We start from the raw sequence: 55,873 nt of genomic DNA, 5'->3' as shown, positions 1-55,873 counted from the left end.
GTCTGTGAAGTCGCGCGCCGGCGGAACCGGCGCGCGTCATACCCACTAGGGTAGCCGCTCCGGACGGCGGCGTGCCTCAGGCACCGGCGAACCGGCGCAGGTCACGCAATCCGCCCGCGGCCGCGAAGGGCGGGGCGGACCGGACGGAAGCCCGAGGGGGGTCTTAGGAGTCGGCGCCGAAGGCCCGGCGGACGAGGTCGCCGAAGAGGAGGTCGAGGCCGCCGATGTAGGCCATCATGATGCCGACGAAGACGAGGACCACGACGGAGTAGGTGATGAGCTGGCGGCGGGTCGGGTAGACGACCTTGCGCAGCTGCTCGACGACCTCTTTGAGGAAGCGGCCCAGCTTCTTGAAGACGTTGCGCTCAGCGGTCTTCTCGCCCTGCTTGCGAGTGGGACGACCCTTTTCAGCGGTCGCGTCCGCGTCGGAGCTGCTGGTGTCGTCGGCCACGTCGGCTTCCTCCAGGGTTCGTCTGATCGGGGCGGTCAGGCAAGCAGCATACCGGAGCGGTATGACTCGTCACTATCGCGGCGGCGTGGTTCGCTGGCGCTCCACGTAGGTGGCGATGAGTTCGTCGCGGCGCGTGTTCCAGCGCTCCCGCATGGCGCCCATCTCGTGGTCGATGAACTCCATGAACGCGGCCGTCTGGATGAGGCGGTCGCGGCCGGGACCGGCGGGCAGTCTCGACATGCCGAGGAGCGCGATCTCGCGGTAGCGCTGGATGATCGGTGTGCGGTCGAGCATGATCGAGCCCCACAGGTCGTCGTCCTTGAGCCGGTAGACGTCGGCGCGGGTGGAGGCGCGGCGGGTCTTGAAGAGCATCCCGGCCGTGGTCAGCTCCCGCACGGCCCCGGAGACGGCGGCGAGGCTGACACCGAGGCCCTCGCCGATCTCGGCGGCGGTGTAGGTGTCGGCGTCGTCGACCAGGACGTAGGAGAAGACCCGCGCGGACATGCGCTGGAGCCCGCTCTCGATCAGGATCGCGGCGAACTGCTCCACGTACTCCAGCAGGGCCCTGCGCTCCGCGGTGTGCTCTTCCATCGTTCCCCTTCGACGCCTGACCGTACGGTTTCTTGATGTTATCTTGACACGCCATAACTTTCATGAATTCATGAAATCTATGTTAGCTTGAGGGCATGAACGCAGTGATCCGCACTGAGGGACTGGTCAAGCGCTTCGGCCACGTGACCGCCCTCGACCGCCTGAACCTCGAAGTGGCCCAAGGGGAGACCCACGGCTTCCTCGGCCCCAACGGCGCCGGGAAGTCGACCACCATCCGCGTCCTCCTCGGGATGCTCCGCTCCGACGAGGGCCGCGCCGAACTGTTCGGCGCCGACCCCTGGAAGGACGCGGCCGAGCTCCACAAGCGCCTCGCCTACGTCCCCGGCGACGTCGCCCTCTGGCCCGGCCTCTCCGGCGGCGAGACCATCGACCTGCTCGGTCGCCTGCGGGGCGGCATCGACAAGGGCAAGCGCGACGAGCTGCTGGAGCGCTTCGACCTCGACCCGCGCAAGAAGGGCCGCTCCTACTCCAAGGGCAACCGGCAGAAGGTCGCGCTCGTCGCCGCGTTCGCCGCCGACGTCGACCTGCTCCTGCTCGACGAGCCCACCTCCGGGCTCGACCCGCTCATGGGCGCGGTCTTCAACGAATGCGTCAAGGAGGCCTCGGCGCAGGGCCGCACCGTGCTCCTCTCCAGCCACATCATGAGCGAGGTCGAGGCGCTGTGCCAGCGGGTGAGCATCATCCGCAAGGGCGTCATCGTCGAGACCGGCACCCTCGCCGAGATGCGGCACTTCTCGCGCTCGCGCCTGCGCGCCACCCTCAAGAACCCCGTGCGGGGCCTGGAGGACCACGACGGCGTGCACGACCTCAAAGTCGACGGGCTCGACATCGACTGCTCGGTCGACGCCGCCGCCCTCGACGGCGTGCTCACCCAGCTGGCCGCCGTCGGCGTCGCGGGCCTGACCTGCGAGCCGCCGTCGCTGGAGCAGATCTTCATGCGCTTCTACGGCGACGAGCTCGCCGCGAAGGGCGTCCAGGAAGGGAACGGGGCATGACCACCGCGGCAGCGGAGATCGAGGACGGCCTGGGCACGCTCGCCGGGACCGGCAAGCTCCTGCGGTTCCAGGCCCGCCGCACCCGCGTCTACCTCACCGCCTGGACCGCCGGGCTCGCCGGGGGCACGTGGCTGACGACCCCGGCCATCACCGACCAGTACCAGTCCGCGAGCGAGCGGGCCGCGTTCGCCGCGACCATGAACACCCCGGCCATGCGGTCGATGTCCGGCCCGGTCGAGTACGTCAACGCCTACGCCGACAGCATGGGGGCGCTGTTCGCCCACCGGATGCTGCTGTGGACCGGGGCGATGACCGCCGTCATGTTCGTGCTGCTCGTCGTGCGGCTCACCCGCGCCGACGAGGAGACCTCCCGCTCGGAGGTGTTCCGCTCCAACCCCATCGGGCGCCGCGCCGACCTCGCGGCCGCGCTCCTGCTCAGCTGCGGCGCCGCCGTGGTCCTCGGCGCGCTCATCGCACTCGCGGTCCTGCCGGTCGAAGGCGGCTCCGGCGCGGTCCTGTACGGGCTCGCGCACACCGCGATCGGCGTGGTCTTCGCGTGCCTCACGGCCGTGGCCGCGCAGATCAGCGAATCGGGGTCGGCCGCCACCGGGTACGGTCTCGCCGTGCTCGGCTGGTCGGTCCTCCTCGCGGGCGTCGGCGCCGCCCAGGAGAACGCGGCGGGCTGGCTCTCGCCGATCGGCTGGTCGCAGCTGACGTTCGTGTACACGCCCGAACAGCGCTGGTGGCCCTTGCTGGTGTCCTTCGCGGTCGCGGCCCTCGCGGTGTGGCTGGCGTTCACGCTGGTCGCCCACCGCGACTTCGGGCAGGGCATGGTCGCGGCCCGCGCCGGGAGGCCCGTCGCCAAACCGGGCCTGAACAGCGCCGGGGCCCTGACGCTGCGGCTGACGCGGGGCCTGATCTGGACGGGCGTGGCGACGACGCTGCTGCTCGGCGCGGCCTACGGGTCGGTGCTCGGCAGCTCCGACGAGTTCGCCGAAGGCCTCTCCGACGCGCAGCAGGCGATCCTCGACCGCGGCGGCGACGTGCTCGCGTACGGCTTCGCGGCCACGTTCATCGCGATCAACGCGATCATCGCGGCCCTGTTCGGGCTGCTCGTGATCGGCCGCGGCCGCAAGGAAGAGGTGCAGGGCCGCGGCGAGCTCATCGCCGCCTCGCCGGTGCCGCGCAGCGGCTGGCCCGGCTCCTACCTGCCCGTCGCGCTCGCCACGGCGACGCTCACGAATATCGTCGCCGGGCTCGGCCTGGCCGGCGTCGGCGCGGCCGGGGACGGCGACCTGTTCGGGAAGATCATGCTCGGCACCGCGATCCAGCTCCCGGCCGTGTGGACGCTCACGGCGTTCGCGTTCGCGGCGTTCACGTGGCTGCCGCGCGCGGGCTGGCTGCGCTGGCTCATGTGGGTGTGGGCGCTCATCGTCGTGTACTTCGGCGGCCTGCTCGACATGCCGGGGTGGCTGCAGGACGTCTCGCCGTTCGCGCACGTCGCGTCCTACCCGGCCGAGGACATCGAGTGGCTGCCGCTGATCGTCCTGGTGGTCGTCGCGGCCGGTCTCGCGGCCCTCGGCTACGCCGGGGCGAAGCGCCGGGACCTGCAGTTCAGTTAGACCACAACGGAAACCAGAAGGCGCTGCTGCCGGTCCCGGACTCGGGGCCGGCAGCGGCGTCCGCGGCTCCGAATAAAGACGGGGAGTCCGATTTCACCGGATGGTCGCCGGGATTGTCGGTGCGGCGTGGTTCCATTGGGTGCGTGTTGGACCTCCGCTACGAGCTGACCGATCCGCCCGCCGCCGATCTCGCCTTCGAGCTCGATGCGGCGCAGCAGGTCGCGGTCGCTCACGCCTCCGGTCCGCTCCTGGTGCGCGGCGGGCCGCAGACGGGCAAGACCGAGGCGATCATCCGCGCCGCCGGGGCGAAGGTCGCCGAGGGGGCCGACCCGGCCTCGATCCTCGTGTTCGGGCTCCGGCGCCAGGACACGGCGCAGCTCCGGTCGCGGCTCAACGCCGCGACCGCGCCGTACTCGGCGGCCGAGATCGGCGTGTTCACGTTCCCCGCGTTCGCGTTCGCGCTGCTGCGCGCCTCAGCGGTGGCGGCGGGCCGGGACGAGCCGCGCCTGCTCACCGGCCCCGAAGCGGACGCGCTCATCCGCTCGATGCTCGAAGGCGAGGACTTCGCGTGGCCCGCCGGGTTCGACGAGGCGGTGCGCACGTACGCGTTCGCGCAGCAGCTGCGCGACCTCGTGCTCCGCTGCGGCGAGCGCGGCCTGTCCGCGCCCGAGCTGGCGCGGCTCGGCGGCGAGCACGACCGGCCCGAGTGGGTCGCGGCCGCCCGCTTCTACGACCGGTACGTCACGACGCTCGCGCTGCAGTCCATGTCGAGCGCGCTGTACGACTCGGCCGAGATCGTGCGCGCCGCCGCCGCGGCACTGCGCCGCGACCCGTCGCTGTTCCCCAGGCCCGCTTGGGTGTTCGTCGACGACCTGCAGGACGCGACCCCCGCGCACCTGCGGCTGCTCGAACTGCTCGCCGGGGACGGCGCGAACCTCGTCGCCGCCGGGACCCCGGACGCGGCCGTGTTCGGCTACCAGGGCGGCGACCCCGAATCGGTGCGCGACTTCCCGTTCCGGTTCACCGGCCCGGGCGGGGCCGAGGCGCCGACGGTGCAGCTCGACGACACGCACGACACGGCGCTCGCACCGCTCGCGGCCACCACCACCCTGTCGCGGCGGCTGCGCGGCCACGACCGCGACCGCAGGCGCGGCACCGGCTCCGAGGAGCAGGGCCGCGTCGACGTCGTCTACCTGCCCTCGCCCACGCGCGAAGCCGTGTACGTCGCTGACGTCGCGCGCCGCGCGCACCTGCTCGACGGCATCCCCTACGGGGACATGGCGGTCGTCGTCAAATCGGCGTCGGCGATCCCGCACCTGCGCCGGGCCATGCAGCACGCGGGCGTCCCGACCAGGCAGGCCGCCGACGACGTGCCGCTCCCGGCGCACCCCACCGTGCGCAACCTCCTGCACCTCGTCCTCGTCGGGCGCGGGCGCGAACGCCTCGACGAGACGAACGCGGCCGGGCTGCTGCACTCGGCGTACGGCGGCGCGGACCCGTTCGAGGAGCGGCGGCTGCGCCAGGAGCTGCGGCGGATCGCCGTCGCGGCCGACAACTTCTCCCCCGGCTCGGACCTCCTCGTCGAGACCCTCCGCGACCCCGAACGCACTGCGGCCCTGCCCGAAGAGGACTGGGCCGAACCGGCGCGGCGGCTCGGGACGCTTTTCGCGGCAGCCAGGGAAGGCACCGGCCTCAGCGGCACGCTGTGGGCCGTGTGGGAGGCCTCGGCGATGAGCGAGCGGCTGCGGCGCCGCGCCCTCTCGGCCGACCGGCGGGCGCAGCGCGCCGACGCCGAACTCGACGCCGTGATCGCCCTGTTCGACCTCGCCGCCGACTACGAGCGCAAGCAGCCCGGCGCGGGCGTCGAAGTGTTCTGCGAGCACGTCCTGCACCAGCAGCTGCCCGGCGACTTCCTCTCGGCGCGTGCCGAACTGGGCGACGCGGTGACCCTCGCGACCGCGCACGCCGCGCACGGGCGCCGCTGGGAGTTCGTGGTCGTCGCGGGCGCGCAAGAGGGCGCGTGGCCGAACCTGCGCCCGCGCGGCTCGCTCCTGGGCGCCGAAGCGCTCGTCGACGTGATCGACGGCCGCGCCGACGTCGACCAGGTCGCGCAGCTCCTCGACGAGGAGCGCCGCCTGTTCTACAACGCGTGCACCCGCGCCCGCCTGCGGCTCCTCGTCACCGCCGTCGACTCCGAAGAGGCCCAGCCGAGCCGGTTCAGCGCCGAACTCGGCGTCGAACCCGTCACCGCGCCGCGCCGGGGGCGGCCGCTGAGCCTCGCCGCGCTCACCGCGCGGCTCCGCGAAGCCGTCGTCGACTCCGGCCACGCCGAACGCGACGCGGCCGCCGCCGCCCTGCGCAGGCTCACCGACGCAGGCGTGCCCGGCGCCGACCCCGCGAAATGGTGGGGCCTCGCCGAGATCTCCGACGAGCGCGCGCTGGCGCTGGCCGGGGAGACCATCCGCATCTCACCGTCCCAAGTGGAGAAGACCCAGCAGTGCGGGCTGCGGTGGGTCCTCGAAGCCCACGGCGGCGACTCCGGCGACCTCCTCCCCCTCCACCTCGGCACCCTCCTCCACGCCGCCGCCGAAGCCGTCACCGTCGACCCCAACGCCGACCCGAAGACGGTGATGGAGCAGGTCGTGGGCGAGCACTTCGACCGGCTCCCGTTCGAAGCGCCCTGGCACGCCGAACAGCAGCGCCAGCGCGTCTCCGGCGCCGTCGAGCGGTTCGCGAAATGGCTCAGCGCCAACAGGAGGGAACTCATCGGCGCCGAACGCTCCTTCCGGCTCAAACTCGAGATCGGGCCGCCCGGCGTCGAGGTCGTCATGTCCGGCCAGATCGACCGGCTCGAACGCGACGGGGACGGCCGCCTCTACGTCGTCGACCTCAAGACCGGCAAGAGCGCCGTCTCCAAAGCCGACGCGCAGACCAACCCGCAGCTGGGGATCTACCAGCTCGCCATCAGCGAAGGCGCGTTCGAGGAAGGTGCGGAGCCCGGCGGGGCCGAACTCGTGTACCCGAACGCGAAGGGCGCCACGGCCGTCGCGCGCCAGCAGGGGCCGCTCGGCGAGCACGAGAACCCCGACTGGGCGCGCGAACTCGCCGGGGACACCGCGATCCGCATGGCCGGATCGGTGTTCGAGGCCCGCAACACCAGCAAATGCGAGACGTGCTCGGTCAAACGGTGCTGCCCGATCGCCGACGAAGGACGGCAGGTGACCGATGAATAGGGCCTACAACGCGGTCGGGCTCGCCAACCGGCTCGGCACCCCCTCCCCCACCGAGGAACAGGCGCAAGTGATCGAAGCCGGGCTCGACCCGATGCTCGTCGTCGCCGGCGCCGGATCGGGCAAGACCACCACCATGGCCGACCGGGTCGTGTGGCTCATCGCCAACCGGGTCGCCCGCCCCGAGCACATCCTCGGCCTCACCTTCACCCGCAAAGCCGCCGCCGAACTCGCCGCACGCGTCCGCGACAAACTGCGGCGCCTCACCGAGTCGATCCCCGAACTCGCCGACCTCCACGGCGAACCCACCGTCTCCACGTACAACGCCTACGCCGGGAGCCTCGTCGCCGAACACGGCCTGCGCATCGGCATCGAACCGGGCACGCGCGTCATCACCGACACCGGCCGGTGGCAGATCGCGCGCGACCTCGTGTGCGCGTGGGACGGCCCGATGAGCGAGTTCGACGTCGGCGTCGACAAGGTCACCGAGCAGGTCCTGCAGCTCGCCGGGCAGCTCGCCGAGCACCTGAAGGACGGCGACGACCTGCGCGCGTTCGACCGCGCCCTCGCCGAACACCTCGCCGAACGCCAAGGCAGCCGCTCCAACGACCAGTTCCGGGCGCTCATGTCGCTGCGGCTCAAACGGGAGCAGCTCTTGCCGCTCGTCGAATCCTGGGACCGGCGCAAGCGGGAACTCGGCGTCATGGACTTCGCCGACCAGCTCTCGCTCGCCGCGCAACTCGTGGCGGGCGCACCCGAGATCATCAAGACCGAACGCGAACGCTGGCGCGTCGTCCTCCTCGACGAATACCAGGACACCTCCTACTCGCAGGTGTCGCTCCTGCGCGACCTCTTCGGCGGCGGCCACCCCGTCACCGCCGTCGGCGACCCGAACCAGTCGATCTACTCCTGGCGCGGCGCCTCCGCCGGGACGCTCATGCGCTTCCCCACCGACTTCCCCACGCCCGCAGGGCTCCCCGCCGACCGCGTGGAACTCACCAAATCGTGGCGGAACCGGGCCGAGATCCTCGCCGTCGCCAACCGCGTCTCCGAACCGCTGCGCGCGGGCGACATCCGGCCGCTCGAAGCGGGCGTCGACGGCCCCGGCCTGGTCCGCGCCGCCATGCACCTCACCGTCACCGACGAAGCCGACTGGCTCGCCGCGAACCTCGCCGTCATCCGCGACTCGATCACGGACCACCGGCGCGCCGAGCACGGCGACGACGCGAAACCCGTCGAGGCCGCCGTCCTCGTACGCAAACGCCGCCAGATCCCGGCCCTGCACCGGGCCCTGACCGCCGCCGGGCTGCCCGTCGAAGTGGTCGGCTCGCTCGGGCTCCTGTTCCATCCCGAAGTGGCCGAAGCGGTCGCGATGCTCCGGGCCGCCGCCGACCCCACCGACGGGCCCTCGCTCATGCGGCTCCTCGCCGGGAACCGGTGGCGCATCGGGCCCCGCGACATCGCAGGGCTCTGGGCGCGCGCCCGCGAGCTCGCGCCTGACACGCGCGGGTTCGAACCCGACGCGGGACGCGAAGCCGAGGCGTCCCTGGCGGACGCGCTGGCCGACCCGGGCCCGGCCGAGCGGTTCTCGGCGCTGGGGTATCTGCGGTTCGCGCAGCTGCACCAGGAGCTCGGGTGGATTCGCAGCCGCCTGGGGCAGAGCCTGCCTGACGTGGTGGGTGATGTGATCAGCCATTCGGGGCTCGACGTCGAGGTGATGCTGCACCACGGGGACCTGTCGAACCTCGACGAGTTCATCGATATCGCTGCGGCGTACGAGAACGACACGAGCGGGGCGAGCATCCCCGGGTTCCTGTCCTATCTGGAGACCGCGGCGGAGCGCGAGCGCGGGCTCACGGTGGAGGGCGCGTCCCCGGCGGGCGGGGTGGTGCAGCTGCTCACGGTGCATGCGGCGAAGGGCCTGGAGTGGGACGTGGTGGCGGTGCCGGGCCTGTGCGAGGGCATCCTGCCGGGGAAGGTGAAGGGCGACCAGACGTGGGTGAGCGACGCGGCGCGGCTGCCGTACCCGCTGCGCGGCGACGCCGAGAACCTGCCGGTCCTGTACCTGGACGACGCCACGGTCCCCGCGGAAGTCAAAGGGGCCGTTGAGGACTTCAAACGCGACGACGAGGAGGCCCGCCTCGAGGAGGAGCGGCGCCTCGCCTATGTCGCGCTGACCCGCGCGCGGCAGGCCCTGCTCGCGAGCGGGTACTGGTGGGAGGCCGAGCGCCGCCAGCCGCGCACGCCCGCCCCGTACTTGAACGAGGCGGTCGCGGCGGGCGCGGAGGCGACGGTGTGGGCCGATTCGGGCCCGTCGAACCCGCTCGAGGAGGACGCCCGCACGGTCGAGTGGCCGAGCAAGGCGCCCTTGGGTTCGCGCCAGGAGGCGTTCGCGGACGCGGCCGACCTCGTGCTCACCGTCCCCGACGACACCCCTGAAGGCCCGCAGGCGCGGGCCTGGCAGGAGGAAGCCGAACTCCTCCTCGCCGAAAGAGCCGAACGCGAATCCGGCATCGTCCGAATCCCCCGCCCGAAACGCCTGTCGACCTCCCAGCTCATGGCGATGCGCGAGGACGAGGAACGATTCGCCGCAGAGCGGCGCCGCCCGATGCCCGTGGCGCCGCGCCCGGCGACCCAGCGCGGCACGGAGTTCCACGCCTGGGTCGAGGAGTTCTTCGGCGGCGGCACCCTCTTCGACCCGGCCGACCTCCCCGGCGCGGCCGACCCGGTCGGCCCCGACGCCGACCTCGACCGCCTCAAAGCCTCATTCCGCAACTCGGCCTGGGCGACGCGCCGCATCGCGGCGCAAGAGGTCCCGTTCGTCGTCGACTACGAGGGCACGGTGGTCCGGGGCCGCATCGACGCGATCTTTCATAGTGAAGGCGGCGGCTACGACATCGTCGACTGGAAGACCGGCCGCCCCCCGCAGGGCGAGGCCGCCCGCCACGCGGCCCTTCAGCTCAAGGTCTACCGGAAGGCCTGGGCCCGCCTCCAGAACATCGACGAATCCCGGATCCGCACGGCCTTCCACTACATAGCCGCCGACCACACCTGGTGGCCCGAAGAGTGAAAGGGGCCCGGACGCTTTCGCGTCCGGGCCCTTCTTGTTGCGGTGCCTACTGCTTGGCGACTGCGGCCTTCACGGTGGTCTCTCCGGCTTCGCCGCTGGTGGCGGTGTCGGGGAGGTCGGCGAAGTCGAGCCGCAGGGCCAGGGTCTCGCCCTTGACGAAGTCGCCGTGGACCTCGAGCGCGGCCTTGACCTCGTCGGCGGCGTCCAGGGTCACTGCGACGCGGTCGGTGACGTCGAGCCCGGCGTCCTTGCGGGCCTGCTGGATCACCCGGACGACGTCGCGGGCCAGGCCCTCGGCGGCGAGCTCGGGGGTGACCTCCGTGTCGAGGACGATGACGCCCGCGTCGTTCGGCAGGGCCTCGGTGTGCTCGGCGTCGACGGCGACCATCGTCAGCTCGAACTCGCCGTCCTCCAGGACGACGCCGCCCGCGGTGACCGTGCCGTCGGCGACGGACCAGTCCCCGGTCTTGACGGCCTTGATGACCCGCTGCACGTCCTTGCCGAGCCGGGGCCCGAGCACGCGCGGGACCAGCTTCAGGTCGGACTTGGAGTAGGCGCTCACGTCGGAGTCGAACTCGACGGCCTTGACGTTCAGCTCGTCCCTGAGCAGGTCCGCGAACGGCGCGAGCCGCTCGGCGTGCCCGGTCGCGACGGTGAGCTTCGCCAGCGGCAGGCGCACCCGGAGCTTGCGGGCCTTGCGCATGAACAGGCCGACCGAGGCGATCTCGCGCACGGCGTCCATCGCCTCGACCAGGGCGTGGTCGGCGGGCAGGTCGGCGGCGTCCGGCCAGTCGGCGAGGTGCACCGAGCGGCCGCCGGTGAGGCCCCGCCAGATGTCCTCGGTGATCAGCGGCAGCAGCGGCGCGGCCACCTCGCACGCGGTCTTCAGCGCGGTCGCGAGCGTCGCGAACCCGTCCTCGTCGCCCTCCCAGAACCGGTCGCGCGAGCGGCGCACGTACCAGTTCGTGAGGCTCTCGAGGTAGGAGCGGAACGCGGCGGTCGCGCCCGCGAGGTCGTAGGCGTCCATCATCGCCGTCGTCGACTCGACCAGCTCGCGCGTCTTCGCCAGCAGGTACTTGTCGAGCCGGTGCTCGCTCGCCAGCGCGGTCGCCCGCGCCTGCTCCGGGGTCGCCTCGTACCCGGCGGCGCCGGCGTAGAGCGTGTAGAAATACCACACGTTCCACAGTGGGAGGACGACCTGGCGGACGGCGTCGCGGAACCCGTTCTCGGTCACCGGCATGTCGCCGCCGCGCAGCACGGGCGAGGACATGAGGAACCAGCGGACCGCGTCGGACCCGTAGGACTCGAAGGACTCGCGCACGTCCGGGTAGTTGTTGAGCGACTTGGACATCTTCTGCCCGTCCTCGCCCAGCAGGGTGCCGTGGACGACGGCGGTGCGGAACGCGGGCCGGTCGAACAGGGCGGTGGCGAGGACGTGGAGCGTGTAGAACCAGCCGCGGGTCTGCGCGGTGTACTCGACGATGAAGTCGCCCGGGTAGTGGTGCTCGAACCAGTCGGCGTTCTCGAACGGGTAGTGGACCTGCGCGAACGGCATGGAGCCGGACTCGAACCAGCAGTCGAGGACTTCGGGGACGCGGCGCATGACGGACGTGCCCGTGGGGTCGTCCGGGTTGGGCCGCACGAGGTTGTCGATGCCGGGCCGGTGGAGGTCGGTGACCGGCACGCCGAAGTCGCGTTCGAGGTCGGCCAGCGAGCCGTAGACGTCGACGCGCGGGTAGGCGGGGTCGTCGGAGACCCACACGGGGATCGGGGCGCCCCAGTAGCGGTTGCGGGAGATGTTCCAGTCGCGGGCGTTGGCGAGCCACTTCCCGAACTGGCCGTCCTGGATGTGGCCGGGGGTCCAGTCGATGTCCCCGTTGAGTTCGACCATGCGGTCGCGGAAGGTGGTGACGGCGACGAACCACGCGGACAGGGCGCGCTGGATCAGCGGGGAGCCGCAGCGCCAGCAGTGCGGGTAGTTGTGGTTGTACGTGTCGTGGCGCAGGAGCCGCTGGGTGTCCTTGAGGTCCTTGATGATGAGCTTGTTGGCCTCGAAGACGTGGACGCCCGCGTAGGGGGGCACTTCCTCGGTGAACTTGCCGGAGTCGTCGACGGGGACGACCGGTTCGATCCCGGCGGCGTCGGTGACGAGCTTGTCCTCTTCACCGAAGGCGGGGGCGATGTGGACGACGCCGGTGCCGTCGTCGGTGGTCACGTAGTCGGCGGTGAGGACCTGGTGGGCGTTCTCGCGGCCGGTGAAGAAGTCGAACGGCGGGTTGTAGCGCAGGCCGACGAGATCAGCGCCCCGGTACCGGGCGAGGACCTCGGGGTCCTCGCCGAGTTCGCGGGCGTACGCGGCGAGGCGGGCCTCGGCGAGCAGGTAGCGGGAGCCCTCGGATTCGACGACGGCGTAGTCGACGTTCGGGTGGACGGCGGCGGCGAGGTTCGACGGGAGGGTCCACGGCGTGGTGGTCCACACGAGGAGCTTCACGCCCTTGAGCGGGCCCTCGGTGGTGACGTCGAGGCCGACGGTGACGGCCGGGTCCTGGCGGTCCCGGTAGGTGTCGTCCATCTTCGTCTCGGTGGCGGCCAGCGGCGTCTCGCAGCGCCAGCAGTACCAGAGGACCCGGTAGCCCTCGTAGATGAGGCCCTTGTCGTAGAGGGTCTTGAAGGCCCACATGACGCTCTCCATGTAGGAGAGGTCGAGGGTCTTGTAGTCGTTCTCGAAGTCGACCCAGCGGGCCTGGCGGGTGACGTAGTCGACCCATTCGCCGGTGAACTGGAGGACGGAGGCCTTGGCGGCGGCGTTGAACCGGTCGACGCCGTACGCCTCGATGTCGGCCTTCGACTTGAGGCCGAGCTCTTTCTCGGTGGTGACCTCGGCGGGCATGCCGTGGGTGTCCCAGCCGAAGCGGCGCTCGACGCGCTTGCCGCGCATCGTCTGGTAGCGCGGGACGATGTCCTTGACGTAGCCGGTGAGGAGGTGCCCGTAGTGGGGCAGGCCGTTGGCGAAGGGGGGGCCGTCGTAGAAGACGAACTCGTTCGCGCCGTTCGCGCCCGCGTCGCGGGCTTCGATGGAGGCGGCGAAGGTGTCGTCCTTGGTCCAGAAGTCGAGCACGCGGCGCTCGACCTCCGGCAGGTTCGGGCTCGCGGGGACGCCCCGTGCGGGGTCGTCTAGTGGATAGGCCATGGGACCCGTGTCTCCTCACACACCTTGCGGACTCTTCGGTGTGCGAGGACGAGCTGCGGCTTTGGGGGCCTGCCCGCGGTACCACCTCGCTTGGCGACCCTGCTTCTGGTGAAACCGGTGCGCCCGCTTGATTCGGCGGCGGTGACGGGCCGCGCCCGTCCGGTTCTACTAGGGCCCTATGCAGATTCACGGGCCGGTTCTTCCGGAAGCTCGCCGGTGATGGCCGGGTCGACGCTGTTGCACGCAAGTGTAGCGCCGCGCCCTGCCGGGTCCGCGAGCCATTTACGGCGCGTCTGCGCAGCACGACCCTGCAGCGCACCGGCGGCGGTCCCACCTGCCGGGCATGTAGTATTCGGCCTGTGAGAATCCACGCACGCAACTGGTGGTGGCGTCGCTGAGGCGGCGTCCCTGCTTTTGCGTGCAAGAAGCAAGCGACCGTCTCGTAGGCGGTCGCTTCGTCGTATCCGGGGTCGGCCGCCTCGAGTCGGGACCTGAGACCCAGTGAGAGGGCCGATGACCAAGTTTCTGACACCCGCCGGTGTGACGGTCGAGCGTCACGTCAGCGAGCTCGACGACCCGGACCTGACGCCGATCGTCGCGCAGGTCGAGACGCGCCGCGGCGGCGTGCTCTCCAGCGGCATGGAGTACCCGGGCCGCTATTCGCGCTACCACCTCGCCTATGTCGACCCGTCCCTGGAGGTCGTGGCGCGCGGGCGCGAGGTGACCGTGCGGCAGTTGAACGCGCGCGGGTTCCTCCTCGTCGATGTGCTCGCGGACGCGCTGGACGCGTCGGGGGTCGGGACGGTGACCAGGGACGACCGCGAGGTGCGCGTCCTGGTCCCCACGCCGACCGAGCGCGTCCCGGAGGAGCTGCGCTCGAAGCTGCCGACGGCGTTCTCGGCGCTGCGCGTGATCCTCGAAGCGCTCAAGTGCGACGACCCGTACCTGGGGCTGTGGGGCGCGTTCGGGTACGACCTGGCCTACCAGTTCGAGCCGATCCCGTTCGCCAAAGACCGGCCCGCCGATGCCCGCGACCTGGTGCTGCACCTGGCCGACGAGATCTACGTGGTCGACCGCAAGCGCGAGACCGCGCAGGTGCGCCGCTACGACTTCTCGTTCGGCGGGCGCTCCACGAAGGGGCTCTCGCGCGAGACCGCGTCCCTGGACTACGTGCAGGCCGAGAAGGTGCCCGACGGGCCGGTGCCCGGGGTGTACGCCGACACGGTGCGCCGCGCGAAGGCGGAGTTCAAGGCGGGCAACCTGTTCGAGGTCGTGCCGGGCCACGAGATGTACGCGGCGTGCGACTCGCCGACCGCGTTCTACGAGCGGCTGCGCACCGCGAACCCCGCGCCGTACGAGTTCCTGTTCAACCTCGGCGACCGCGAATACCTGGTCGGGGCCTCGCCGGAGATGTTCGTGCGGGTCACCGGCGACCGGGTGGAGACCTGCCCGATCTCGGGGACGATCGCGCGCGGGGACGACCCGATGCACGACGCCTCCCAGATCGCCGCGCTCATCGGCTCCGCGAAAGAGGAGTCGGAGCTGACCATGTGCACCGACGTGGACCGCAACGACAAGGCCCGCGTGTGCGTGCCCGGTTCAGTGAAGGTCCTGGGGCGCAGGCAGATCGAGATGTACTCGCGGCTGATCCACACCGTCGACCACATCGAGGGGCGGCTGCGTGAAGGCATGGACGCACTCGACGCGTTCCTGACCCACATGTGGGCGGTGACGGTGACCGGCGCGCCGAAGACGTGGGCGATGCGGTTCATCGAGGAGCAGGAGACGACCCCGCGGCGCTGGTACGGCGGCGCGGTCGGATTCGTCGGGTTCGACGGGACGATGAACACCGGGCTGACGCTGCGCACCGCGCAGATCCGCGACGGCGTCGCGTGCGTGCGCGCGGGCGCGACGCTCCTGTACGACTCCGACCCCGACGCCGAAGAGGCCGAGACCCACCTGAAGGCGCGGGCGCTGCTGGAGACCGCCGCGGGCGGGATCGGCGCGGCCGCCGTCGTGCCCGAGCCCATCGAGGTCGCGGGCGGGCCCATGGGCCACGGCCGCAAGGTGCTGCTGGTCGACCACGAGGACTCGTTCGTGAACACCCTCGGCGACTACTTCCGCCAGCACGGGTGCGAGGTCACGACCCTGCGGTTCGGGTTCGACGCCGCGACGGTGCTGGCCGAGACCGCCCCCGACCTGGTGGTGCTCTCGCCCGGACCGGGCCGCCCGAACGACTTCGGGACCGCCGCGCTGCTCGACGAGATCGCGCGGCAGGGCCTCCCGGCGTTCGGGGTCTGCCTGGGGCTGCAGGCGATGGTCGAGCACGCGGGCGGGTCGCTGTCGCTGCTGGACGAGCCGAGCCACGGCAAGCCCGGGAACGTGAAGGTGACCGGCGGGGGCCTGTTCGACGGCCTGCCCCTCGAGGTGACCGCCGCGCGCTACCACTCGCTGTACGCCACGCCCGACCAGGTGAAGGGCGACTTCGCGCCGACCGCGGCGATCGGCGAGGTCGTCATGGCCATCGAGGCCCCGGGGAAGCGCTGGTTCGCGGTGCAGTTCCACCCCGAGTCGATCCTGACGGCGGCGGGCGCGCACGGGCACCGGATCATCGGGAACGTGCTGCGGCTGACCGCTTGAGCTGACACGGAAGGGCCGGGGAGCGCGATGGCGCTTCCCGGCCCTTTGCGTTGCGGGCGTTACGGTCTGGGAGCTACGAGGTGTACTCCCAGTCTTGGACGCAGGACCAGGCGCTGTAGCCCCAGGCGCCGTTCCAGTAGACCTCCATCCAGAAGTCGCTGGTGAGGCCGCAGGCGCTGTACTCGCCGCCCTCACCGCGCTCGCAGGAGACCGGGACCCAGGTTTCGGCCGGGATGACCTCGAGGATCGCGGCGCCGACCTCGGCGAGGCGGCGGTGGTTGACGCCTTCGGTGAAGCGGGCCCGGCAGGTCCGCTGCTCGACGGCGTTGGCCGGAACCGTGTCGGCGTTCTCGATCCTTGACTTGACTGGCGTCGGCACGTCGACGGGCACGGGCGGAGCCGCTGCGGCCGAGGACATGGCTGAGAACGACAGCGCGAACGCGGCCGCGATGACGCCGATGGCAGTGAAGAACTTCTTCATTACCAGATCACCCCTTTGGTGAACTTGATCATGCTTACGCCTTATGACGTGATCTCAACCTAATTACGAAGAAGGGCGCGTTCCTACTCAAAACGGGTAATGTCGGGAAGCCGACAGAACGGGCGGGCGCGCCGGACCGCGGCGGCGGCCCGGCCGGGCGGCCTCAGTGCTCCGGTTCGGCGGGCGGGACGGTCTGGGCCCATTCGGCCCAGTCCGCAAGGGCCTCATAGAGCTTGACGCCCGCTTCGATGGTGGCGCGCATGGACTTGACCGGCGGGGCGTCGCCGTAGGCGCCGTTGTCCTTGGCGGCGGCGAACTGCCTGAACCCGGCGGCGGCCTCGCGGTAGTACGCGGCCTCGGCGGCGAGGTGCTCGCGGAGGTCGGCGGGGTCCATGAGCCAGGAGAGCACCGACCGCAGCAGCGGCTCCATCCGGACCGCGTGGTCGACCGGGGCCTCGGTGAGCCAGCGCTTGACCTCCCCGGTCCCGGCGTCGGTGACGCGGTAGACCTTGCGACCGCGCGGGCCTTCGCTGTCGACCTCGATGAGGCCGGCGTCGGCGAGCTTGTTCAGCTCCCCGTAGATCTGCGGGTGCTTCGCGGGCCAGATGAGGCCGAGCTGCTTCTCGAAGCGCTGCGCGAGGTCGTAGCCGCTGGCGGGCTCTCCGGCGAGGAGCCCGAGCAGGGCATACCGCAGCGACATCGCATCTCCTCTGGGACTTGGCAGGTCAGGGCTCCGCTTGGTCCGGGCCGTTCGGCGAGTCTAGCCGCCGGTCGGGCGGGCGGGGTTGACGCGCCATCGCTTGATAGGTAATGTTCGACGTGTCAGTTCATACATGTCAAGTTTTACTGCTTGGAGCTCTCATGGACAACACCCCAGCCGTCCTGCTGACCGGCGCGAACGGCGGCATCGGCACCCCTGCGGCGCTCGAACTGGCCGCCAGGGGCTTCCTCGTCTATGCCGGGATGCGCCGCACCGGGCACGGACCGTTCGACGGCGCCGCGCGTATCCGCGAGGTCCGGCTCGACGTCACCGACCCGGCTTCGGTCGCCGAGGCGGTCGGGCGCATCGAGTCCGAGCGCGGCGCGCTCGGACTGCAGGCGGTCGTCAACAACGCGGGCATCATGGTGAACGGCCCGCTCGAACTCATCCCCGACCAGGAGCTGCGCCGCCAGTTCGAGGTGAACGTCTTCGGCCCGGTGCGGGTGGCGAAGGCGGCGCTGCCGCTGCTGCGGACGGGCGCGGGCCGGATCGTGAACGTGGGCGCGCCGACGGCGTACGTGCCGATGCAGTTCTATTCGTCCACTTCGGCCAGCAAGGCGGCGCTGCACTCGATCACGGTGTCGCTGCGCGGCGAGCTGGCCGCATGGGGTATCCCGGTGACGGTGGTCGTGCCGGGCCTGGTCGCGACGTCGATCTTCGCGACGGCCGCCGAGGCGCAGCGGGCCGCGGAGGTCCCGGCCGAGCGGGCGGCGCTGTACCGCGAGCATCTGGCGGCGGTGGAGCGGGCGAGCGCGAAGCAGCAGTATGAGCCGACGGCGGGGATCGTGGGGGCGATCGCGGCGGCGGTCACCGACAAGCGGGTGAAGCCCGAGTATTTCGGCAGCGCGAACGCCCGCGTCCTGTCGAAGGTGCTGGCGCGGCTGCCGCGGTCGATGCGTGAATCGGCGGTGGCGAGTGCGTTGGGCGTCAAGGGCATTCGGGCCCCGCGGGAGGCCGCGCCGGCGATTTGAGCCTTGTTCGAAAGGATTCTTCGGCGGAGCGTCGGTCGCCCGTGATTGGCTGGCGGGATGGCGAAAACCGTGTACCACACAGCGACCAGTATCGACGGGTTCATCGCGGACCCCGAGAATTCCCTGGAGTGGCTCTTCACCGTCCCGGGGAGCATGCCTGACGAGGCCGGTCCGGACGGCGAGCCGGTCGAGAGCCCGATGGACGAGTTCGGCGAGTTCCTCGCCGGGGTCGGGGCGATCTGCATGGGCTCCACCACTTACGAGTGGATTCTCGATCACGAGAAGGCGGTCGAGCACCCGGAGAAGTGGGCGTACGAGGCGCCGACCTGGGTGTTCACCACCCGTGATCTCCCGGCGGTGCCGGGCAAGGACATCCGGTTCGTGTCCGGCGACGTCGTGGCGGTCCACGCCGAGATGGTCGCGGCCGCGGGCGGCAAGGACCGGTGGATCGTCGGCGGCGGCGACCTCGTCGGCCAGTTCTTCGACGCCGGACTCCTCGACGAGGTTCGCGCCTCGCTCGCGCCGGTCTTCCTCGGCGACGGGGCGCCGCTCCTGCCGCGCCGGATTCTCTCCCACCACCTCGAACTGATCGAGGCCAAGGCGAGCGGCCCGTTCGCGAGCCTCGCGTACCGGGTGAAGTAACGCGATCGAGGGGAGGGCACTCCTCCGATGGTTTGGTAGCCCGCCCGGCCCACCTGGGCCGGGCGGGTCACTTGTTAGTCGTTGTCGCCGTTGTCGTCCCGGTCGTCGGTGTCGTTGTCATCGCCGTCGGCGCTGTCGTCGTCGTTCGCGTCGTCGTCGGCGGTCACCTCGGTGACCGTGCCGTCGAGGGCGTCGACCGTGACGTCCCATTCGGCGCCGTCGGCGTCGGTCACCTCGACCACCCAGACGGGCGCCTCGGCGGTGCCTTCGAGGTCGACGTCGTAGACCTCGCCGGGAACCTCCTCGAGCGCGGCCTCGACGGCCGCGTCCTCGCCGATGGCCTCGTCGGGCAGCACGAAGTCGTCGTCATCGGTGCCGTCGCGGTCGTCCGCGTCGTCGCGGTCGTCGTTCTGGCCGCCTGTGTCATCCGCCGCCTGCTCGATGCGGTCCTCGCGGTCGTCGATCTCGTCGGCCGCGAACGCGGCGGCGGTGCCGCCGCCGAGGAGCAGGGCGCCCGCGGCACCCGCGATGACGAAGGTGCGCTGGCGGCCGCTGAAGCGGCGGCGGGCGGGCTCGGGCTCGCCGGGGGTCGGGGCCTGCTGGGTGTCGGTCGGAGCGTTCATTTCGTGTCCTCTCGCAGGTGTGCGGTTGATGTGGGCAACGATGCGCCCCCGAACCTGAAGCCAGGCTGAAGTCACCTGAAGCCGCCTTCAGGAAGCAGGGCGGCAGCGTGGCGGGGAGGGGTTCGGGGCGTGTCATGAAGCGTGTTTTTCCTGGCAGAGGCCGATTTTGTGTGTCCGCGAGCGACTTCAGCTTGGCTTCAGGTTCGCTGTGTCAAGCTTCGGGACATGCGATTGCTGATGGTGGAAGACGAGCAGCGGCTGGCCAAGATGGTCGCCGCCGGGCTGACGGCCGAGGGGTACGCCGTCGACCTCGCCCATGACGGCCGGACCGGCCTGTCGATGGCCCGCATCGGCAACTACGACGCGGTCATCCTCGACATCATGCTGCCCTCCATGAACGGCTACCAGGTGTGCGCGACCCTCCGGCAGGAGGGCATCACCACGCCGATCCTCATGCTCACCGCCAAAGACGGGGAGTACGACGAGGCCGAAGGCCTCGACACCGGCGCCGACGACTACCTCACCAAACCGTTCTCCTTCGTCGTCCTGCAAGCGCGCCTGCGCGCGATGATGCGCCGCGGCCGGTCCGCCGCGCCCACCGTGTGGCGCTTCGGCGACCTCACCGTCGACCCGGCCACCCGCACCTGCCGCCGCGGCGGCGAGCAGGTCGAGCTCACCTCGAAGGAGTTCTCCGTCCTCGAATACCTGTCGAGCCGCGCCGGAGAGGTCGTGTCCAAGACAGAGGTCCTGCACCACGTGTGGGACTTCGCCTACGACGGCGACGTGAACATCGTCGAGGTCTACATCTCCAACCTGCGCCGCAAGATCGACGCCCCCTACCGGCGCAACTCGATCGCGACCGTCCGCGGGGCGGGCTACCGGCTGGCGGCCGACGGTGGATAAGGCGCAGCGGGCCGAGATCCGGCGGGCCATGAAACGGGCCGAAGGCAAGAAGCCGTTCTGGCGGCCCGAATCCGTACGGGCGCGCACCACCGTGGGCGCCACCCTCGTGGTCGCGGTCGCGCTGGTCGCCGCCGGGCTCCTGGTCGTGACCCTGCTGCGCGACAACCTCTACGGCCGCGCCGAACTCACCGCTGAAGTCAACGCCCGGTCCGTCGCCGGGCAGCTCGCCTCCGGCACGGCGCCCGAGGCGATCGAACTGCCCGATGACGACGAGCTCGTGCAGATCGTCGACGCGGACGGGAACGTGGTCGCCGCCAGCGAAGACCTCGAAGGCGCCGTTCCGATCGGCTCGTTCGCCCCCGCACCCGACCCCGTCGAAACGGCCAGCGCGGCCGCGCCCAGTGACGGCGATGACGATGACGACGATTCGGACGACGCCGAGGATGACGACGACGAGGCGCCGTCGGGCGAGGGCACGACCACGGCCGCGGGTGGCGGCTCGGTCGGGTCGGCGATCGACTTCGAGACCGTCACTGTGCCGGGCGAGCGCGCGTCCTACCGGTTCGCGGCGCTCTCGGCGACCGCCCCGGACGGGCGGGTCTACGCCGTCTACTCGGGGGCTTCCCTTGAGACGCAGGAGGAAGCAGTCGCCAGTGTCGCGGCGACGATGGCGTGGGCGCTCGCGCCCCTGCTGCTGGTCGTCGCCGTGGTGACCTGGCTGGTGGTCCGGCGGGCGCTCCGGCCGGTGCGGGCGATCCAGAAGGAGCTCATCGAGATCACCGGCGGCGACCTCAGTAGGCGGGTGCCGGTTCCGGCGAGCCGGGACGAGATCCACAGTCTCGCCCGGACTACGAACTTGACGCTGGCGGCGCTGGATGCGGCCGTCGCGCAGCAGCGCCGGTTCGTCGCCGACGCCTCGCATGAGCTGCGCAGTCCGCTCGCGATCTTGCGCACGCAATTGGAGATCGCGCGCGAGCATCCGGAGCTGCTCGACCTCGACGCGACGCTCGGGGACGTGACGCGGCTGCAGGATCTCGCGAGCGACCTGCTGCTGCTCGCGCGTCTCGATGCCGGGGAGCGGCCGCCGCATGTGGCGGTGCCGTTCACTGAGCTGGTGCGGGAGGAGGTGGCGCGCCGGGCCGCCACCGACCGGGTGCCGGTGCGCCTGGAGGTGGAGGAGGACCTGTCGGTGTGGGGCGTGCGCGGGCACCTGGCCCGGGCGGTGGGGAACCTGCTCGCGAACGCGCAGCGGCATGCGACCGGCGCGGTGTCGGTGCGGTTGGAGGTCGAGGACGAGGACTGGCTGCGGTTGGACGTCGCGGACGACGGGAACGGTGTGCCGCAGGGGCAGCGGCGGCGGATCTTCGACCGGTTCGTGCGGCTCGACGAGTCGCGCAGCCGCGACGAGGGCGGCGCGGGCCTGGGGCTGGCGATCGTGCAGGACGTGGCGTTGGAGCACCACGGCATGGTCTACGTGCTCGACGCGCCTGAGGGCGGGGCGCTGTTCCGTCTGGCGCTGCGCCGCACCGAGAGGGGGTGGTGAGGGAGGTTCGAAGCGAACGTGAGGGCGGCGGTCCCTACGATGGCCGGATGAAAGCTTGGATTCCCCATGAGGCCGGTCTTGAACGGCTCGGCCCGGTTCCCGACGGCGTCGTCGTCGAGGTGTACGACGGCGGCGAGTATCCGTCCGATCCGGGGAGCGTCGAGTTCCTGGTGCCGCCTGCTGCACCGAAGGCGACCCTGCCGGGCATGGCGTACACGGTGCCGACGGCGCTGCAGGACATGCCGGAATTGAAGGTCGTGCAGCTGCTCAGTGCGGGTGTCGAGCAGTGGGTGCCGGTGGTCCCGGACGGGGTGCTGCTGTGCAACAACCGCGGTGCGCATACCGAGGTGACGGCCGAGTGGGTGATGGCGGCGGCGCTGGCTTCGGTGCGGCGGCTGGACGTGTTCGCCCGGAACCAGTCCGAGGGCAAGTGGGAGCTGTCGTGGGGTACGACGCTGTCGGGGAAGTCCGCGGTGGTCCTGGGTGCCGGTTCGATCGGTGCGGCCGTGGCGCGGCGGTTCGAGGCCTCCGGGATGGCGGTGCGGATGGTGGCGAGGTCGGCGCGGCCCGGGGTCGGGACGCTCGCGGATCTGCCGGGGCTGCTTCCTGATGCCGATGTCGTGGTGGTCATGGTGCCGTTGACGGCGGAGACCGAGGGCCTGGTGGACGCCGAGTTCCTGAAGCGGATGAAGGACGGCGCGCTGCTGGTGAACGCGGCGCGCGGCAAGATCGTCGACACGGCGGCGTTGACGGCCGAGGTCGCCTCGGGGCGGCTGCGGTGCGCGCTGGACGTGACCGAGCCCGAGCCGCTGCCCGCTGACCATGAGCTGTGGGGTCTGGAGGGCGCGATCGTGACGCCGCACGTGGGCGGCGCGGTCCTGGGGTTCATCGAGCGGGTCTATCCGCGCGTGGGCGACCAGATCCGTCGTTTCGCGGCGGGCGAGGCGCTGCTGAACGTGGTCGCGGACGGCTACTAGCGGGTGCGGGTCGCTGCTCACAGGGCCGTTGATGGTTCGATGGTGCGGTGACGATGCGATTCGAGGAACTGGGCTGGCGTGACTCGCCGATGGGCGAGATCAGTCTGCGGCGGCGGTTCGACCCGGAGGTGCAGGCCGAGGTCTACGAGGTCAAGCTCGACGAGGACTTCCTCATGTCGAGCCTGTTCACCGTGGCGGAGCGGGAGCTCTCGCACCTCGGCCTGGCCCGCGTGGGCGGCGACGACCTCGACGTGGTCGTCGGCGGTCTCGGCCTGGGCTACACCGCCCTTGCGGCCCTTGAGGACCCGCGGGTGCGGGACCTGACGGTGATCGAATACTCGGAGGCCGTCATCGACTGGCACGAGCGGGACCTCCTGCCCGACACGGTCGGTCTCGCGGCCGACGAGCGGGTGCGCCTGGTGTGCGCGGACTTCTTCGCCGCCGCGATGAGCGGGGAGGGGTTCGAGCCCGAGCGGCCGGGCCGGGCCTTCGACGCGGTCCTGCTCGACATCGACCACTCCCCCAGCCGGGTCCTGCACTCCCCGCACGCCGAGTTCTATACGGCGGACGGCCTGCGCGCAATGGCCGCGCACCTCAAGCCGGAAGGGGTGTTCGCGATCTGGTCGGACGACCCGCCGGAACCGGAGTTCATGACCGTCCTGATGGAGGTCTTCACCGGGGTGAAGGCCAAGCGGGTCTGGTTCGACAACCCCTACACCGGCGGGCGCTCCTCGAACACCGTGTACACGGCGGTCCGGGCCTAGGGCCTAGTCAGGCGATCCGGGCGCCGAGGGGGACGTCCGCGTCGGGGGCCAGCAGCACCACTTCGTCCGTGCCTTCGACGGGGACGCCGAGCACGAGCACCTCGGATTTGAAGCCCGCGATGCGGCGCGGCGGGAAGTTCGTCACCGCGACCACCATGCGCCCCACCAGTTCCTCGGCGCTGTAGCGGGCGGTGATCTGCGCGCTCGACTGCTTGAGGCCGTGTTCGCCGAAGTCGATCCACAGTTTGTACGCGGGGACGCGGGCCTTCGCGTTCACTTCGGTTTTGACGACGCGTCCGGCGCGGATCTCGGTGCGGAAGAAGTCCTCGGCTGAGCTCTCAGGCGTGGGTTCGGTCATCGCCGCAGGATAGCGCTAGTCCGCCTGGAAGCGCCGCCGCATTTCCTCCAGTGCCGCGTCGGTGAGGCGGCCGTAGAGGCGCAGGCGCGCCATGCCGCCGTCGGGGAAGATGTTGAGCCGCACCGAGGTCGCGGGCCGGTCGTTGCCGAGGACGAAGCGGTGCGGCGTGTCCGGCTGGAGGGCCGTGCGCGGCAGGAGCTCGAACGCGGTGTCGCCGTCGTGCGCTTCGATTGCGGCCCAGCCGGGGGCGTTGTGCTTGAGGTGGGTCGTGTCGAGTTCGGCGACGCGGATGACGCCGCGCCCGGCGAGGCGCACGTCGAGCCATTCGTGGCCGGGTTCGCGGCGGCGGGCCGTCTCCCAGCCGTCGGCCTGGCTCGCGGGCAGGCCGGGCATGATCGCGCCGACCGGGTTGGAGTAGAACGCGTTCGAGGCGCCGGTGACCGCGGCGCCGTTGGCGAGCGCGGCGAGGTCGAGCGGCAGGTCGGCGAACGCGGCGGGGTCGGGCACGGGGGTGCCGTGGACGCGCAGGCGGGCGATGCCGCCGTCGGGGTGCATGTTGAGGCGCACGTGGGTCCAGCGGCGCGTGTCGTGGACTTCGTACTCGTTCACGCTGTCGCCCTTGGCGTCCGAGACGGGGACGAGCGGCTGCCAGTCGGCGTCGAGGAGGTCGGCGAGCGCGGGGTAATCAGCGGTTCGGCAGGCGTCGACGGAGATGCGGGGCGGGAAGTTGCCGGTGAAGTAGGCGGTGTCGACGACGATGCCGCTGACGGTGCCGGGGACGCCGAGGCGGACGATCGCCCAGTCGTGGCCGGGTTCGCGGCGGCGGCGGGTCTCCCAGCCGTCATAGAGCTGTCCTTTGTGTCCGAACGTGTGGGCCTGGTGGACGACCGGGTAGGGGCGGATGAGGCTTTCCTTCTCGGCGAAGGACTCGTCGTTGGCGGCGAGGACGGCGCCGCCGAGGGCGCGGGCGGCGAGGTCGGGCAGGGCACGCCAGTCGTCGGGGTCGGGGGCGGCCTCGGCGGGTGCGGCATCGGTCATCGTGGGCTCCTTCGCAGTTGGCGGCCGCGCGGGGCGGCCTCGGTGTCGATGCGCTTGCCGCGCAGCCAGGTCGAGACGACCTTGCCGGTCAAGGTCGTGCCGTCGTAGGGGGTCACGGGGTGGCGGTGCAGGAGGTCGGCGGCGCGGACGGTCCAATCCCGTTCGGGGTCGAACGCGACGAGGTCGGCGTCCGCTCCGGTCGCGATGCGGCCCTTGCGGTGGAGGCCGACGAGGTCGGCGGGGCCCGTGCACATCCACCGGGCGAGGTCGGTCAGCGCGAGGCCGCGCCGACGGGCCTCGGTCCAGACGACGGGGAGTCCGATTTGGAGTGAGGCGATACCGCCCCAGGCGGTGGCGAAGTCGCCGGTCTTCATGGCGGGCGGACTCGGCGAATGGTCGGAGACGACGATGTCGATGCGGCCGTTGCGCAGTCCGTCCCAGAGCACTTCGCGGTTGGCCTCGCCGCGGATGGGCGGGCAGCATTTGAACGCGGTGGCGCCGTCGGGGATGTGCTCGGCGGCGAGGGTGAGGTAGTGGGGGCAGGTCTCGACGCTGATGCGGACGCCGTCCCGCCGGGCGGCGTCGATCGCTTCGAGGGCTTCGGCGGCGGCGAGGTGGAGGATGTGGACGCGGGCGCCGGTGGCGCGGGCGGCCTCGATGACCTGGAGGACGGCGCTCGTCTCGGCTTCGGGGGGCCTGGTGGCGAGGAAGCGGTCGAAGTCGCTGCTTGGCGACGCTTGCGGGCCACGGCTTTGCGCAGCGGCGGGGGTGTCGTGGAGGCGGGCGGGGTCTTCGGCGTGGACGAGGAGGAGCGAGTCGAGGGCGGCGACCGTCGCGCAGGCCTGGTGGAGGGCGGCGGCGTCGAGAGGCGGGAACTCGTCGACTCCCGATGGGGCCGTGAAGCATTTGAAGCCGAAGACGCCGGCGTCGTGGAGACCTTTGCGGTCGTGGTCGTTGCCGGGGACGGCGCCGCCCCAGAAGCCGGTGTCGACCCAGGTCTGACCGGTCGCGGCGGCGCGCTTGGCGGCGAGGGCGGCGGTGTCGACAGTGGGCGGGAGGCTGTTGAGGGGCATGTCGACGATGGTGGTGACGCCGCCTGCGGCGGCGGCCCGGGTGGCGGTGGCGAAGCCCTCCCATTCGGTGCGGCCGGGTTCGTTGACGTGGACGTGGGTGTCGACGAGGCCGGGGAGGAGCGCGAGGTCGCGGAGGTCTTCGGTGCGGTGGGCGGGGATCGGTTCGTCGTAGTCGCCGATGACGGCGATGCGCTCGCCCGCGATGGCGACGGCGGCAGGCCGCTCGCCGTCGGGGAGGACGGTGCGGCGGGAGCGGAGTACCAGGTCGTAGATGACAGGAGCGGAAATGTCGTAGGGGTCGGTCATCATGGTGACTCCAGGTGCGCTATCGGTTACGAGGAGGGAGGAAAGACGCGGCGGTGGTGCTGATGGGTCATGGGGCCTCGGTTTTCGCGGCGTTGTAGGCGCGCCAGGAGCCGTGGGCGGTGATGTCGATGAGCTCGGGCAGGTTTGCGCAGTCGTCGCGCAGGCGCATGCCGAGCGCTTCGGAGCCGTCGGCCATGCCGACGACGCCGAGTTCGAGGTCGGCCGGTTCGGCCGGCAGGAGGGAGGTGCGCAGGACGGCGAGGTCGATGTCGTAGAGCTCGCCTTCGATCGCCGCCCCTTGGCCTTCGGGCGCGAGCTGGAGGGCCGGGTGGTCGTCGCCGACGGAGTGCAGCCGGTAGAGCGGCAGCGTCGTGGCGGGGCCGACGAACGGCGCGCCACCGATGAGGTGGTGGAGGTTGCCGCCCTTCATGCCGCCTCCGTTGAGGAACATGTGGACCATCGGTGGCTCCTAGGTGCTCGGTGTCCGTTCGGTCGCGGGTCTGGCTGCGGCCGTGTCGGTCGCGACGCGGCGGGTGCCGGTCGGGAGGCTGGATGCTCGGTCGTGGCTCCGGCCGCGGCGGTCTCGGCTCGGCGAGTGCTGGTCGGGACGTTCGGTCCTTGCTCGGGTCGGTCAGTGGTGGATCGGGCCTTCGGCGTTGGTGAGGAAGCCGGCTCGGGCGTCGTTTCGGACGGCGACAATCTCGGCGACGATCGACAGGGCCGTCTCGTCTGCGGTGCGGCCGTTGAGGTCGAGGCCGATCGGGGAGCGGAGGCGGGCGAGGGCGTCCTCGCCGAGCCCGGCCTCGCGGAGCCGTTCGAGGCGGTCGCGGTGGGTCGCCCGGGAGCCGAGCGCGCCGATGTACCCGGCCTCGGAGACGAGGGCGCGTTCGAGCAGCGGCAGGTCGAACTTGGCGTCGTGGGTGAGGACGACGACGGCCGTGTCGGCGTCGGCGTCGGCCTGGTCGAAGTGGCGGTGGGGCCAGTCGACGACGATCTCGTCGGCCTCGGGGAAGCGGATCGGCGTGGCGAACACCGGCCGGGCGTCGCAGACCGTGACCCGGAAGCCGAGGGTCTTGGCGACGCGCACGATCGGCGCGGCGAAGTCGACGCCGCCGTAGACCAGGAGCCTCGGCGGCGGCGAGTACACCTCCACGGCGAACCGCCCGACACCACCCGAGACGGCCGGGAGGTCGATCGCGCCGAGCTCGAGGCGCCCGGCGAACCCGTTGGGGCTGATGGCGACCGCGGCACCGACGTCGGGGCCTTCGACGGCGCGCACGAGCGAGACGGGCTCACCGGCGAGGATCGCGTCGAGGGCGGCGCCGATCGCGGGATCGTCGGGTTCGACGCGGACGACCAGCACGTCCATCGAACCGTCGCACGTGATGCCCAGGTAGAACCGCTCTTCTTCGGTGGAGCCGAACGACTCCGTCGCGGCCGTACCGGATTCGAGGACTTCCTGGCAGCGCACGTACACGGCGGCCTCGACGCACCCGCCCGACACGCCGCCTACCGCTGTTCCGTCGGCGTCCACGGCGAGCGCGGTGCCCAGCGGGCGCGGCGAGGAGCCTGTGGTGGCGACGACCGAGGCGAGCGCGAAGGGTTTCCCCGCGTCCATCCAGGCGCGGAGCGTCGCGGCGATGTCCTTCATGGCTGCCTCCCGAGGTGGGCGGTCAGGTGCTCGGGCCTGACCGGGATGTGCGTGAGCGCGAGGCCCGTCGCGTCGCGGATCGCGGCGACGATCGCGGGCGTCGAGGAGAGCGTGGGCGGCTCGCCCGCGCCGCGGAGCCCGTAGGGCGCTTCAGGGTCGGCGTTCTCGACGATGTGCAGCCGCATCGGCGGCATGTCGAGGATGGTGGGGATGAGGTAGTCCGTGAAGGAGGCGTTCCTGACGCGCCCCTGGTCGGTGATCATCTCCTCCATGACCGCCAGGCCGAGGCCCTGCGCGGACCCGCCGTGGATCTGGCCTTCGAGCGCGACCGGGTTCATGATCTTCCCGACGTCCTGGACGCAGGTCAGGTCGACGACCTTGACGAGCCCGAGTTCGATATCGACGTCCACAGTGGCGCGGTGGACGCACAGGGCGAGCTGGACGTGCGTCTCGCCCTGGCCCGTAACGGGGTCCATGGGTTTGGTCTCGCGGTGGCGGAACACGCGGGTCGCCTCGATCGGGCCGTCGGCGAGGTCGCGGTCCTGCCACAGTTCGCGCACGGCCTCGCACGCGGCCTTCACGGCGCCGCCGGTCATGTACGACTGACGGGACGCCGACGAGGACCCGGTCGAACCGGCCTTCGTGTCGTTGGCGAGCAGTTCGACCCGGTCGACGCCGAGCTCGGTGCGGGCGATCTGCGCCTGCAGGCTCCAAAGCCCCTGCCCGACCTCGGCGGCGGCGGTGTGCACGAACGCCACGGTCTCGCCGTCGACGAGTTCGAGCCGGACGCTCGCGGTCGAGTAGTCGTCGAACCCTTCGGAGTAGCAGACGTTCTTGAGCCCCACGCCGTAGCCGACGCCGCGGCGCACGCCCTCGCCGTGCGTCGTGTTGCCCGTGCCGCCGGGCAGCTCGACGATGTCGCGCCCCACCGGTACGGCCGGGACCGGCACCGCCTTGATGCGCCCGAGCATGTCCGCGAGCGGCGAGAACGGCCTCCCGTTGTCCGAGCGGGACGGGTCGTAGGCGTCCACGACCTGCCCGGTGATGAGCTTGGAGCCCTGCGCGACCGCGTTGCGGCGGCGGAACTCCAGCGGGTCGAGCCCGAGCAGGTCCGCCAGCGCGTCCATCTGGGACTCGTACGCGAAGCAGGTCTGGACGCCGCCGAAGCCGCGCATCGCCCCGCACGGCGGGTTGTTCGTGCGCGCGCCCCAGGCGTCGACGGTCACGTGCTCGACCTCGTAGGGCCCCACGGCGAGTGAGGCGGCGTTGCCGACGACGGCCTCGGTCGTGGAGGCGTACGCGCCGCCGTCGAGGATGATGCGGGCCTTGACGTACAGGAGCTTCCCGTCAGCGTCGGCCGCGTGCTCGTACCGCATCCGCGCCGGGTGCCGGTGGACGTGGCCGACGAAGGACTCGGCCCGGTCGTACATCATCTTCACCGGGCGGGCGGTCGCGAGGGCGAGCATCGCCATGTGGATCTGCACCGACAGGTCCTCGCGGGCGCCGAACGCGCCGCCGATCCCGGCGATGGCCATGTGGACGCGGCCCGGTTCGAGGCCGAGGCACGGCGCGATCTGCTCCAGGTCGGAGTGGACCCACTGGGTCGCGACGAACAGCTCGACGCCGCCGTCCGCGCCGGGTACGGCCGCACCGGATTCGGGGCCGAGCGGCGCCTGGTCCTGCATGCCGACCACGTATTCGCGGGCGACGACGGCGGCCGGGGCCTGCGCGTCGGGGTCGCCCAGGCGCACCGGCTGGTACCGGAAGAAGTTCCCGGCTTCGACGGCTTCCTCAGGGTCCCAGTGGGTTTCGAGCTCCTCGTACTCGACGGTGACGGCTTCGGCAGCGAGGCGGGCGAGGTCGAGGGTCTCGGCGGCGACGATCGCGACCGGTTCGCCCTCGTAGTTGACCTCGTCGATCGCGAGTACTGGCTGGTCGGCCTCGATGAGTCCGTAGTGGAGCTTCCCGGGGACGTCGGCGGCGGTGAGGACCGCTTCGACGCCCGGCATGGCGAGCGCGGCGGCCGTGTCGATCGAGACGAGGCGCGCGCGGGGGTGGGGGCTGCGGAGCGTGTGGCCCCACAGCATCCCGGGGAACTCGAGGTCGGAGGCGTAGTCGAAGGCGCCGTTGACTTTCGCTTCGGCGTCGGGGCGGGTGGGGCTGGACCCGACGCCGCCGGAGCGGCCTTGGGTCCCGACCCCGCCGGCTGCCCTTGTCGGCGGGGTCGGAGTCTTTGTGGGCGCCGTGTCGGTGCGCGCGGTCTCGACGGCGTCGGCGGGCGCGGTCGGTCGGGGCGCTGCGGGTTCAGGCATCGCGGGCCTCCCTGAGGTTCGCGCTGGCGGTGGCGAGGTCGCGGGCGAGCGCCGCGGTGTCGGCGGTGCGCAGTTCGCCGCGTTCGACGACGGGTTGCCCTGCGACGGTGAGGAGCCGCAGGGGCGCGACTGGTCCGAGGACGAGGGCCGCGACGGGGTCGTTGATCCCTGCGTGGCCGAGTCCGGTGAGGTCCCACAGGGCGATGTCGGCCTGCTTGCCGGGTTCGAGCGAGCCGATCTCGGTGTCGCGGCCGAGGACGCGGGCGCCGCCGATGGTGCCCAGGCGCAGGGCGGTGCGGGCGTCCATGGCGTGCGGGCCCTTCAGTTGCCTTGCGGTGTAGAGGGCTTGGCGCAGTTCCTCGCCGAGGTGCCCGGCCTCCTGGCTGGCGGCGCCGTCGACGCCGAGGCCGACGGGGATGCCGGCGTCGAGCATCGCGGGGACGTCGGCGAGGCCGGTGCCCAGGCGGGCGTTGGACGACGGGCAGTGGGCGACGCCCGTCCCGGCCGCGCCGAGGCGCCGCTGCGCTTTCGCGTCGAGGTGGACGGCGTGGGCGAGCCACGTGTCGGCTTCGATCCAGCCGGCCTTGTCCATGTACTCGACGGGGTCGCAGCCGTGGACCTGCTGGCAGAAGTCGGCTTCGTCGAGGGTCTCGCACAGGTGGGTGTGGAGGCGGACGTGCTTGTCGCGGGCGAGCGCGGCGGATTCGCGGAGCAGTTCGGTGGAGACGGAGAACGGCGAGCAGGGGGCGACGGCGATGCGCAGCATCGAACCGGGCGCGGGGTCGTGGTACCGGTCGATGGCGTCGGCGGTCGCGGCGAGCGCGGCGTCGATGTTCTCGACGAGGTGGTCGGGCGGGAGGCCGCCGTCGCTGACACCGCGGTCCATGGAGCCGCGCGCGAGGTGGAGCCGGACGCCGATCTTCGCGGCGGCGGCGATCTGGACCTCGATCAGGTCGGCGGCGTGGCCCGCGGGGTAGACGTAGTGGTGGTCGGCGGCCGTGGTGCATCCGGAGAGGGCGAGCCACGCGAGCCCGGCGGTGTTGGCGGCGGCGACGTGCGCGGGGCCGATGCGGGCCCACACGGGGTAGAGGTCGACGAGCCATTCGAAGAGGGTGTGGTCGGTCGCGTATCCCCTGGTGGCCCACTGGTAGAGGTGGTGGTGGGTGTTGACCAGGCCGGGCGTGGCCAGGCAGCCGGAGCCGTCGATGTACTGCGCGCCTTCGATACGCGGGGCCGGGCCCGCGCCGACGGCGGTGATGACGCCGTTCTCGGCGACGATGTGGCCGCTCTGGTGCTCGGTCCCGGCGGTGTCGACCGTCGCGACTGCGGTGTTCTCAATCACTATGGTGCTCACGGCGTGTCCTCCGAAGATTCGTCGGCGGCGCGTGAAATATTGGCGACATTTATCCATTGGTTGTGGTGCAGGCGGGTCCGGGCGGGTACTCGGGACACCCCGTCGGCCTCCGGTTCAGCCTCTTGCGCGCCGTCCCCCATCGCTTCCGCCGCAGCGCGCACCGCGTCGATGATCTTCTCGTACCCCGTGCACCGGCACAGGTTCCCCGCCAGCGCCTCACGGATCTGGACGTCGCTCGGGTCGTCCTCGCGTGCAAGGAGATCCGCGACCGAGACGAGCAGGCCCGGTGTGCAGAACCCGCATTGCACGGCCCCGCACGCGATGAACGCGTCGCGCACCGGCCGGGGCACCGCCCCCACCACCGTTTTCACTTCGCGCCCTTCGCATTGCGCGGTCGCGACCAGGCACGAGCAGACCGGGTCGCCGTCCAGCAGCACCGTGCACGAGCCGCATTCGCCCTGCTCGCAGGCGTTCTTCGTGCCCGTGAGTCCGAGCCGGTCGCGCAGGGTGGCGAGCAGGCTCTCCCCTGGCCGGTCGATCTCGGCGACGGCGGCCTCGCCGTCGATCCGCAAGTCAACTCTCATCGGCTGCTCCTCGGTTCATGTGCGGCGGTCCAGACCCGCCGCAGTGCCCGCGCGGCGCACACCGCCAGCGCGTGGCGCCGGTAGTCGGCGGTGCCGCGCACGTCGTCGATGGGCCGCGCCGCGGCCGCGACCCGGCGGCCGAACTCCTCGGCGAGCGCGTCGTTGAACAGGTCCGGCCGGGTCCAGGGCAGTTCGATGAGGTTCGCGTCGGGCGCGGTGAGCGGCGTCGGCCCGGCCGAGCCGATGCCCGTGCCGAGGCGCCGCGTGTCGAGGTCGAGGGCGACCGCGAGCGAGCACACGGCGATGACCATGGCGTTGCGCGTGCCCACTTTGAGGAACTGCTGCGGCCCGGCCGCTTTCGGGACGGTGACCGCGGTGATCAGCTCGCCCGGTTCGAGGACGCTGCGTTTGGGGCCGGTGTAGAAGTCGGCGACCGGGACGGTGCGCGTGCCGGAGACGGACGCGATCTCGATGGCCGCGCCGGTCGCGAGGAGCGGCGGGTGGCCGTCCCCGGCCGGGGACGCGGTGGCGAGGTTGCCGCCGAGGGTGCCGCGGTTGCGGATCTGCGGGGAGCCGACGGTGCGCGAGGCGGCGGCGAGCCCGGGGAGGACCGTTGCCAGCTCGGCGACGATGCGCGCGTACGGGACGCCCGAGCCGATGCGGATGGCGTCCCCTTCGTCGGACCATTCGCGCAGATCGGCGAGGCGGGTGAGGTCGAGCATGGCGGCGGGCCGGGTGCGGCGGTAGTTGACGGCGACCATGAGGTCGGTGCCGCCCGCGACCGGGACGGCCTCGGGGTGGGCGGCGAGGAGCCGCAGCGCCTCGCGCAGGTCGGCGGGGCGGTGGAACCGGTCCGTTGCCGCAGGGGTGCTCATGCCTCCTCCCTTCGGACCGTGCCCTCGATGAGCCCGTACGGGAGGTCTCCGGCCTGGAAGACCACGCCGGGGTTGTCGAGGCCGAACCGTCCGAGGTCGTAGAGGTAGTGGTGCCGGTTCGGCAGCGACAGGCGGACCTCCCGGGCCTCGGGGATCGTCTTCAGTATGCGCTCGCCGACGGCGTGGAGGGTCTGTTGCAGCGAGAGCGAATAGGTGTCCGCGAACGCGGCGAGGAGCGCCCCGCGGGCCTTGGTGAACGCGTGGTCGTAGAAGGCACTGTCGTAGAGAGCGCTGTCGAAGAAGGCGTCGTCGTCGGCGTAGTCCCAGGTGGCGGTGACGGCGGTGGCGAGGATGCGGTCGTCGGTCTCGGGCAGGGTGGTGTATTCGTCGGTGAGGAAGCCGGTGAACTCGGAGTCGGTGGTGTTGAGCAGCAGCAGGTCCTTCACGCCGGAGGCGGTGCGGGCGGCCGTGCCGTCGTAGACGACTTCGGTGGTGCGCAGTTCGCCGCCTTCGCCGCGGGTGAAGGAGTGGTCGCCGATGCGGGTCCAGGCGTGCTCTTCGATCTGGACGCGCGCGGTGGTGATCGAGGGCGTGGTGTCGGTGAAGTGGCGGGCGAGGCGTTCGGCGAAGGTCTCGATCGCGCCGACGCCGTCCCTGGCGAACGCGTACACGGTGTTCTTCTGCGTGTCGGTGGGCAGGACGCCGGTGTTGTCGCCGGTGTAGTGGGTGGCGTCGAGGTCGCCGGAGAGCGCGGTGTGCACGGTGAGGTCGCGCAGTTCGTGGCGCGCGGATTCGCGGCCGACGCGGACGAGGCGTATCCCGGATTTGCCGTAGCTGTTGGGGCCCATGGTGAACGGCATGGCTAGCTCCCCCGGTACGTGGAGTAGGCGAAGGGGCTCAGCAGGAGCGGCACGTGGCTGTGGCCCGCTGGGGCGGTGAAGCTGATCTCGACCTCCGGGTAGAACGTGTCGATGTCTCGGGCGGCGAACCAGTCGCCGGTGGCGAACCTGATCCGGTGCGGGCCGGGCGTCGTGGCCCAGCCGGTGATGCGGCCGTCAGCGTTCGTGGCGGCCGTTTGTACGGCGGTCCAACCGTCGCCTTCCTGCTTGAGGAGGGTGACGTGGACGCCTGCGGCGGGGCGGCCCGCGACGGCGTCGAGGACGTGGGTGGAGACGGTGGACTCGCTCACGGCCGCACCGCTTTCTCCAGGCGGAGCGCCACGATTTTCCGCAGTTCGCCGACGGCCTCGCGGTGCTCGACCGCATCGGTGCTGCCCAAGCGGCGCTTGGCTTCGGCGAGGATCGCCTCGGCGGTGAGGCCGGTCGCGCAGATGAGGAAGACCCGCCCGAAACGCCGCTCGTAGGCCGAGTTCACCTCGGCGAGTTCGGCCCGCACCGCCTCGTCGGCGGCCAGCGCCCGGGACTGCTCGCCGCGCGACCAGCGGTCCTCGCCGGCGGGTTTGGGTTTCCCGATGGGGGCGTGGGCGGCGTGTGCGACCGCGAGTTCGGCGTCGTCGAGTTCGTCGAAGCCCGCGAGCGCGGCCGCTTGCAGCGCCGCGACGCTGCCGTAAGGGCGGCCGGAGGCGACCTTCTCGGCCCAGGCCCGCGAAGCGCAGCAGGCCGTCAGCGTCTCGACCGCGCCCTCGGGGTCGGCGGTGTTGAACGCTCCGAGAGTCCACATCGGCGCCTCCTCGTCCATGGTCCGCGGCACGAAACCGCCCTACGGTGTAAGTGAAGCGGAACGCGGGGCCCGGGGCTTCGTCTTCGGCTATGAAAGCTTCGTTTCCCCGCCGTTAAATGCTGGAGGATCGTCCAAAGGCCCCGGTCGGGCGGCGCTATGGTGGAGTTGCCTACCGCGTCCCGACGCGCCTGTGAAGGCCGGACCCCTGGGGGCCACACCATGCGACTCCGTTCACTGCTGCAGATGCCCGAGCTGGGCTTGACCCTGGTCTCGGGCCGCCACCACCTCGACCGCGAGATCCGGTGGGTCGTGCCGACCGACATGCACGACCCGCGCCGGTACCTGTCCGGCGGCGAGCTGGTGCTCACCGGCCTCATGTGGCGCCGGGCCGAGGCCGACTCGGATGCTTACGTGCGCAACCTGATCGCGGCGGGCGTGACGGCGCTCGGCGCGGGCGACCACCCCGAGTTCCCTTCCGTGCCGCACGATCTGGTGGACGCGTGCGCTCGCCACGACCTGCCGCTGTTCTCGGTGGACGCGGCGGTGGCGTTCGCGGAGATCACCGAGAAGATCGTGCAGCGGTTGTCGGTGGGGCGGTCGGGTGACCTGGCGTCGCTCCTGGACCGGCACCGGCGGCTCATCGCGGCCGACGGGATCGGGCAGATCCTCGAGCTGATCCGCAAGGAGCTGGGCATGGAGTGCCTGGTGCTCTCGCCCGCCGGGCGGGCGCTGCGCGGCGGGCTCGACCTCGGCGAGACCGATCGGGCCACGGTGGTGGCGCGGGCGCACGCCGCGGAACGCCTGCCGCAGAAGGTGACGCTCGACCGGCACCGGGCCTACTCGGTGTTCGGGATCGGCTCGACCCTCCACACCGGCCGGTTCCTGGTGATCGACGACGACCACACGCAGTGGGCCCCGGAGCGGCGGCTCGTCGCCGAGCAGCTCGCGGCCCTGCTCATGCTCGAACTGGACGACCCGGCGGTGCGGCCCGCGCCGCACGTGGAACTGGTGACCGCGCTCAAGGAGGGCCACGTCGAGGAGCACCTGATGCGCTCGGCGGGCCTGCCCGCGGGCGGGACGGTCACCGTCATCGCGGCCGTCGGCGAACCGGCGGCGCTGCGGGAAGTCGTTGTGGCCGAAGCGATCGCGGGCCAGGACGGCGACCCGCTCGGCCCGCGCATGGCGGCGTGGGCGACCCTCGGGGACGAGACCGTCGCGGTCCTCGCGGGCCCGGCCGGGTCCGCCGAGGAGCGCCCGAAGCTCCTCGAATGGTCGCGGCAGTGCGCGAAGGCCCTGTCAGGGCTCGGCGGGCACGGCGCGGTCAGCATCGGGTTCGCCGACCCCGTGCGCGCCCCCGCCGGACTGTGCGGGGCGCTCGAGCAGGCCCGGCACACCGCGGCGCTCGCGCAGCCGCGCCCCGGCGGCGTCGACGTCGCCGAACCCGACCACCTCGTGTCGCACCGGATGCTCCTCGCGGCGGTCCCGGCCGACGTCAGCAAGGCGTTCCGCACCCGCGTCCTCGACCCGCTCCTCGAATACGACGCCCGGCACCGCTCCGACCTGCTGCCGACCCTGCGGCGGTTCCTCGAGTGCGACGGCTCCTGGCGCCAATGCGCCGCGAGCCTCCACCTGCACGTCAACACCGTCCGGTACCGGATTCGGCGGGTCGAAGAGCTGACCGGCCGCGATCTGCGCAACCCCCTCGACCGGATGGACCTCGCCCTCGCGGTGAGCCTGGAGTGAACACGGCCCCGCCCGGGGCCGTGAAAAGGGGGGAACACATGAAGAACACCGCGGGCCTGGTGCTCGCCGCGGGCGCCGGACGGCGCTTCGGCGGACCGAAGGCCTTGGCCGAGTTCGACGGGCGCAGCCTGCTCGACCGGGCCGTCGCCACACTGCACGCGGGCGGGTGCCGCCAGGTGCTCGCCGTGCTCGGCGCCGGGGCCGAGCAGGCGCTCGCCGCCGCGACCGAGGCGTTCACGCCCGTGCTCAACCGGCGGTGGGGGCAGGGGCTCTCGACGTCGTTGAAGGCCGGGCTCGCGGCCGTGCCCGAGCGGTACGACGGGGTCGTGGTGACCCTGGTCGACCAGCCGCGCATCGTCCCCGAAGCGGTCCGGCTGGTCATCGGTGCCGCCGAGGAGGGCGCCGAGGTCGCCGTCGCCGTGTACGCGGGGCGGCGCGGCCACCCGATGTACTTCGCGCGCGAGCACCTGGACGCGATCGCCGCCGGGGCGGAGGGCGACCGGGGCGCTCGCGACTTCCTGGCCGCGAACCCGCAGCTGGTGCGGGAGATCGAATGCCCGGGCGACCCGCTGGACGTCGACACGCAGGCCGACCTGGAGGCGCTGACGCGGCCCGGCTCGGGCGGCCAGCACCTCATCCCTAGGTAGTCAGAGGCTCCGTGCCGCTGCCAGCGTCGTCAGTGGTGCGGTCAAAGACTAAGCGGCGAACCAGAGGTCGATCTCGCGCTTCGCGGACTCCTCCGAGTCCGAGGCGTGGATCAGGTTCTGCTGGTTGGAGACCGAGAGGTCGCCGCGGATCGTGCCCGGCTCGGCCTTGCGCCCGTCAGTGGCGCCGGCGAGCTTGCGCACCACCGGGATCGCCTCGTCACCGGAGACCACGAGGCTCACCAGGGGCCCGGAGGTCATGAAGTTTTTCAGGCCTTCGTAGTACTCGCGGCCCACGTGCTCGGCGTAGTGGGCGTCCGAGAGCGCGGCGTCCATCGTCCGCAGCCGCAGCTGCTCGACCCGCAGCCCCTTGCGCTCCAGACGGGACAGGACCTCGCCGATGAGCCCGCGCCGGACGGCGTCGGGTTTGATCAGGACGAGCGTGCGCTGTTCGGCCACGGGAGGACTCCTCGAAAGTGTCAGTCGGATTCTGGCTGCCATCGTAAGGGATGTTGTGTCCGTTGCCTCACCCACGTACGATTCACGTTGCAACCCGGTTCTCCCAGTTGTGGATGAGGTGTCCCCGATGGCACGTGGCAGCCAACCCCCGAGGCCGTCCCCTTCCAAGTCGCCCAGCAGGGGCGGCGCGAAAGGCGGGGCCGCGCGCGGCGGCGCGAAAGGCACCGCCAAGGGCGGTGCACCGAAGAAGGCGCAGGCAGGCGGCGTCCGCAAGGCCGCGCCCGCGAAAGCGATGCCCCGCACCGGACGGCAGCCGGTGGGACGGGGCGCGACGGCCGAGCAGCTGCGCCAGCAGCGGCTCATGCTCGACCAGCAGCGCCGGTCCCGCGAGGCCCGCTGGTGGGCGATCAACCAGAACGCCCTGAAAGACCTGCACTCCCGCCAGCACCACTCGGCGGGCGGCGAGGCGATCGGCACGACCCTCAACGGCGACAGGCGGATGCGGTGGCGCACCTCCCACGCGGTCGGCGCCATCACTTTACTGGTTGTCTCCCTTTTCCTGGCCTCCATGGCGGTCGGCGCGCAGAGCGTCGGCATCGCCGTGGCCGCGTTCACCTGCTTCGCGGGCTGCATCGCGTTCGTCACCGTCGAGCACTCGGCGCGCCGCTTCCCGCAGCCGGTCCCGGCGCCGCCGCTCATCGGGCAGCACCGGCTCGAAGACCTCATCGTCGAGGACGACCCGCCGCGCCCGGCCCCGGTGAAGCAGCCGGCCCCGGCGGCGACGCTCGACGACCTGTTCGAGCCCGCCCCGCGCGCTGAGGCGCCGCCGGAGCCGGTGAAGCAGGCTGCGGCCGCCGCGCCGGTCCGCGCGCCCGAACCGCCGCCCGCCGTCGTCATCGTCGAACCCGCCGAGCCCGCCGCGGCCCCGGTCGAGCCGCCCGCCCCCGGGCAGCGGCACATCACCGAACCGGTCGACGCCGAACTCGTCGACGACGACATCGCAAGCGGCGCAGTGGAAGACGCGCCCGCGACCGAGCCCGAACCGCTGGGCCCTGTCGCCGAGTCCGCGCCGCAGAACGACGCGGCGCCGTCCCCGGGCCAGGCGTTCACGCTGCCCACCGACCGGATCGGCGGCAGCGGCTACGGCTCGGCCGGGACAGCGGAGACCGCGCCACCGCCCGCACCCGAGGCGACGCCGCCGAAGGGGCCGATCGCCGAAGCCGTCACCAAGCTCAAGTCCCCGCCCCGGCAGCGGACCTCCACCGAAGGCAGCAGCCTCGCCCACGACCTGGCCGAACTGCTCCTGTCCGAACAGCGGCTGGGCGGCACCGACGTCACCGACGTCGCCGCCACCCTCGTCGTCGCCGACCTGCAGCGGTCCGTCGAGTTCTACACGGACACACTCGGACTCCACATCGCCGACCGCACCGAAGAGGCCGCCGTCCTCGACGCCGGTTTCGGCAAGATCCTCCTGTGGGAGCGGCCCGACGCGCCTCCCGGCGAGACCGGGGTCATGCACCTGACCTTCGAGGTCGGCGACATCGACGCCACGTTCGCGGAGATGAACGAGGCCGGCGTCGAGTTCCTGCACCTGCCGCGCACCGCGCTGCTCGGCCAGAACTACCAGATGCGGGCCGCGGCCTTCCGCGACCCGGACGGCCACGGCCTGGCCATCACCGAGCACCGGGAGCGCGACTAGGAGCCTTCCCGCCCAAGTGAAGAGGAGCGCATACCCATGCTTGTCGTCGGCGAGATCCACACCGCGCTGCTGCCGCACTCGCGCCCGCTCACGCCCGAGGAGGCCCGCGCCGCACTCGCGCTCGCCGTCGGCGAGACCGTCGTCCAATGGGCCCGGCCCGTCCCGCACACCTCCTCCCCGACGCTCCTGCACGGCGTCGACTGCCGGCTCCCGTTGGGCCCCAAGCCCGACAGCCAGCACGCCGACGCCGACGACCGCAACGGGTCCCTGCGCGCCGTCGGCTCCGTCGCCTCCCGCGCCGTCCTCACCGGCGGGCAGCTCCTGCAGGGCTCCGCGTGGGCCGCCGTGTCGCTCTCGCAGCACCCGCGGCGCATGCCCTGGTCGTACTACCTCGCCCGGCCAGGGACGCTGGAGACGATCGGGAAGTTCGACGCACACCGCCTCGCCGAGGGGTACCTGGTCGCCGAACGCCGCGCCGACCGCGCGAAACTCCTCGACACCGCCGCCGTCGCCCGCCACTCCATCCACGACGTGCTCGCCCGCCCCATGTTCGACCAGCGCCCGCCCATCAAGACCGGCTCCACCCGGCTGCGCTGGGCCGCCATCACCGACCCGGACGCGGGCCAGACCGTCGCGTTCCGCGTGGCGGGCAACGACAGGCGCCGCCTGCACATCGTCACCGGACCCGTCGACCCCGAGCAGGTCGCGGCCGCCGCCGAGGACCTCGCCGTCCACGACTGGCTGCTCACCGCCGTCGCCGCCCGCGTCGCACTTGCCAAGATCGGCGAGGACGCCCGGCACACGCTGCGCACGCTCCGGCCCGTCGTCGACCACCTCCTGCACCTGTGGTCGGCCGGCGCCCGCACCTCCCCCGACCTCGAATTCATGTGGGACGCACTCGAAAAGCGCCCCGGACTCACCAGGCAGTGGACGACGATGACCGAGCGCGTGCGCTCCCAGATCGACTACGGCGCGGCCGACCTCGCCGCGCAGATCCTCGACCTGGTCGAGAACCGCCAGAGACAGGGCGGCGGCTCCGGCAGTTCCTACCGCCTCTAGAGCGGGCCCTGGAAGATGTAGCTGAGGCGGTCGACGAGCTCGTCGGGGAGGACCATGCCCTCGCGTTCGGCCGATTTGCGGATGATCTCGATCGCGCTCGCCTCCGGGCGGACGGACCCGCAGATGACGCGGACTGCGTGCTCGACCTCGAGGTAGTTCACCGAGAGGATCGAGACCGTGCGGTAGGCCGGGAACGGGAACGCGCCCGGCTCGAGCTGCAGGATCGGCGGCATGGCGGCCCAGGTCTCGGGGAAGCGGGCGCGCGCCGGGCGGTCGGGGTCGTGGCCGTGCTCGTCGGGGACGACGGCGGCGACCGCCTCGGGCACGCCGATGCGCTTGCCCTGGTTGCGGAGCACCCCGAGGCGCAGGAGCTGCCAGACGGCGGCGAGCATCGGGCAGGACCAGCGCCGCCCCTGCTCGCTGTCGCTCCACAGTTCGACGTCGAGGAACACCGAGTGGTCGCGTTTCGCGTTCTGGCTCGGCGGTTTCCACTGCTCGGGGACGCCCATCGCGATGCCCTTCGGCTTCGGGCTGGGCACGCCGTTGCAGAGCCAGCCGGAGCGGGCGACGGTGGGGCGGGAGCCGTTGGAGTCGGGCGGGGGCTCGAACACGATCCGGTCGGCCACGAGCCCCGCGAGCTCGAGCTGGTCCATCTGGGCGCAGGAGGATTCGCGGGCGAGGTAGTCGATGCGCAGCCCGGCGTCGGCCGCGGCCTCGGAGATGACGCTGATGAGCTCCTCGGGCGGGGGCATGCCCTGCTGGCTGTAGTCGTCGACGAGATAGCAGGTGCTCACGCGCGGGCGGCGCCCGCCGAGGCGCTTCGAGAGGGCCTCGGTAGTGCCGTGGACCCAGGCGGCCGCGGAGGCCATCTCGGCTTTGAGGGTGTCGGGGCGGGCGAGGTCGTCGGCGTAGAGGTGGCCCACCTCGATCGACAGGTGCGACATGCCGAAGCGCTCGGTCCGCTGCTTCGCGCTGGTCTCTTCGTACGTCATGCGTCCACTCCATCGGTGCCGCGGGCGGTGGCCCCAGGGCCCTTCAGAACAGCTCCTCGGCGGAGCGCACGGCCAGTTCGGAGAAGGCCCTGACCGTCTCGTGGTTGGCGATGTCGAGCGCGACGGTGTCGGCGTCGGTGATGATCTGCTCGCGCCATTGCAGGACCGGGTCGAGCGGGACCGATCCGAGGAGGTTCATGCGGCCGAGTTTGAGGCGGGCGGCCATCTGGTGGAGGTCCGCGTCGATCTTGCGCAGCCAGCGGACCTGGGTGGGTTTGAGCCCGGCGAGGTCGGCGCCGTCGGGGTCGACGACGGCGGTGCGCACGTAGCGGATCGAGGCGAGGAGCTTGCGCTGGTAGTCGTCGCCGAGGGCCTTGGCGGTCTCGATGAGGCCCCTTTCGCCGTAGACGAGGGAGTGGGCGGCGATGACGTGCTGCTTCGTCCAGCGGTGGTAGACGATCCAGCGCCAGGGGAGGTTCGCGAGCTCGGGGCGGGCGGTGGCGGCCATGACCATCTCGGTGGCGTGGGAGCGGCCCGCGGAGAGGTCGACGATGACGAGGTCGAATTCGCGGGAGAGCTCCTGGAGGAGGTTCACGCATTTGTCCACTGTGGTGTCGTCGCCGGGGAACTCGGAGCCGTCGGCGTCGCCGGGGCAGAGCACGAGGTCGCCCGCGCCGTCGGGCCGGGCCTGGAGTTCGTCGCGGTCGCTGGTGGCCCAGACGGAGTGGCGTTCAGACTCGGAGGCGAGGCCCTGGAGGTACTCGTGGACGCCGTTGCCGTGGGTGCCGTGCTCGAGGTCGTCGATGGCGAAGATCGCGCCCGCGGTGGGCGAGCCGAAGTCGAAGTCCACATAGCACACGTTGGCGCCCTGGATCGCGCGGCGGTAGGCGAGGTTGCAGGAGGAGACCGACCGCCCCGTGCCGCCCTTGTCCGAGGTCGCGAACAGCAGCATCGTCACACTCCGGTCTCGGCGTCGCGCCCGGCCGCGATGAGCCGGTCGAGGTCGTTGAGGGCCTTGATGACGAGCGCGAACGCGGTGCCGGGGCGCTCGTCGACGACCTCCTTGGCGTGGCGGATCGTCAGCCCCACCGAGCGGATCTCCTGCGCGAGTGCGGGGCCGGCGTTGCCGGAGCCGCGCAGCAGCTCCTGGTCGTAGACGTGCTCGGCCTCGACGAGGAGTTCGTGCGCCAGATCCTCGAGGCTGCGGGAGCGGGCCGGTTCGGAGGTCGCGAACTGGGCCGCGAGGACCATCGACTCCACGACGCGGATCGTGAAGTGCCAGGACGGGTCCTCGAACCAGTTGGCGAGCTCGCCGTAGACCTGCTTCGGCTGGTCCCACAGGCGGGCGGCGGTGCCCTCGCGGATGCGCCTGCGCGCCAGGTGGTCCCACACGAGGTCGGCCACTTCGAGCAGTTCCGCGCGGGACTCGATCGTGACGAGGAGGCTCGCGGCGTGGTAGAGGCGCTTGAGCAGCAGCGGCGCGAAGTCGACCATGTTCCAGACCATGGGCGGGCCGTCGAGCTTCTCGATGCCGGCGAGTTCGGACTTCACACCGGGGAAGTGCGTCTCGATGGCGCGGTCCCCGACGAGGGCGCGGCGGGTGATGCGGCCCCGGTTGGCGAGTTCGACGAGGACGTCGCCGAGGCGGATGAGGTCGTCGTCGCCGCCGCGGGAAGCACCGAAGTTGTCGGTGGCGACCGCGCACACCAGCAGCGAGTAGTAGTCGTACTCCAGGCCGTCGGTGGTGCGCCAGGGGACGTCCTCGAGGGGCCATTTCGAGCCGCCGCCGAAGGAGGCGACCATCGCCCAGTAGCTGCGGGTGACGTCCATGCGCAGCTGCAGCGACTGGGCGAGGCGCTGCTCCTCCTCGGTGAGGAGGTTGCGGCGCATGACCCTGGGCGAGAACAGCGCCTGGATCGCCTCGAGGGCGACCACGGTGAAGTACAGGTACGGGGCGTCCTCGGCGCGTCCGGCGCGCTGCGTGGAGGTGTCCGATACATCCGGGATGTCCGGGGCCTTCTCCACGACCGACCAGGACCAGCCGATCTCGAAGAGCTTCGTGGGGGCCTCGACGCCGGCCGTGCCGCCCGAGCCGACGGTGATGGTGCGCAGTGTGGCGATGATGTCGTTCGCGCTCTCGCGGAAGCGGCGCACGATCTTGCGGTCGGCCTGGCCGTCGACGTTGATGAGGGCGATGAGCTGGCGGCCGAACTCGTCGTCGGCGTCGAAGGTGGACACCGCGAAGGAGCGCAGCAGGCCCGTGATCGCGCCGAGGAGGCGCCGGTGGATGGTCTGCTGCGCCTCCTCCAGCTCCCGGCTGAGGTCGCCGCGGCCCATGCGGTCGACCGTCGGCTGGAAGTCGGCGAGGAACGACAGGGAGGTGAGGCACAGGGGGATCGCGAGCGCGAACCCCTCGGTGACGTCGACCGCGCGCTGCTCCGGGTTGGCTTTCTGGGTGCGGTCCTTGCGGTGCATGTTGGAGCCGCCGGAGTAGACGGGCACGCCGTCGCCGTCGACGTGCTTCTCCATGTAGTTCTTGACCAGGCGCATGATCCGGATGGGGATCTCCACGGCGTCGCCGAGGCCGGAGAGCGCTTCGAGGACGGCGTCGCTCGTGGCGTCGGGGTCGGCGTAGCGCAGCTCGGAGAGTTCCTGCGCGGGGTACAGCAGGCACAGCAGCTGCTGGGCGTCGCCCACGGCGTCGGACTGGTTGCGGCCGCCCCAGTGCCAGACTTTGCGCTTGCCGCCGTCCTCGGGCGCGCGCCAGCTGTAGGCCACCTGGGCCCGCCAGATGTCGAGGAGCTGTTGCCGAGGCTGCATCTTCACAGGGGATCACCGCCGAGCGCTCACAGGGCCGAATCGGACAGGTCCACTATCGCACGCCCATGTGACACAAACAGACTCGCAGAACGTGTTTTGTCGGTTACCCGACAGATCGGAAGCGTCCGCGGCAGGGGCTTCGGGCGTCCTATGAGTAGGGTCGGCAAACCGGGCGTACCGGTACCCTTCAGGCGCAAGGAGTCGCGATGGTCGAGCTGGTCTTGGCGGGGGTCATCGTCGCCGCCGTCGCCGCCGCGGCCCTCGCCACGGGCATCCGCGACCGCCGCCGCCGCAGGGCCGAACGCCTTGCGGCCGAAGCGGACCGCGAGCCGCGCGGCGAACCGATCCCCGGCGGGTGGCCCGGCGGCAGTAGCGTGGAACGCCGGTCCCCCACCCCTTGAGGAGTTCGCATGGAATCCGGTTTCGTGTTCGTCCTGGTGGCGTTCGGCGTCATCATCCTCATCGCCGCCATCGCCGCAGGCGGCGCTTCGCAGCAGCGCAAGGGCGGCGGGCGGTACCACCACGACTCGTCGGGCGCCAGCAGCTACGGCATGGGTTACACCGGCTCGTCCGACAGCGGATCGAGCGGCAGCGGCGGCAACGACTGCGGTCCCGGCTACTCCGGCAGCAGCTGGGGCGGCGACTCAGGCGGCGGAGGCGGCGACTGCGGCGGCGGAGGCGGCGAATGAGCCGCCGTCAGGCCTTGAGTTCGTAGACGCTGCAAGGAACCTCGTAGCCCGGGACCACCGTCTCGCGCTCCAACGACATGCCCAGCTTCTCGGCCACCCGGATCGAGGCGCTGTTCTCACTGTGGATGCACGAGACGACCCGGTCGAGTCCGAGTTCGCCGAACGCGAACCCGATCACGGCCCGCGCGGCCTCGGGCGCGTAGCCGCGGCCCCAGCGGTCGCGGCCGATCCGCCAGCCGACCTCGGTCACCGGCAGGATCTCCGGGAGGAACGTCGGGACCGCGAGGATGCCCAGGCCGACGACGTCGCCGGTCGCCTTCTCGCACACGGCGAACGCGCCCCAGCCGTGCTCGTCCCAGTGCCCGGCCACTTTCGCGGTCAGGGCCTCGGTCTGCTCGGGCGTGCGGGGGCCGCCGTCGCCGATGTAGCGCATGACCTCCGGGTCGGCGTTGATAACGGCGAGGGCTTCAGCATCGCTGTTCGCCAAGGGGCGCAGCAGGAGCCGTTCGGTCTCGAGTTCGGTCATCGTTTCGGGGGCCTTCCGAGAGCGGTCTTGACGTACCAGCAGTAGGCCCACACCAGGCCGAAGACGATCCCGGCCGCGCCGAGCGACCAGTGGATGCCCCAGCAGGCGATGAGCGCGACCTGCACGACCGCGCCAGCGGGCCACACCCACGGGCGTTTCGTCATGCCCGCCAAGGCGATGCAGGCGACAGTCAGGATGAGAACAGCGACGATCGCGGCCGTCGCGTCGTCCAGGATCATCCGCATCGGGACGATCGCCAGCAGCAGCGCGAGCGCTTCGAAACCCAACGCCATCGCGGCGAGGCTGCGCGCGGCCCGCTCCGGGTTCCGCAGGCCCGAACGGGTGTCGTCCTGCTGCACGTCGTCGTCAGCCACGGCGGCCCACCAGGAGCTTGCGGGCGTCGGCGACGGTGAACACCGAGCCGGTGATGAGGACGCCGCCGCCGGACTCGTAGATGTCGTCGGCCTCCTCGGCGAGCTCGATGCCGCGCGCGACGGCGTCATGGAGGTGCGGGAGCACCGTGACGCGCTCCTCGCCGAAGATCTCCTTCGCGATCTTCGCGAGCGTCGCCGCGGGCATCGCCCGGTCCGAAGAGGACTTAGTGATCACGATCTCGTCGAGCAGCGGCTCGAGGAGTTCGAGCATGTGGTCGGTCTCCTTGTCCGCCAGCATGCCCACGACCCCGACGAGCTTGCGGAAGTTGAACTCCTCCTCGACGGCCTTCGTCATGGCCTCCATGCCCGCCGGATTGTGCGCGGCGTCCAGGATCACCGTCGGCGCCGTCCGCACGACCTCCAGGCGGCCCGGCGAGGAGAACTCCGCGAACGCCTGCCCGACCACCTCGGCGTCGAGGGCCTTCGGCTCGCCCGCGCCCAGCAGCACCTCCACGGCCGCCAGCGCCAGCGCGGCGTTGTGCGCCTGGTACTCGCCGTGGAGCGGCAGGAACAGGTCCTGGTAGCGGGCCGCGCGCGTCTCGATCGTGATGAGCTGGCCGCCGACTGCGACCTCGCGCGCGGTGACCTCGAAACCGCGGCCCTCGGGCACGAGCTTCGCGCCGACCGCGTTGGCGCGGCGCAGCAGCGGCTCCATCGCCGAGCGCTCCTGCGTCGAAGTGACGAGCGTCGAGCCCTCGTGGACGATCCCGGCCTTCATCGTCGCGATCTCGGCGAGGGTCTCGCCGAGCCACTTCGTGTGGTCGATCCCGATAGGCGTGACGACCGCGACCTCGGCGTTCAGGATGTTCGTCGAGTCGGTCTCACCGCCGAGGCCCACTTCGATGACGCCCACGTCGATCGGCGTGTCCGCGAAGGCGCCCATGGCGAGCGCGACGGTCATCTCGAAATAGGTGAGCGGCTCGGAGGCGTCGCGGTCGACGAGCTCGGCGAGCGGCGCGATCTCGTAGTACTGGGCGGCGAGCTTGTCGGGGCTGATCGGCTCGCCGTCGATGTTGATGCGCTCGTTGACGCTGTTGAGGTGCGGCGACGTGAACATGCCCGTGCGCAGGCCGTGCCCGCGCAGGAGCCGCTCGATCATGCGCGAGGTCGAGGTCTTGCCGTTCGTGCCCGTGATGTGGATCGAGCGGAAGGACCGCTGCGGGTCGCCCATCATGTCGAGCAGCTGCTTGATGCGGTCGAGCGTGAAGTCCCAGCGGGAGAACCCGCGGGCTTCCAGGAGCGCTTCGACTTGCGCCAATTCGGCGTTCAACTATTTCCCCCTATAAGAAGGAGGGCGGCCGCCCTCGCGGGCGGCCGCCTCCGTACTACGCCAGTCGTTCGAGCTGCGCCGAGATGCGCGCGATGTCGGCCTCGGCGGTCGCCTTGCGCGCCTTGATCTTGTCGACCACGGCGTCGGGCGCCTTCGCCAGGAACGCCTCGTTGCCGAGCTTCCCCACGGTCCCCGCCAGCTCCTTCTCGGCGGCCTTGAGGGCCTTGTCGAGACGGGCCCGCTCGGCGGCCACGTCGATCGTGCCCGACGTGTCGAGCGCGACGATGACCTGGGAGGACACCGCGAGTTCGGCGGTCGGCGCGAAGTCCTCGGTCACGGGGTCGAGCTTCGCGAACGCGCGGATCAGCCACTCCTGGTCGGCCAGGCCGGCCGCGTCGAGGCCGGTGATGCGCGCGGCCACCCGCTGGCCGGGCTTCACGCCCTGGTCCGAGCGGAAGCGGCGGACCTCCACGACCACGTGCTGCATCGCGGCCACGAGCCGTTCGGCCTCCTCGTCCGCACCGGACGGCGTCGGCCAGGCGGCCACCGTGAGCGAGTCGCCGCGCTCCTCGCCGCCGGTGAGGGTCAGCCACAGCTCCTCCGTGACGAACGGGATCACCGGGTGCAGCAGGCGCAGCAGCTGGTCGAACACGTGGCCGAGCACCCGGCGGGTGTCCTCGGCCGCCTGGCCGCCGCCGCTGAGCACCGGCTTGGTCAGCTCCACGTACACGTCGAACACGTCGTCCCACGCGAAGTGGTAGAGCACGTCCATCGCCTTCGCGAACTCGTACTGCTCCAGCAGCGCGTCCACCGTCGCCACGGTCCCGGACAGGCGCGAGAGCACCCAGCGGTCGACCAGCGAGAGGTCCTGCGGCAGTTCGCCTTCCACCGTCGCGCCGCTCATGAGCGCGAACCGGGTCCCGTTCCACAGCTTGTTGCAGAAGTTCCGGGCGGTCTCGGCCAGCGCGATCGAGGCGATGCCGTCCGCGCCCGGGTTCGCGTCGCGGGCGAGCATGAACCGCAGCGCGTCCGCGCCGTACTGGTCCACGATCTCGAGCGGGTCGATGCCGTTCCCGAGGGACTTCGACATCTTCCGCCCCTGCTCGTCGCGCAGGAGCCCGTGCAGGACCACCTCCGCGAACGGGGCCTTGCCCATCGCGTAGGTCCCGAACATCATCATCCGGACCACCCAGAAGAAGATGATGTCCCAGCCGGTGATGAGCGCGGCCGTCGGATAGAACTTCTCCAGCGCGGGGGTCTGCTCGGGCCAGCCGAACGTCGAGAACGGCCACAGGCCCGACGAGAACCACGTGTCGAGCACGTCAGGGTCCTGCGTGTACCCCTCGGGGGCGGTCTCGCCCGGGCCCACGCAGATCTCTTCCCCGTTGGGGCCGTACCAGATCGGGATGCGGTGGCCCCACCACAGCTGGCGCGAGATGCACCAGTCGAGCAGGTTGTCCACCCACGAGAAGTAGCGCTTCTCCATCTCCGGCGGGTAGATCTTCGTCTCGCCGCTGCGCACGGCGTCGCCCGCCATCTTGGCCAGGCGCTCCACCTTCACGAACCACTGGAGCGACAGGCGCGGCTCCACCGTGGTGTCGCAGCGTTCGCAGTGCCCGACCGCGTGCATGTACGGGCGCTTCTCGGCCGTGATGCGGCCCTCGGCGCGCAGCGCGGCGGCGATCGCCGAGCGGGCCTCGAAACGGTCGAGCCCCTGGAACGGGCCGTGGGCGGTGATCACGCCGCGCTCGTCCATGATGAGGATCGACGGCAGGCCGTGGCGCTGGCCGATCGCGAAGTCGTTCGGGTCGTGCGCGGGCGTCACTTTCACGGCGCCGGTGCCGAACTCGGGGTCGACGTGGGCGTCGGCCACGATCGGGATGCGGCGGCCCGTGAACGGCACCTCCACAGTGGTGCCGAGCAGGTGCCGGTAGCGCTCGTCGTCGGGGTGGACGGCCACGGCGGTGTCGCCGAGCATGGTCTCCAGGCGGGTCGTGGCCACCACGATGGCGTTCTCGCCGTCGCCGTAGCGCATCGACACGAGCTCGCCCGCGTCGTCCTGGTGCTCCACCTCGGCGTCCGACAGGGCGGTCATGCAGCGCGGGCACCAGTTGATGATGCGCTCGGCGCGGTAGATCATGCCGTCGTCGTACATCTTCTTGAACATCGTCTGCACGGCGCTGGAGAGGCCCTCGTCGAGGGTGAACCGCTCGCGGTCCCAGTCGACGCCGTCGCCGATCTTCTTCATCTGCGAGGTGATGCGCTCGTGGTAGGTGTCCTTCCACTCCCACACCTTGTCCACGAAGCCTTCGCGGCCGAGGTCGTGGCGGGACAGGCCCTCCTTGTCGGCGAGCTGGCGCTCCACCACGTTCTGCGTCGAGATCCCGGCGTGGTCGGTGCCCGGCAGGAACAGGGCCTCCTTGCCGCGCATGCGCTCGCGGCGCACCATCCAGTCGATGAGGGTGTGGTTGAGCGCGTGGCCGAGGTGGAGCTGGCCGGTCACGTTCGGCGGCGGGATCACGATGGCGTAGGGCTCGCGGTCGGAGTCGTCGGCAGCCTTGAAGCGACCGTCGGCTACCCACTGCTCGTAGCGCCGCGCCTCTACTTCTACGGGCGCGTACGTCTTCGAGAGCTGGGTTTCCATGTCCGGTGTCTTCTTCGCTGCGTCTGTCACCCGTCAAGTGTAAGGAGCGCGCACGCAGGTATGCGAAGCGGTTTACGCGGTGTCGCCCAGAACCCTTCGCGCCGCCTCGGCCACGTCCGTGTCGCCGTTCGCGACCTGTTCGGCCAGGGCCTCGGGGACGTGGAAGCGGCGGCGCAGCTCGGCGTCGACGCGGGCGCGGATCTCGGCGGCGGCGCGGCGCCTGCGGTGGTCGGCGAGGTGGTCGCCGCCCGCGAGCCAGTCGCGGTGCTTGCCGATGGCCGCCACGAGGTCGTCGATGCCCTTGGCCTCGGAGGCGACGGTGGTGCAGATCGGCTGGCGCCACTCGCCGGGTTCGCGGCGGACGAGGCTCATGAGGGCGCGCAGGTCGCGCACGGTGCCTTCGGCGCCGGGCCGGTCGGCCTTGTTGACCACGTACACGTCCGCGATCTCCACGACCCCGGCCTTGACGGCCTGGATGCCGTCGCCCATGCCGGGCGCGAGCAGCAGCAGCGTCGTGTCGGCGAGCGCGGCGATCTCGACTTCGGCCTGGCCGACGCCGACGGTCTCGACGATGACGACGTCGAAGCCGAGCCCTTCGAGGACGCGCACGGCGGCGCCCGTGGTGGCCGCGAGCCCGCCGAGGTGGCCGCGGGTCGCGATCGAGCGGATGTAGACGCCGTCGTCGAGGGCGTGGTCGGCCATGCGCACGCGGTCGCCGAGGATCGCGCCGCCGCTGAAGGGGCTGGAGGGGTCCACCGCGAGCACGCCGACGCGAAGGCCCGCTTCGCGCCACGCGCCGATGAGTGCCGAGACGAGCGTCGACTTGCCGACGCCGGGCGAGCCGGTGACGCCCACGACCGTGGCGTCCCCGCCCGTGACGAGGCGGGAGACCTCGGGGGCGTCGGCCGTGCCGTTCTCGACGGCCGTGATGAGGCGGGCGGTGGCCCGGCGGTCTCCCGCGCGGGCCGCCGCCACCAGGTCTGAGACCTGCATCAGGCTCCCTTGAGGACGATCGCGTCGCCTTGGCCGCCACCGCCGCACAGGCCCGCCGCACCGAGCTGGCCGGGGCCGAGCTGGCGGGCGAGGGTCTGGGCGAGGCGCGCCCCGGAGGCCCCGATCGGGTGCCCGAGCGCGATCGCGCCGCCGTCGGGGTTGACCTTCTCCAGGTCGACGCCGAGGGTCTCGGCCGAGGCGAGCACGACGGCCGCGAACGCCTCGTTCATCTCGACCACGTCGAGGTCCGAGGCCGCGACGCCGGCCGCGTTCAGGGCCTTCGTGATCGCATTGGCGGGCTGGTCGAGCAGCGAGTTGCCGGGCCCGGCCACGGTGGCGTACGCCAGGATCTCGGCCGTCCAGGTCCAGCCGTTCGCGATCGCGGTCGACTTCTTGCACAGGACGAGCGCGGCGGCGCCGTCGGAGATCTGCGAGGCCGTGGCGGCGGTGATGGTGCCGTTCTCGGTGAACGCCGGGCGCAGCTGCGCCAGGCCGGCGGCGGTGGAGTCGGGTCGGACGCCCTCGTCGGCGTCCACGAGGCCCTTGCGGGTCTCGACCGGGGTGATCTCCTCGGCGAGCCGCTCGGCGGCCTTCGCGGCGCGCTGGTGCGAGTAGGCGGCGAAACCGTCCTGGTCCTCGCGGGTGATCGAGCGGCCCTTCAGGTGGCGCTCGGTGGACTCGCCCATGGAGATGCCGTCGTAGGCGTCGGTGAGGCCGTCGTAGGCGAGGTGGTCGATGAGCACGGTCTCCCCGTACTTGAAGCCGCGGCGCGAACCGGGCAGCAGGTGCGGGGCGCGGCTCATCGACTCCATGCCCCCGGCCACGACCACCTCGGCGGCGCCGCCCTGCAGCAGGGAGTCGGCGAGGCCGACCGCGGTCAGGCCCGAGAGGCAGACCTTGTTGACCGAGAAGGACGGGATGCTCATCGGCAGTCCGGCGGCGACGGCGGCCTGGCGGGCGGGGTTCTGGCCGCAGCCCGCGGGCAGGACCTGCCCGAGGACGACCTGGTCCACCTGTTCGGGGGCCACGCCGGCCCGTTCGAGTGCCGCCCGGATCGCGGTCCCGGCCAGATCGGTGGCGGGGATGTCGCCGAGCGCGCCGTTGAAGCGCCCGATGGGTGTCCGGGCACTGGCGAGGATGACGGTGTTGTCGTCGTTCATTGAAGGACCTCCGTTGGTCTATACCCTCGATGTTATGACGTTCACTGAGGGAATCGGCTTGCGGCGCATCGATCACGTCGGGATCGCGGTCCCGGACCTGGACAGCGCCCTGGAGCTCTACACCGGGACGCTCGGCGGGACCGAAGTGCACCGCGAGGCCAACGAGGCGCAGGGGGTCGTCGAGGCGATGGTCGCGTGGCCCGAGGGCGGCGCGCAGGTGCAGCTGCTCGCGCCGCTCGGCGAGGCGTCGCCGATCGCGAAGTTCATCGGGTCGAAGGGGCCGGGCCTCCAGCAGCTGGCGTTCACCGTCGCGGACGTCGAGGCGGCGGCCGCCGCGCTGCGGGCAAAGGGGTGCCGGCTCCTGTATGACGAAGCACGCCAAGGCACCGCGGGCTCCAAGATCAACTTCGTGCACCCGCGGGACGCCGGGGGCGTCCTGGTCGAACTCGTCGAACCCGCTTAGGGCCCTTGCAGGTCAGGCCGTAGCGCCGCCGTCACTGTCCGATAGACGACTCCATTCGGGTGACACCTGGAGGACACCGAAACTTCACCAGGCACGAGTTCCGTGTCGTTTCAAGGATTTCGCCCGATTTGCGGCTAGTGTTGCGGGTGGTTCGCCCTCCACAAACCCCTGACCTTGCTGTCGACATTCGCGGTCGCGTCTGCAAGTATTGGTCCATGTCGCAGCAGCCCTCCAGCAGTACCTTTTTCGACAACGACCAATCGGTGCCGGAATTCCCCGTCCAGTTGCGGGGTTACGACCGTCACCAGGTGGATGAGTTCATCTCGAAGAACCTCGGCAAGCTGAAGCAGACCGAGTCGCAGCGGACCGAGGCCGAGCAGCGGATGACGGACGCCCAGCGTCGTCTGCGCCAGGCCGAGCAGCGCATCCAGGGCCTTGAGCAGCGTCTCGCCGAGCAGCAGAAGCAGCTCGAGGAGAACACCCGCCCCACGCTCTCCGGGCTCGGCACCCGGGTCGAGCAGATCCTGCGGCTGGCCGAGGAGCAGGCCAACGAGCACCGCGCCGAGGCCAAGCGCGAGACCGAGGGCATCCTCTCGGCCGCCCGCCTCGAATCCCGCGAGATCACCGACGCCGCCCGCGGCGAGGCCGGCTCCCTGAAGCAGAACGCCGAGCGCGAAGCGAACACCCTGCGCACGCAGGTCGAGCGCGAGGTCGCCGAGCTGCGGACCAACGCCCGCCGCGAATGCGAGACCCTCCGCGCCGACGCCGAGCGCGAGACCAAGCAGCTGCGCACCGCCACCGGTCACGAAGTGGCCGAGCTCAAGGCGTCCGTCGAGCGCGAGGTCGCGACCCTCCGTGCCACGGCCGACCGCGAGATCACCCAGCTGCGCGCCAAGGCCGCCCGCGAGGCGGAGGAGAAGCGCGCCGAGGCCGCGAAGCTCTTCGCCGAGGCGAAGGAGAAGCGCGACAAGGACCTCCAGGCCCTCGACCTCGAACTGGCCGAGCGCAAGGAGAAGGCCGAGCGCGAGGAGTCCGACCGCCACACCCGCGCGGTCGCCGAGACCCAGAAGCTCGTCTCCGACGCCGAGAACCGCGCCCGCGACGCCGAAGAGCGCGCCAAGGCCGCGGAGACCCGCGGCGAGGAGAAGCGCTCCGAGGCGGACAACTACGCGCAGGAGACCACCAGCAAGGCCAAGAAGGACGCGCAGAAGGCCGTCGCCGACGCGAAGTCCGAGGCCGAGCGGCTGCTGGCCGACGCCAAGTCGGACGCCGAGCGCGTCACGACCGACGCCGAGACCAAGGTGGCCGAGCTCACCGCGAAGCGGGACCAGGTGCAGGAGACCCTGCGCAACCTCAGCGGTCTGGTCAGCGGCGCCCTCGGCGGTGCCCTTGGGCAGCAGGGCGACGACAAGTAGAAAAACAGGACGACAAGTAAACCTGGCGAATCCGCGTTACCGTCGAAGTCTGCGACAGTGAAGAATGATCGCAGGCGTAGGTCGACGGTGGAGGAACCACAGCTTCGGCCGCGTCCCGTCACATCCGGTCCCTTGCCGGTAGTGGCGGGACGCGGCTTACGTGAGGATGAGGGTATGGCGCGTGAAGACAGACTGGACGACTCGGAACTGCTGACCGGATTCAACGAGGGTGGACCCGTCGAGTACGAGTTCGAGACCGCCTTGCGCGGATACGACAAGGGACAGGTCAAGCGGTTCCTGCAGCAGATGCAGCTCCAGATGGACACCCTCGCGGGAGAACGGGCCGAGGCGGTCGCCCAGATCGACCGGCTGGTCATCCAGATCCAGCAGCTCCAGGCCCAGATCCAGGAGCTGCGGCGGCGCAGCGCCGCGGGCGACAAGGCCTCCTACCGGCACCTGGGCGTGCGCATCGAGCACATGCTGACCCTCGCCGAGGAGCAGGCCGAGGAGATCAAGGCCAACGCCCAGGCGCAGACCCAGCACCTGCACCACCACGCCGACAACCGCCTCCGCGAGGCCGAGGCGCAGATCGAGCAGGCCCGCAAGGACTTCGAGACCACGCTGAAGGCCCGGCGGGCCGCCGCCGAGAAGGCCGAGGCCGACCGGCGCGCGATCATCGACGCCGAGATCAACAAGCGGGCCCGCGAAGCCCAGGCCATGGTGGACCAGGCGAAGGAGCGCTCGGCCGCCCTCGTGGCCGAGGCCGAGCAGGACGCCGAGAACAAGCGCGCCGCCGCTGACGAGCAGACCCGGCAGCTGGTCGCTCACGTCGAACGCCTCCGCGCCGAGGCCCAGCAGCTCAAGGACGACGCGACCCTCGCGTCCGAGCAGGCGATCAGCGAGGCCCGCGAGAAGGCCGACCGCATCGCCGCCGAAGCCGACGCCGAGGCCGAGCGCAAGCGCGCCGAGCACGAGGCCGAACTGCGGGACCTGCGCACCGAGGCCGTCGAGAACCTCGAGAAGTTCAAGCAGGAGACCGAGACCTTCGCGCAGACCGTCCGCACCGACGCCGAGAACGAGGCCACGCGGGTGCGGGCCGAGGCCGCCGACAACGCGACCCTGACGCGCACCGAGGCCGCCGACGAGGCCAAGCGGCTCCGCCTGGACGCCCAGCGGCGCCTGGAGGAGGCCGAGGCCGAGGCGCTGCGGCTCTCCACCGAGACCGACGAGAAGGTCGCGAAGCTCGCCGCCGAAGCCGAGGAGGCGGCGCGCCTGGAGCGCGAGGCCGCCGAGGCCAGCGCGCTGCGGCTCGCCGAGGAGACCGAGCGCGAGACCCAGCGCCTGCGCGAGGAGGCGGCCGACGCGTCCCGCAAGGAGCGCGAGGCGGCCGAGGTCGCGGCCCGCAAGCTGGGCGAGGACACCGCCGCCGAGGTCAAGCGCGTGCGCGAGCACGCCGCGGCCGAGGCCGAGCGGGTCACCGCCGAGGCGGCCGGGGAGGCGACGAAGCTGCGCGAGAACGCCGACCGGGCGAAGGTCGAGGCCGAGGCCGAAGTGGAGCAGGCCCGCGCCCAGCTGGCCGAGATCGAGGCCGAGCGCGAGCGGCTGCTCGCCGAGGCCAAGGCCGAGGCGGCCCGCATCCTCGAAGAGGCGGGGCTGGAGGCCGAGCAGGTCCGGTCAGAGCGCGACCAGTACGTGTCGGAGGCCGAGAAGAAGGCCGACAACGCGAAGCGCCGCGCCGAGGAGCTCTCGAAGTCCGCCAAGCAGACCGCGCGGCGCGACTCCGAGGCGATCCTGGCCACGGCCCGGGCGCAGGCGAAGAAGCTCGTCGAGGAGGCCCGCGCGGGCCGCACCGAGGAGCCGGCCAAGGCCGCCGAGCAGGCGGCCCAGGAGGCGCCCGCGCAGGACGCGGCCGTCAACAAGCCGGCCGCCAACGGCCGCAAGCGCCCGCAGGGCAACGGCAAGCAGACCAGCGAGGCGGCCGAGAAGGTCGCGTCCTCGTAAGCACGAAGTGAAAGGGCCCGGTGCGGATATCCGCACCGGGCCCTTTCACTTGCCGTGGAAACGGGGAGGGGGGGGGGGGGGGGGGGGGGGGGGGGGGGGGGGGGGGGGGGGGGGGGGGGGGGGGGGGGGGGGGGGGGGGGGGGGGGGGGGGGGGGGG

At 71.6% G+C, this 55,873-nt stretch carries 47 protein-coding genes and 1 pseudogene; 20 read left to right on the top strand and 28 right to left on the bottom strand.

Translation table 11 applies throughout. From position 1 onward, the window contains the following. Positions 1–163: 163 nt before the first annotated feature. Together secE and ACZ60M_RS17915 are read right to left on the bottom strand one after the other, a co-directional pair. Entirely contained in the window at positions 164–451 is a 288-nt protein-coding gene (gene secE / locus ACZ60M_RS17920) for a preprotein translocase subunit SecE (RefSeq protein WP_465419404.1), read from the bottom strand. A 72-nt stretch (positions 452–523) separates the two neighbouring features. Beyond that, entirely contained in the window at positions 524–1,042 is a 519-nt protein-coding gene (locus ACZ60M_RS17915; RefSeq protein WP_465419402.1) for a GbsR/MarR family transcriptional regulator, read from the bottom strand. 95 nt (positions 1,043–1,137) lie between these two features. Here ACZ60M_RS17915 and ACZ60M_RS17910 point away from each other — a divergent pair, with 95 nt between their 5' ends. From ACZ60M_RS17910 to ACZ60M_RS17895, 4 genes are all read left to right on the top strand, one after another. Further along, a complete protein-coding gene (locus ACZ60M_RS17910) occupies positions 1,138–2,058 on the top strand; it encodes an ABC transporter ATP-binding protein (RefSeq protein ID WP_465419400.1) in 921 nt (306 codons plus the stop codon). Then, positions 2,055–3,680 carry an ABC transporter permease gene (locus ACZ60M_RS17905; RefSeq protein WP_465419398.1) on the top strand — a complete coding sequence of 542 codons (1,626 nt, stop codon included), beginning with the start codon at positions 2,055–2,057 and terminating at the stop codon, positions 3,678–3,680. Before ACZ60M_RS17910 ends, ACZ60M_RS17905 begins: the two co-directional genes overlap by 4 nt. A gap of 143 nt (positions 3,681–3,823) precedes the next feature. Further along, complete coding sequence (locus ACZ60M_RS17900; protein ID WP_465419396.1) at positions 3,824–6,913, top strand: PD-(D/E)XK nuclease family protein; 3,090 nt, start codon at positions 3,824–3,826, stop codon at positions 6,911–6,913. Next, positions 6,906–9,980, top strand: a complete 3,075-nt coding sequence (locus ACZ60M_RS17895; RefSeq protein WP_465419394.1) for a UvrD-helicase domain-containing protein — start codon at positions 6,906–6,908, stop codon at positions 9,978–9,980. Before ACZ60M_RS17900 ends, ACZ60M_RS17895 begins: the two co-directional genes overlap by 8 nt. A gap of 46 nt (positions 9,981–10,026) precedes the next feature. Here the strand turns inward: ACZ60M_RS17895 and ileS are convergent, their stop codons facing one another. Continuing rightward, complete coding sequence (gene ileS, locus ACZ60M_RS17890; protein WP_465419393.1) at positions 10,027–13,170, bottom strand: isoleucine--tRNA ligase; 3,144 nt, start codon at positions 13,168–13,170, stop codon at positions 10,027–10,029. Between the two features lie 513 nt (positions 13,171–13,683). Here ileS and ACZ60M_RS17885 point away from each other — a divergent pair. Then, positions 13,684–15,810: an anthranilate synthase component I gene (locus ACZ60M_RS17885; protein ID WP_465419391.1), complete on the top strand. Its 2,127-nt coding sequence runs from the start codon at positions 13,684–13,686 to the stop codon at positions 15,808–15,810. 73 nt (positions 15,811–15,883) lie between these two features. Here ACZ60M_RS17885 and ACZ60M_RS17880 read toward each other — a convergent pair whose 3' ends face one another. Both ACZ60M_RS17880 and ACZ60M_RS17875 read right to left on the bottom strand, forming a co-directional pair. Further along, positions 15,884–16,291 (bottom strand): hypothetical protein, encoded by a 408-nt coding sequence (locus ACZ60M_RS17880; RefSeq protein WP_465419389.1) that lies wholly within the window; start codon positions 16,289–16,291, stop codon positions 15,884–15,886. A gap of 163 nt (positions 16,292–16,454) precedes the next feature. Then, entirely contained in the window at positions 16,455–16,991 is a 537-nt protein-coding gene (locus tag ACZ60M_RS17875) for a PadR family transcriptional regulator (RefSeq protein WP_465419387.1), read from the bottom strand. Between the two features lie 161 nt (positions 16,992–17,152). Between ACZ60M_RS17875 and ACZ60M_RS17870 the strand changes: the two genes are divergently transcribed. Together ACZ60M_RS17870 and ACZ60M_RS17865 are read left to right on the top strand one after the other, a co-directional pair. Continuing rightward, positions 17,153–18,022, top strand: coding sequence for an SDR family NAD(P)-dependent oxidoreductase (locus ACZ60M_RS17870; RefSeq protein WP_465419386.1), 870 nt, complete (start codon positions 17,153–17,155; stop codon positions 18,020–18,022). A 57-nt stretch (positions 18,023–18,079) separates the two neighbouring features. Next, positions 18,080–18,664 carry a dihydrofolate reductase family protein gene (locus tag ACZ60M_RS17865; RefSeq protein WP_465419384.1) on the top strand — a complete coding sequence of 195 codons (585 nt, stop codon included), beginning with the start codon at positions 18,080–18,082 and terminating at the stop codon, positions 18,662–18,664. Between the two features lie 74 nt (positions 18,665–18,738). Here the strand turns inward: ACZ60M_RS17865 and ACZ60M_RS17860 are convergent, their stop codons facing one another. Beyond that, positions 18,739–19,287 (bottom strand): PepSY domain-containing protein, encoded by a 549-nt coding sequence (locus tag ACZ60M_RS17860; RefSeq protein ID WP_465419382.1) that lies wholly within the window; start codon positions 19,285–19,287, stop codon positions 18,739–18,741. Positions 19,288–19,512: 225 nt separating this feature from the next. On the opposite strand from ACZ60M_RS17860, the gene ACZ60M_RS17855 reads away from it, so the two are divergent. Genes ACZ60M_RS17855 through ACZ60M_RS17840 form a run of 4 tightly spaced genes read left to right on the top strand, consistent with a single transcriptional unit; the run spans position 19,513 to position 23,474 of the window. Beyond that, positions 19,513–20,190, top strand: a complete 678-nt coding sequence (locus tag ACZ60M_RS17855) for a response regulator transcription factor (protein ID WP_465419380.1) — start codon at positions 19,513–19,515, stop codon at positions 20,188–20,190. A 28-nt stretch (positions 20,191–20,218) separates the two neighbouring features. Then, positions 20,219–21,733 carry a sensor histidine kinase gene (locus ACZ60M_RS17850; RefSeq protein ID WP_465419420.1) on the top strand — a complete coding sequence of 505 codons (1,515 nt, stop codon included), beginning with the start codon at positions 20,219–20,221 and terminating at the stop codon, positions 21,731–21,733. 47 nt (positions 21,734–21,780) lie between these two features. Then, complete coding sequence (locus ACZ60M_RS17845; RefSeq protein WP_465419378.1) at positions 21,781–22,710, top strand: 2-hydroxyacid dehydrogenase; 930 nt, start codon at positions 21,781–21,783, stop codon at positions 22,708–22,710. A 47-nt stretch (positions 22,711–22,757) separates the two neighbouring features. Next, on the top strand, positions 22,758–23,474 hold the full coding sequence (locus tag ACZ60M_RS17840) for a polyamine aminopropyltransferase (protein WP_465419376.1): 717 nt from the start codon (positions 22,758–22,760) through the stop codon (positions 23,472–23,474). A 7-nt stretch (positions 23,475–23,481) separates the two neighbouring features. Here ACZ60M_RS17840 and ACZ60M_RS17835 read toward each other — a convergent pair whose 3' ends face one another. The 12 genes and pseudogenes from ACZ60M_RS17835 to uraD all read right to left on the bottom strand — a co-directional run bounded on the left by ACZ60M_RS17835 (position 23,482) and on the right by uraD (position 34,705). After that, the gene (locus ACZ60M_RS17835) at positions 23,482–23,832 is read right to left on the bottom strand and encodes a tRNA-binding protein (RefSeq protein ID WP_465419374.1); all 351 of its coding nucleotides are present in this window, start codon (positions 23,830–23,832) and stop codon (positions 23,482–23,484) included. A 15-nt stretch (positions 23,833–23,847) separates the two neighbouring features. After that, positions 23,848–24,870: an allantoicase gene (gene alc / locus ACZ60M_RS17830; RefSeq protein WP_465419372.1), complete on the bottom strand. Its 1,023-nt coding sequence runs from the start codon at positions 24,868–24,870 to the stop codon at positions 23,848–23,850. Next, the gene (gene allB, locus ACZ60M_RS17825) at positions 24,867–26,252 is read right to left on the bottom strand and encodes an allantoinase AllB (RefSeq protein WP_465419370.1); all 1,386 of its coding nucleotides are present in this window, start codon (positions 26,250–26,252) and stop codon (positions 24,867–24,869) included. Before allB ends, alc begins: the two co-directional genes overlap by 4 nt. A gap of 64 nt (positions 26,253–26,316) precedes the next feature. Then, positions 26,317–26,709 carry an allophanate hydrolase-related protein gene (locus ACZ60M_RS17820; RefSeq protein WP_465419368.1) on the bottom strand — a complete coding sequence of 131 codons (393 nt, stop codon included), beginning with the start codon at positions 26,707–26,709 and terminating at the stop codon, positions 26,317–26,319. A 171-nt stretch (positions 26,710–26,880) separates the two neighbouring features. Continuing rightward, positions 26,881–27,957 (bottom strand): annotated as a pseudogene (locus ACZ60M_RS17815) (XdhC family protein); the annotation flags it as partial. Next, positions 27,897–30,212: a molybdopterin cofactor-binding domain-containing protein gene (locus ACZ60M_RS17810; protein WP_465419366.1), complete on the bottom strand. Its 2,316-nt coding sequence runs from the start codon at positions 30,210–30,212 to the stop codon at positions 27,897–27,899. The pseudogene ACZ60M_RS17815 and the gene ACZ60M_RS17810, both read right to left, overlap by 61 nt. Then, the gene (locus ACZ60M_RS17805; protein ID WP_465419364.1) at positions 30,205–31,566 is read right to left on the bottom strand and encodes an 8-oxoguanine deaminase; all 1,362 of its coding nucleotides are present in this window, start codon (positions 31,564–31,566) and stop codon (positions 30,205–30,207) included. Before ACZ60M_RS17805 ends, ACZ60M_RS17810 begins: the two co-directional genes overlap by 8 nt. Further along, the gene (locus tag ACZ60M_RS17800) at positions 31,563–32,150 is read right to left on the bottom strand and encodes a (2Fe-2S)-binding protein (RefSeq protein ID WP_465419362.1); all 588 of its coding nucleotides are present in this window, start codon (positions 32,148–32,150) and stop codon (positions 31,563–31,565) included. The genes ACZ60M_RS17805 and ACZ60M_RS17800 overlap by 4 nt, the downstream gene beginning before the upstream one ends. Next, positions 32,147–33,025, bottom strand: a complete 879-nt coding sequence (locus ACZ60M_RS17795) for an FAD binding domain-containing protein (RefSeq protein WP_465419360.1) — start codon at positions 33,023–33,025, stop codon at positions 32,147–32,149. The genes ACZ60M_RS17800 and ACZ60M_RS17795 overlap by 4 nt, the downstream gene beginning before the upstream one ends. Beyond that, positions 33,022–33,885: a factor-independent urate hydroxylase gene (gene pucL / locus ACZ60M_RS17790; RefSeq protein WP_465419359.1), complete on the bottom strand. Its 864-nt coding sequence runs from the start codon at positions 33,883–33,885 to the stop codon at positions 33,022–33,024. Before pucL ends, ACZ60M_RS17795 begins: the two co-directional genes overlap by 4 nt. A gap of 2 nt (positions 33,886–33,887) precedes the next feature. Continuing rightward, complete coding sequence (uraH, locus tag ACZ60M_RS17785; protein WP_465419357.1) at positions 33,888–34,214, bottom strand: hydroxyisourate hydrolase; 327 nt, start codon at positions 34,212–34,214, stop codon at positions 33,888–33,890. Beyond that, a complete protein-coding gene (uraD, locus tag ACZ60M_RS17780) occupies positions 34,211–34,705 on the bottom strand; it encodes a 2-oxo-4-hydroxy-4-carboxy-5-ureidoimidazoline decarboxylase (protein ID WP_465419355.1) in 495 nt (164 codons plus the stop codon). The genes uraH and uraD overlap by 4 nt, the downstream gene beginning before the upstream one ends. Before the next feature lie 219 nt (positions 34,706–34,924). Here uraD and ACZ60M_RS17775 point away from each other — a divergent pair, with 219 nt between their 5' ends. Beyond that, positions 34,925–36,448, top strand: coding sequence for a PucR family transcriptional regulator (locus tag ACZ60M_RS17775; protein WP_465419354.1), 1,524 nt, complete (start codon positions 34,925–34,927; stop codon positions 36,446–36,448). Positions 36,449–36,486: 38 nt separating this feature from the next. Beyond that, a complete protein-coding gene (locus tag ACZ60M_RS17770) occupies positions 36,487–37,095 on the top strand; it encodes a nucleotidyltransferase family protein (RefSeq protein ID WP_465419353.1) in 609 nt (202 codons plus the stop codon). Positions 37,096–37,143: 48 nt separating this feature from the next. Here the strand turns inward: ACZ60M_RS17770 and ndk are convergent, their stop codons facing one another. Further along, positions 37,144–37,593, bottom strand: a complete 450-nt coding sequence (gene ndk / locus ACZ60M_RS17765) for a nucleoside-diphosphate kinase (protein WP_465419351.1) — start codon at positions 37,591–37,593, stop codon at positions 37,144–37,146. A gap of 85 nt (positions 37,594–37,678) precedes the next feature. Here ndk and ACZ60M_RS17760 point away from each other — a divergent pair, with 85 nt between their 5' ends. Both ACZ60M_RS17760 and ACZ60M_RS17755 read left to right on the top strand, forming a co-directional pair. Further along, positions 37,679–39,250 carry a VOC family protein gene (locus ACZ60M_RS17760; RefSeq protein ID WP_465419349.1) on the top strand — a complete coding sequence of 524 codons (1,572 nt, stop codon included), beginning with the start codon at positions 37,679–37,681 and terminating at the stop codon, positions 39,248–39,250. 36 nt (positions 39,251–39,286) lie between these two features. Continuing rightward, the gene (locus ACZ60M_RS17755; protein ID WP_465419347.1) at positions 39,287–40,309 is read left to right on the top strand and encodes an SCO2521 family protein; all 1,023 of its coding nucleotides are present in this window, start codon (positions 39,287–39,289) and stop codon (positions 40,307–40,309) included. Here the strand turns inward: ACZ60M_RS17755 and ACZ60M_RS17750 are convergent. The 3 genes from ACZ60M_RS17750 to ACZ60M_RS17740 are packed head-to-tail and all read right to left on the bottom strand — an operon-like array spanning position 40,306 to position 44,121. Then, positions 40,306–41,301, bottom strand: a complete 996-nt coding sequence (locus ACZ60M_RS17750; RefSeq protein WP_465419345.1) for an SCO2522 family protein — start codon at positions 41,299–41,301, stop codon at positions 40,306–40,308. The two genes, ACZ60M_RS17755 and ACZ60M_RS17750, sit on opposite strands and share 4 nt — an antisense overlap. A 43-nt stretch (positions 41,302–41,344) precedes the next feature. Beyond that, entirely contained in the window at positions 41,345–42,253 is a 909-nt protein-coding gene (locus tag ACZ60M_RS17745; RefSeq protein ID WP_465419343.1) for an SCO2523 family variant P-loop protein, read from the bottom strand. A gap of 2 nt (positions 42,254–42,255) precedes the next feature. Next, positions 42,256–44,121 carry an SCO2524 family protein gene (locus tag ACZ60M_RS17740; RefSeq protein ID WP_465419341.1) on the bottom strand — a complete coding sequence of 622 codons (1,866 nt, stop codon included), beginning with the start codon at positions 44,119–44,121 and terminating at the stop codon, positions 42,256–42,258. Positions 44,122–44,327: 206 nt separating this feature from the next. On the opposite strand from ACZ60M_RS17740, the gene ACZ60M_RS17735 reads away from it, so the two are divergent. Then, the gene (locus tag ACZ60M_RS17735) at positions 44,328–44,522 is read left to right on the top strand and encodes a hypothetical protein (RefSeq protein ID WP_465419340.1); all 195 of its coding nucleotides are present in this window, start codon (positions 44,328–44,330) and stop codon (positions 44,520–44,522) included. Between the two features lie 9 nt (positions 44,523–44,531). After that, positions 44,532–44,810 carry a hypothetical protein gene (locus ACZ60M_RS17730; protein ID WP_465419338.1) on the top strand — a complete coding sequence of 93 codons (279 nt, stop codon included), beginning with the start codon at positions 44,532–44,534 and terminating at the stop codon, positions 44,808–44,810. 7 nt (positions 44,811–44,817) lie between these two features. Here the strand turns inward: ACZ60M_RS17730 and ACZ60M_RS17725 are convergent, their stop codons facing one another. From ACZ60M_RS17725 to ACZ60M_RS17700, 6 genes are all read right to left on the bottom strand, one after another. Beyond that, positions 44,818–45,336, bottom strand: a complete 519-nt coding sequence (locus ACZ60M_RS17725) for a GNAT family N-acetyltransferase (RefSeq protein ID WP_465419337.1) — start codon at positions 45,334–45,336, stop codon at positions 44,818–44,820. Further along, positions 45,333–45,710 carry a DUF4233 domain-containing protein gene (locus ACZ60M_RS17720; protein ID WP_465419335.1) on the bottom strand — a complete coding sequence of 126 codons (378 nt, stop codon included), beginning with the start codon at positions 45,708–45,710 and terminating at the stop codon, positions 45,333–45,335. Before ACZ60M_RS17720 ends, ACZ60M_RS17725 begins: the two co-directional genes overlap by 4 nt. After that, positions 45,703–47,040, bottom strand: a complete 1,338-nt coding sequence (locus ACZ60M_RS17715) for a bifunctional folylpolyglutamate synthase/dihydrofolate synthase (RefSeq protein ID WP_465419334.1) — start codon at positions 47,038–47,040, stop codon at positions 45,703–45,705. Before ACZ60M_RS17715 ends, ACZ60M_RS17720 begins: the two co-directional genes overlap by 8 nt. 55 nt (positions 47,041–47,095) lie before the next feature. After that, positions 47,096–49,684, bottom strand: a complete 2,589-nt coding sequence (locus ACZ60M_RS17710) for a valine--tRNA ligase (RefSeq protein ID WP_465419418.1) — start codon at positions 49,682–49,684, stop codon at positions 47,096–47,098. 72 nt (positions 49,685–49,756) lie between these two features. Beyond that, positions 49,757–50,677 (bottom strand): methylmalonyl Co-A mutase-associated GTPase MeaB, encoded by a 921-nt coding sequence (gene meaB / locus ACZ60M_RS17705; protein ID WP_465419332.1) that lies wholly within the window; start codon positions 50,675–50,677, stop codon positions 49,757–49,759. Next, positions 50,677–51,837: an acetyl-CoA C-acyltransferase gene (locus tag ACZ60M_RS17700; RefSeq protein ID WP_465419330.1), complete on the bottom strand. Its 1,161-nt coding sequence runs from the start codon at positions 51,835–51,837 to the stop codon at positions 50,677–50,679. Before ACZ60M_RS17700 ends, meaB begins: the two co-directional genes overlap by 1 nt. 34 nt (positions 51,838–51,871) lie before the next feature. Between ACZ60M_RS17700 and mce the strand changes: the two genes are divergently transcribed. From mce to ACZ60M_RS17685, 3 genes are all read left to right on the top strand, one after another. Beyond that, positions 51,872–52,300 carry a methylmalonyl-CoA epimerase gene (mce, locus tag ACZ60M_RS17695; protein ID WP_465419328.1) on the top strand — a complete coding sequence of 143 codons (429 nt, stop codon included), beginning with the start codon at positions 51,872–51,874 and terminating at the stop codon, positions 52,298–52,300. A gap of 215 nt (positions 52,301–52,515) precedes the next feature. Then, entirely contained in the window at positions 52,516–53,715 is a 1,200-nt protein-coding gene (locus tag ACZ60M_RS17690; protein ID WP_465419326.1) for a cell division protein DivIVA, read from the top strand. Positions 53,716–53,889: 174 nt separating this feature from the next. Continuing rightward, a complete protein-coding gene (locus ACZ60M_RS17685; RefSeq protein ID WP_465419324.1) occupies positions 53,890–55,716 on the top strand; it encodes a DivIVA domain-containing protein in 1,827 nt (608 codons plus the stop codon). Positions 55,717–55,873: the final 157 nt, after the last annotated feature.

Source organism: Glycomyces sp. NPDC050141 (assembly GCF_055586545.1).
This window is presented reverse-complemented; position numbering and strand designations above follow the sequence as displayed.

What these genes read in the sequence shown, in the direction of transcription:
- ACZ60M_RS17845 (WP_465419378.1), top strand. Translation starts at nt 21,781, where the DNA reads ATGAAAGCTTGGATTCCCCATGAGGCCGGTCTTGAACGGCTCGGCCCG.
- meaB (WP_465419332.1), bottom strand. Translation starts at nt 50,677, where the DNA reads ATGCAGGTCTCAGACCTGGTGGCGGCGGCCCGCGCGGGAGACCGCCGG.
- allB (WP_465419370.1), bottom strand. Translation starts at nt 26,252, where the DNA reads ATGATGACCGACCCCTACGACATTTCCGCTCCTGTCATCTACGACCTG.
- ACZ60M_RS17685 (WP_465419324.1), top strand. Translation starts at nt 53,890, where the DNA reads ATGGCGCGTGAAGACAGACTGGACGACTCGGAACTGCTGACCGGATTC.
- ACZ60M_RS17725 (WP_465419337.1), bottom strand. Translation starts at nt 45,336, where the DNA reads ATGACCGAACTCGAGACCGAACGGCTCCTGCTGCGCCCCTTGGCGAAC.
- ACZ60M_RS17735 (WP_465419340.1), top strand. Translation starts at nt 44,328, where the DNA reads ATGGTCGAGCTGGTCTTGGCGGGGGTCATCGTCGCCGCCGTCGCCGCC.
- ACZ60M_RS17850 (WP_465419420.1), top strand. Translation starts at nt 20,219, where the DNA reads ATGAAACGGGCCGAAGGCAAGAAGCCGTTCTGGCGGCCCGAATCCGTA.
- ACZ60M_RS17915 (WP_465419402.1), bottom strand. Translation starts at nt 1,042, where the DNA reads ATGGAAGAGCACACCGCGGAGCGCAGGGCCCTGCTGGAGTACGTGGAG.
- ACZ60M_RS17810 (WP_465419366.1), bottom strand. Translation starts at nt 30,212, where the DNA reads ATGCCTGAACCCGCAGCGCCCCGACCGACCGCGCCCGCCGACGCCGTC.
- ACZ60M_RS17775 (WP_465419354.1), top strand. Translation starts at nt 34,925, where the DNA reads ATGCGACTCCGTTCACTGCTGCAGATGCCCGAGCTGGGCTTGACCCTG.
- ACZ60M_RS17885 (WP_465419391.1), top strand. Translation starts at nt 13,684, where the DNA reads ATGACCAAGTTTCTGACACCCGCCGGTGTGACGGTCGAGCGTCACGTC.
- ACZ60M_RS17730 (WP_465419338.1), top strand. Translation starts at nt 44,532, where the DNA reads ATGGAATCCGGTTTCGTGTTCGTCCTGGTGGCGTTCGGCGTCATCATC.
- ACZ60M_RS17795 (WP_465419360.1), bottom strand. Translation starts at nt 33,025, where the DNA reads ATGAGCACCCCTGCGGCAACGGACCGGTTCCACCGCCCCGCCGACCTG.
- ACZ60M_RS17690 (WP_465419326.1), top strand. Translation starts at nt 52,516, where the DNA reads ATGTCGCAGCAGCCCTCCAGCAGTACCTTTTTCGACAACGACCAATCG.
- ACZ60M_RS17755 (WP_465419347.1), top strand. Translation starts at nt 39,287, where the DNA reads ATGCTTGTCGTCGGCGAGATCCACACCGCGCTGCTGCCGCACTCGCGC.
- ACZ60M_RS17880 (WP_465419389.1), bottom strand. Translation starts at nt 16,291, where the DNA reads ATGAAGAAGTTCTTCACTGCCATCGGCGTCATCGCGGCCGCGTTCGCG.
- ACZ60M_RS17700 (WP_465419330.1), bottom strand. Translation starts at nt 51,837, where the DNA reads ATGAACGACGACAACACCGTCATCCTCGCCAGTGCCCGGACACCCATC.
- ileS (WP_465419393.1), bottom strand. Translation starts at nt 13,170, where the DNA reads ATGGCCTATCCACTAGACGACCCCGCACGGGGCGTCCCCGCGAGCCCG.
- mce (WP_465419328.1), top strand. Translation starts at nt 51,872, where the DNA reads ATGACGTTCACTGAGGGAATCGGCTTGCGGCGCATCGATCACGTCGGG.
- ACZ60M_RS17710 (WP_465419418.1), bottom strand. Translation starts at nt 49,684, where the DNA reads ATGGAAACCCAGCTCTCGAAGACGTACGCGCCCGTAGAAGTAGAGGCG.
- ACZ60M_RS17770 (WP_465419353.1), top strand. Translation starts at nt 36,487, where the DNA reads ATGAAGAACACCGCGGGCCTGGTGCTCGCCGCGGGCGCCGGACGGCGC.
- uraD (WP_465419355.1), bottom strand. Translation starts at nt 34,705, where the DNA reads ATGTGGACTCTCGGAGCGTTCAACACCGCCGACCCCGAGGGCGCGGTC.
- ACZ60M_RS17855 (WP_465419380.1), top strand. Translation starts at nt 19,513, where the DNA reads ATGCGATTGCTGATGGTGGAAGACGAGCAGCGGCTGGCCAAGATGGTC.
- ACZ60M_RS17860 (WP_465419382.1), bottom strand. Translation starts at nt 19,287, where the DNA reads ATGAACGCTCCGACCGACACCCAGCAGGCCCCGACCCCCGGCGAGCCC.
- ACZ60M_RS17750 (WP_465419345.1), bottom strand. Translation starts at nt 41,301, where the DNA reads ATGACGTACGAAGAGACCAGCGCGAAGCAGCGGACCGAGCGCTTCGGC.
- ACZ60M_RS17895 (WP_465419394.1), top strand. Translation starts at nt 6,906, where the DNA reads ATGAATAGGGCCTACAACGCGGTCGGGCTCGCCAACCGGCTCGGCACC.
- ACZ60M_RS17875 (WP_465419387.1), bottom strand. Translation starts at nt 16,991, where the DNA reads ATGTCGCTGCGGTATGCCCTGCTCGGGCTCCTCGCCGGAGAGCCCGCC.
- ACZ60M_RS17745 (WP_465419343.1), bottom strand. Translation starts at nt 42,253, where the DNA reads ATGCTGCTGTTCGCGACCTCGGACAAGGGCGGCACGGGGCGGTCGGTC.
- ACZ60M_RS17835 (WP_465419374.1), bottom strand. Translation starts at nt 23,832, where the DNA reads ATGACCGAACCCACGCCTGAGAGCTCAGCCGAGGACTTCTTCCGCACC.
- alc (WP_465419372.1), bottom strand. Translation starts at nt 24,870, where the DNA reads ATGACCGATGCCGCACCCGCCGAGGCCGCCCCCGACCCCGACGACTGG.
- ACZ60M_RS17820 (WP_465419368.1), bottom strand. Translation starts at nt 26,709, where the DNA reads ATGGTCCACATGTTCCTCAACGGAGGCGGCATGAAGGGCGGCAACCTC.
- ndk (WP_465419351.1), bottom strand. Translation starts at nt 37,593, where the DNA reads ATGGCAGCCAGAATCCGACTGACACTTTCGAGGAGTCCTCCCGTGGCC.
- ACZ60M_RS17740 (WP_465419341.1), bottom strand. Translation starts at nt 44,121, where the DNA reads ATGCAGCCTCGGCAACAGCTCCTCGACATCTGGCGGGCCCAGGTGGCC.
- ACZ60M_RS17870 (WP_465419386.1), top strand. Translation starts at nt 17,153, where the DNA reads ATGGACAACACCCCAGCCGTCCTGCTGACCGGCGCGAACGGCGGCATC.
- ACZ60M_RS17865 (WP_465419384.1), top strand. Translation starts at nt 18,080, where the DNA reads ATGGCGAAAACCGTGTACCACACAGCGACCAGTATCGACGGGTTCATC.
- pucL (WP_465419359.1), bottom strand. Translation starts at nt 33,885, where the DNA reads ATGCCGTTCACCATGGGCCCCAACAGCTACGGCAAATCCGGGATACGC.
- ACZ60M_RS17800 (WP_465419362.1), bottom strand. Translation starts at nt 32,150, where the DNA reads ATGAGAGTTGACTTGCGGATCGACGGCGAGGCCGCCGTCGCCGAGATC.
- ACZ60M_RS17910 (WP_465419400.1), top strand. Translation starts at nt 1,138, where the DNA reads ATGAACGCAGTGATCCGCACTGAGGGACTGGTCAAGCGCTTCGGCCAC.
- ACZ60M_RS17760 (WP_465419349.1), top strand. Translation starts at nt 37,679, where the DNA reads ATGGCACGTGGCAGCCAACCCCCGAGGCCGTCCCCTTCCAAGTCGCCC.
- ACZ60M_RS17905 (WP_465419398.1), top strand. Translation starts at nt 2,055, where the DNA reads ATGACCACCGCGGCAGCGGAGATCGAGGACGGCCTGGGCACGCTCGCC.